We start from the raw sequence: 56,394 nt of genomic DNA, 5'->3' as shown, positions 1-56,394 counted from the left end.
CGGCCGCATATGTTGTACTTTGTAAACACCCTTGGGGATTCATTTACGCCTGAAGCCCCCCATAAGGCTTCTCGGCGAAAATTTTTCCTTCCGAAGCAAGGAGCGATAGGATGGATAAACGCGACTTGTCGACGACCTTTCGGGAACGCCTGAAGCTGCTCCTGACACGGTCGGACCTTAATCAGTCGGCGTTCGCGACAGCCGTCGGCATCGATAGATCGGCTCTGTCGCAGCTCATGTCGGGCGCCTCGACACGCCTGCCGAGGGCCGAAACGCTGCTCAACATAGCAGCCGAATTCAAGGTCTCCCTGGACTGGCTGCTTGGCCTCAGCCAAGACGAAGGCGTCACCGGTGAAATCCGCGAAAGCCTGGAGATCGAGGAAGCGCCGGACGGTTTCGACCGCACGCTGCTCGCCAAATGGTTCGCTGAAGCCGCGGGCACCAAGATCCGCTATGTGCCGGCCGGCATTCCCGATCTCCTGCGAACCCAAGCGCTCGTCGATTACGAGGCCAATATCACCAACAGGAGCCGTCTGGCACAGGCCAGCGAGACCCGATATCGCATAGAATACAACCGGCGCCCGGAAACCGACATGGAAGTCTGCATGCCGCGTCACACGCTGGAGATCTTCGCACGGGGTCTCGGCGTGTGGGACCGTTTTCCGGCGGCCGACCGTCAGCAGCAGCTTACCCATATGGCGACGCTGCTCGACGACCTCTACCCGACCTTTCGCCTGTTTCTTTATGACGGCCGCATGCGCTATTCGATCCCGCTCACCATCTTCGGCCCCTATCGCGCCGCCATCTATGTCGGCGACATGTATGTGGTGCTGAACGCCACTCAGCCGGTCCAGGCACTGACCCGGCATTTCGACAATCTGATCCGTGCCGCCGACGTCAACCCGCATGAGGCCGCTGCCTTCGCGCGCAATCTGGCTGGCATGCCGTTCGCATCAGGCTCTGTCTGAGCGGCGTGAGGAACGGCAACCGCCCGAGCGATGGTCCGGTTGCTATTTCATTGACTGGACATAAAGACTTCTTTATATCCTTATTCGAATTCGAAACATGAAAGCCAATCCGATGACGACCACCAATCCGATCGATGCGCTGCTGGCTGAAAAGGGCGTGCTGCTGGCCGATGGCGCCACGGGCACCAATTTGTTCGCCATGGGGCTGGAGGCTGGCGAGGCGCCGGAACTGCTGAACGAGACGGCGCCCGACACCATCACCAGCCTGCACCAGAATTTCGTCGATGCCGGCGCCGACATCATCCTCACCAATTCCTTCGGCGGCACCCGCCACCGGCTGAAGCTGCACCATGCGCAGGACCGCGTGCACGCGCTTAACAAGCGCGCCGCCGAGATCGCGCGCGCTGTCGCCGACAAGGCCGGCCGCAAGGTGATTGTCGCGGGCTCGGTCGGCCCGACCGGCGAATTGCTGGTGCCGCTTGGCGCCATGACCTATGACGAGGCGGTCGACGCCTTCGCGGAGCAGATCGAAGGTCTCAAGGAAGGTGGCGCCGAAGTCGCCTGGATCGAGACCATGTCGGCTCCCGACGAAATTCGCGCCGCGGCGCAAGCCGCCATCCGCGTCGGCCTGCCCTACACCTATACCGGCTCGTTCGACACTGCCGGGCGCACCATGATGGGCCTGCTGCCGAAAGACATCCATGGCGTCGTCGATGGCTTGGCGCAAGCGCCGCTCGGCGTTGGCGCCAATTGCGGTGTCGGCGCCTCCGATATCCTGGCGTCGCTGCTCGACATGACCGATGCGAAGCCGGAGGCGACGGTGATCGTCAAGGGCAATTGCGGCATTCCCGAATTCCGCGGCACCGAAATTCATTATTCCGGCACGCCGGACCTGATGGCCGACTATGTGCGCCTCGCCGTCGACGCCGGGGCAAAGATTGTCGGTGGCTGCTGCGGCACCTCGTTCCAGCATCTTGCCGCCATGCGCAAGGCGCTCGACGCCCACACCAAGGCGGATCGCCCGACGGTTGAGAAGATCGTCGAGCGTATCGGCCCAATGCGCAACAAGGTGGCGACGGAGAACACCGCCGAGACCAGCGAAGCCCGCCGCGAGCGCCGCCGCAGCCGGGCCTGATATCTGCTCGGGCCTGGTATCTCTTCGGGGCCTACTGTCTCTTGGGATTATTCGCTGTTGTCGGCGTAGCTCGACTGCGCCGACTTGAAGTCGACGAGGTTGTCGCCGCGCATCGTCATCAGCGCACCCGACGCTCCAGGGTCGGTGATCTGCTCCAGCATGGCGCGAAAACGATCATTGGTCAGCGCCGACATGGCGGTGTGGCGCGCCTGCGCGACATCATCGCTGATGCGCCTGGATTCGGGCGACGGGGCCGATGAAACCGCCGAAGCGTCCCGCGCCGGCGGTATTGAACTGACGAACGTGCTGATCTGCAATTCCGGCTCCCTCAAGCCCGTGGACATGACGGGCTTAGCAAGGAGGGGTTGCGATCCGGTACCGGAAATGCCGCGCAATTTAACAACCTGGAACATTCCGCGAAAAAAGGCCGGCAAGGGAAATGTCCCTTGCCGGCCTGCCTTCACCCGCCCCTGGGTCGGTTTCCGCTGTCAGAACGAACCCATCTGAAAGAAGCCGGCCGCATCGCCACTACCGTTTACCGCCCAGTGCCGAGGCAAGGCGCACAAGCGAGAGGAACTCGGACCTGTACCCAAACGGGTCGGCGCCCCGGGCGGCAGTGGCGATCTCCATGATCTTGTCGTAACCGAACTTCGCGGTCGCATCCTCGTCGCGCAACTTCTGGCCGAAGGCCGCGACCGCGACCGAGAAGCGCTGGTCGGTGCTCGCCTGGTCGAAGGACGACACCTCGTTCGCCGAGGTCACCGGCGTGGTGATCAGCTTCGAGACGTCCTCATTCGGCAGCTTGTAGCGAATCTTGACGAAGGCATATTCGTCCGCGTTCGCGACACCGCCATTGTTGACCGTGGCCTGGCCGTAACGCAGCGGATCGATCTGCTCGCCACCGCTACCCTTGGGCGTGATCTCGTAGATCGCGGTGACCGAATGGCCCGAGCCTATATCGCCGGCGTCGACGCGGTCATTGTTGAAATCCTCGCGGTTGAGCGCCCGGGTCTCGTAGCCGATCAGACGGTATTCCGAGACTTTGTTGGGGTTGAACTCGACCTGGATCTTTACGTCCTTGGCAATGGGGAACAGCGTCGAGGAGGCATCCTCGACCAACACCTTTTCGGCTTCGGCCAAAGTGTCGATATAGGCGGCGGTGCCGTTGCCGTTCTGCGCGATGGTCTGCATCATCTGGTCGTTCAGATTGTCGCGGCCAAAGCCGAACACCGACAGGAAGACACCGGTCTTACGTTCCTGTTCGATCAGGCGCTTGAGGTCGTCGTCGTCACTCTGGCCGACATTGAAGTCGCCATCCGTGGCCAGCATCACCCGGTTGACGCCATCCTTGACGAAGGATTTTTGCGCCAGCCTGTAGGCCTCCTTGATACCCGCCTCCCCGGCCGTGCTGCCACCGGGCGTCAGCTTGTCGATGGCGGTGAGTATCTTGTCCTTTTCGGATGCCTTGGTCGGCTCCAGGACGGTGCCCGCATCACCGGCATAAGTAACGATGGAAATCGTGTCGTCGGCCTGGAGCTTGCCGACCAGCAGGCGGAATGCCGACTTGAGCAGCGGCAGCTTGTCCGGTTCGTCCATCGAGCCCGAGACGTCGATCAGGAACACCAGATTGGCCTTTGGCTGCTCGGTCGGCTTGATGTCGAACCCCTTAATGGCGACATGCATCAGCTTGGTGTGCGCGTTCCACGGCGTCGGCATGACGCTGACGGTCGAATTGAACGGCGTCGACGCCGAGTCCGGGCCCTTCCAGTCATAGGGGAAGTAGTTGATCATCTCCTCGACACGGACCGTGTCGGCCTGCGGCAGGGATCCTTCCTTCAGCGAACGGCGCACGAAGGAATAGGAGGCGGTGTCGACGTCGATCGAAAAGGTCGAGACCGGATCCTGCACGGTTTCGTGCACCGGGTTGGTCTTGAAGTCCTCGACGCGGTTGCGGTTTTCCTCTTGCGGCGCGATCTGGTCGGCCGGGTTGGCCGCCGGTTGCTGCACCATCAGTTTGGACTCGCCAGCCTGCATGCGGGCAACCCGCGAGGCGCTGGGTGCGCCAGCGGTGTTGTTCAGCGGAAGCGGTGCCGGCGCGGGCTCTGCCAGAACGCCACGCTCCTGAGCGCTCTGCTGTGCCGATCCGGCAGCGGCGGATTCGGACTCCGGCGGTGCGGGCGGCGCCGCAAGCGCATCGGCGGCATCGCGGCTTTCCGTATTCGCGTCGGCCTTCTTGTCCTTCGTCGGCGCCGTGGCCGCGAGCGGCTCGTTGATGGCCTGATCTCCCAGTGCCTGCTTGGCCAAGGGTTTCAGCGTCGCCGGCTTGTCGGCCAGCGTCTCGGTGACCTTCTGGTCGCCGCCAAACGGCGACGGCTCCCTCAGCAGATGGAAAGCGGCGTATCCAGCGATCGGCAGGGCGACGAGGCCGGCAAGAGCCGGCGTGGCGATGAGTTTCTTTTGCATGATTTCGCTCCAGAGCTTTTGTGCTCGCTCTGTGAGACGAAACCCTGCAGCCGATCCTTGGGTGACGGCGGAAATATTTTCCTGGTCATAGGCGCGCATGGCGGCCTCGAATGCGCGCGCCTTCGAGGCCTCGCCCGGTGCCGGCGCCGTAATGTCGCGCAGTCTCTCGAGTTCGTTGTCGTCTACCATGGTCACACTTCCCCGGCCGAGCGCATCAGCGTCTTCAGCCGTTTCTTCGCTTCATGGATGTGCCAGGAAACCGTCGTCTCCGAGATCGCCATCACCTCGGCGGCGACCGCGTGGCTCAAGCCCTCGCCATAGACAAGCAGCACGGCGTCGCGCTGCTTGTCCGGAAGCTGCCTCACCGCCACCCACAGCGCCTCGGCCGTGCCTTCCGGTTCGGCCGAGGCCTCGCCAGAAATCAGCGCATGAACACCGTAGGCTTCGGTCTTCACCGTTTCGCGCGCGGTCTTGCGCATCATGTCACGCGCCGCGTTCATCGTCATGGTGTAGAGCCAGGTCGTGAAGGCACCACCGCCGCGATAATCGCGGATCGCCCGGCCCAGCCGGACACAGACTTCCTGGGCGATATCCTCGGCATCGGCCTTCCTGCCGCACCAGCGGTAGGCGGCGCGATAGACGAAGTCGTAGTGACGCTCCAGCAATTTGCCGAAGGCCCCCCTGTCTCCGTCCTTCGCCCGCCCGATCAGTTCGGCGTCGGAGGCTTCGCTCTCATCCAGCATCATCGCCATCATTTGCCTGTTGGACGAAGGCTAATGGCTAATCCTTGGGATGGTGGAAAGATTTTTTGGGAGGTCGTTCTTCCTTCTTCCGTTCACAAGGAGAAGGTGCCCGAAAGGCGGATGAGGGGCGGCGCCAACTCTCGAGGGTTATCTGCCTCGCCGGGCGCTCTCCTCGCCAGTAGAACTCTAACCCAGCGTCTCCAAAAACAGCGCCGTCAACCGCCTCCAATGCCGCTCGGCGCCAGCTTCGTCATAAACGCTATGGTCCGGCACGCACCAGCCATGCGCCATGCCGACATAGTTCTCGATCGTGTGGTCGACTTCAGCATTCCGCAATGCCTCCTCCAGCCGCGTCGACTGTTCGGGCGGAAAACTCCGGTCGACACCCGCCATGCCGACATAGACACGCGCCTTGAAGGCGGCCGCCTTGCGGTGCGGGCTGTCGGCGGCATCGCTGGCCAGATTGCCGCCGTGGAAGCTGGCGGCCGCCTTGATGCGGTCCGGATAGGTCGCGGCGGCGTTCAACGCCCGCGCACCGCCCATGCAATAGCCGACGGTGCCGATCGGGCCGGTGACACCTTCCGCCGACAGCGCCTCAAGAAAGGCGCCACTGTCGCTGATGGTCATCTCCTGCGTCGTGCCGGTAACCAGCGCCATCAGCGCTGCCTTGGTCTTCTCGTCGGCGAAGGCGGTCTTGGCATCGAACGGACCATAGGGCGCGGCGCGGTAAAAAAGATCGGGAACCAGCACCGCATAGCCCTCACCCGCCAGCCGCTCGGCCATGCCGTCGAGCGCCGGACGCGGACCGAAAGCGTCCTGGTAGAGAATGACCCCGGCCTTGGTCGATGAACCGGCGGACGAGCGGAAGAGTCCTGCTCTTGCGACACCATCGCTGGTCCTTATCTCGATACCGCGCTTCGCCATGGCCGGGTCACCTTCTGATCGTCGCACATACATATCGGCGCCGGTTGGAAGGGCAAGGCCGGGCTGACGGGTGGCGTTCACAAAAGCGTATCGACCCCGGCCACGACGCACATCCCGCAAGAGGACCCAACCGAGGTTATTATGCGGCAAGCGCTTCTCTGTGCATTTCCGCCGGCATTTCTGCCGCCAACGGCGTGCCGCTAGCGCATGAAGCTCGCCATATGAAAGGCCTGAACCTCCGGCGGATAGCGGTAGGACGTGCCTTGGGGACAGGCATTTCGGTCAAGGCAACCGCCGCTGCGGCAGGGCTCACCATCTGCTCCCCGCACATGCGCCAGGCAGGCCTGATAGGCGAATCCTTCCGCGGAATAGGCAACGACCGAACAGGATTTCAGGCAGGGTTTGTCCACACAGTTGTCGCAGAGGTGGATTGCGGGATCGGCCGCTTGAACCGGAAGCTCGTCCTCGAACAGCAGCGCACCGCGATAGGCATGCCAAAGCCCGTATTGCGGATGCATGAGGATACCGAGCGGTGACGGCCTCAACCCCTCCGCCCGCGTCGCCCATTGCTGGAAAAGCAGATAAGGCCTGTCGGAGGGCGAAACGGCACGCGCGCCGAATGCCTCCGCCACACCGCCGATCACCTGCCGTGACCACGTATCGAGCGGATTGGCGATTGCCTGTGGCTGTTTTTTGCGCCAGCGCAGGAAATGCGGCCAGGGTGCCGCACCCGCCTGCCCTACCAGCAGCACGGACCTTGCCTGCGCGCCCGAGGCGCCGCAAGGGGCATCCTCGCCATCGGGAAAAACAAAGCCGCCGCGCAGGATGAGGCCGTGAGCGCCAAGCGCGGCCGTGATCTCTTCGATCATGCCGCGCACAGACTCATCCCTTCTTGTCCGGATCGGAGAACGCGCTCCGCCAGACTTCCTTGTGGATGATGTTGGCGACTTTAGCCCCGCCTGACTCGGGCTCCTTTCAAGTGAAGGCGTCGGGCATCGACCCCTTCTTCCTGGCGATGAAGTCCTTCAGCGCTTCGTCGATGCTCGGGTCGAGATGCGGCGCCTCGTAGCTTTCCAGCCAGCGGCGTGCGAGATCGTTGGCACGCTGCGGTGCGGTCTTCTCGCCCTCGGCCAGCCACTGCTCGTAGGAATTGTTGTCGGCGATGTTGGAGCGGTAGAACGCAGTCTGGAAATTGGCCTGGGTGTGGTCGCAACCGAGATAATGGCTGCCCGGGCCGACCTGGCGGATGGCGTCCATGGCCTGGCCGTTTTCGGACAGATCGACGCCTTCGCAGAACTTCTGCTGCATGCCGAGCTGGTCGATGTCCATCATGAATTTTTCGTAGCAGGAGGCCAGCCCGCCTTCGAGCCAGCCGGCCGAATGAAGGACAAAGTTGGTACCGGCAAGGATGGTCGAGTTCAGCGTGTTGGCGCTTTCATAGGCCGCCTGCGCATCCGGGACTTTCGAGGCGCATAGCGAGCCGCCGGTGCGGAACGGCAGGCCGAGCCGGCGGGCGAGTTGCGCCGCGCCGTAAGACACCAATGACGGCTCCGGCGTGCCGAAGGTCGGCGCGCCCGATTGCATCGAGATCGACGAGGCGAAGGTGCCGAACAGCACCGGCGCGCCCGGCCGGATCAGTTGCGTGAACGAGGCACCGGCCAGCACTTCGGCCAGAACCTGCGTCAGCGTGCCGGCGACGGTCACCGGGCTCATCGCGCCGGCCAGGATGAACGGCGTGACGATGCAGGCCTGGTTGTGCCGCGAATAGACCTTCAACGCGCCAAGCATGGTCTCGTCGAACACCATCGGCGAGTTGGCGTTGATTAGGCTGGTCAGGACCGTGTTGTTCTCGACGAAGTCGTCGCCGAAGACGAGCTTGGCCATCGCCACCGTGTCCTCGGCGCGCTCCGGCGCCGTCACCGAGCCCATGAACGGCTTGTCGGAATATTTGATATGCGCGTAGACCATATCGAGGTGGCGCTTGTTGACCGGCACGTCGACCGGCTCGCACACCGTGCCGCCCGAATGGTGGATCGACGGCGCCATATAGGCGAGCTTCACGAAATTCTGGAAATCCTCGATCGTCGCGTAGCGCCTGACGCCATCGAGGTCGCGCACGAAGGGCGGGCCATAGACCGGTGCGAACACCGTGGCATTGCCGCCGATCTGCACCGAGCGCTCGGCATTGCGGGCATGCTGGGTATAGATGGATGGCGCGGTCTTCAGCAGCGAGCGGCAAAGACCTTTCGGGAAATGGACGCGCTCGCCCTTGACGTCGGCGCCGGCCTCTTTCCACAGCTGCAGCGCTTCGGCATCGTCGCGGAAGATGATGCCGATCTCTTCGAGCACCGTATCGGTGTTCTTCTCGATCAGGGCCAGCCCTTCCTCGTTGAGCACCTCATAGACGTTGATCTTGCGCTTGATATAGGTGAGTTGCGTGCCGGGCCCGCCGCCGGAGCGCGCCGCACGCCTGGCCGCCGCTCCACCGCTGGCGCCGCGCCCACGCCGTGAGTTTGACGCTTCCTGGTCTATTGCCGCGTGTTCGCTCATGATCGCTCTTCCCTGAATATGGCCTTGCCCGACTATGGCTGGCCCGTAACCGTTGCGGCCGCATGGCGCGGCTTTCGCCGGATCGTAGCCATGCACCCTATTCGAAACGGCCAGTCCGCGCCAACGCCTGTCGCAAAATCGACAAGAAAACCAATAGATTTTCCAGTCGCTTTCCTTTTGCGGGAAGTCGCAAATCAGCTATGGATACACAGCCGTTGCGGGTTAGGTATGAACGCCAATATTTTGTGCCTTGCGACACAGTCGCGATGCCGTAGGGAGCTGGGTAAAAAATGTCCGACGACGAGATCATCCTTTCCGAACTTTCCGACGACGAGTTGGTGCAGCAGATGCACGACGACCTCTATGACGGGTTGAAGGAAGAGATCGAGGAAGGCACGCGCATCCTGCTCGAGCGCGGCTGGGCGCCTTATAAGGTGCTGACCGAAGCGCTTGTCGAAGGCATGCGCATCGTCGGCGAGGATTTTCGCGACGGCATCCTGTTCGTTCCCGAGGTGCTTTTGTCCGCCAATGCGATGAAGGCCGGCATGTTCATCCTGCGCCCGCTGCTCGCCGCCACCGGCGCGCCCAAGCAGGGCAAGATGGTGATCGGCACCGTCAAGGGCGACATCCACGACATCGGCAAAAACCTTGTCGGCATGATGATGGAAGGCGCCGGCTTCGACGTCATCGACCTCGGCATCAACAACGCGGTCGAGAAGTATCTCGACGCGATCGAGCAGCATCAGCCGGACATCATCGGCATGTCGGCACTGCTCACCACCACCATGCCTTATATGAAGGTCGTCATCGACACTATGAAGGAAAAGGGCATCCGCGACGACTATGTCGTGCTGGTTGGCGGCGCGCCGCTCAACGAGGAGTTCGGCAAGGCTGTCGGCGCAGACGCTTATTGCCGCGATGCGGCGGTGGCGGTCGAGACCGCCAAGGACTACATGAAGCGCAAGCACAATGTGCGCGCTTCGGCTTGAACCTGACGGTTCCGCAATGACCCATGAAAAAGCCGCGCCTTGCAGCGCGGCTTTTTTGTTCCCAGATGATTGGGAAGGCTGCGGCTCAGGGTTTGGTGACGGTGTCGTTGACAGCCCTGGCCGTCGATTTGACGTCCTTGCCGACGCCGCGGACGGTGTTCGCGCAAGCCGTAAGGGCCAAGGCACAGGCAAGAATGGCAATAGGCGCTACGCGCAGCAGTTTCATGGATGGCGTCTCCCTCAAAAAGATAAATTAGCCCCACAGCAACGGGGCCCGCTCGACTGGTTCCATCATGGCCAAGACACAGAAAACGAAACCGAATCAAGCGGACAAGGTGCTCATTATCGCCTGCGGGATGATTGCCCGTGAGGTGTTGGCCGTCAAGGAACAGCTCGGGCTGGATCACCTCGAGTTGACATGTTTGCCGGCGGAGTTTCACTTCTATCCCGACCGCATCGCGCCGGCCATGGACAAGGCGATCGAGAAGGCCAAGGCGGAGGGTTATGAGCACATCTTCGTCGGCTATGCCGATTGCGGCACCGGCGGCCTGCTTGACCGCGTCTTGGAGAAGCACGGCGTCGAGCGCATGGCTGGACCGCATTGCTTCGCCTTCTATCAAGGCATGGAGTCCTACGCGAAGATCGCCGACGACGACATGATGTCCTTCTACATGACGGACTTCCTGTGCCGTCAGTTCGACGCCTTCTTCATGAAGCCGCTCGGCCTCGACAGGCATCCCGAACTGATCAAGGATTATTTCGGCAACTACGAGAAGCTGATCTACCTCGCCCAGACCGACGATCCGGAACTCGACAGGGTCGCCGAAAAGGCCGCCGCCCTGCTTGGGCTCGCCTATGAGCGGCGCGCCACCGGCTTCGGGGATCTGACGGCAGGACTAGCGAGTGCCGCGGCACACAGCTGACAACTAGGCCGCCCCTTCCCCGGCCCGCAGTGCAGCCACCAGATCGCAAAGCTCGCCCCTGCAGACGAATCCCAACCCGTCTCTCGCCGGCGACACATCGTAGACCGAGTTCAAGCGCTGACGATGCTTGGAGCGCCTGATCACCAAGGATTAACCCGGACGCCCTAGCATCCCACGCGCCAAGGCCGGAACCGGCCGCGTCTTGTCCAGCGGTGCGTCGCGACCATGGAACCCCAGAAGTCGAACATCGTCGTCGTCACCGAAGGCGGGCCGCATATCTGGGCGGTCATCAACGCCATTGTTGACGGTTTGGGTCCCGTCAACGTCATCCTCGAAACGCCTGAATCCAAAAAACAATTGCTGGTCAGGCGCGCCCGGCGCCAGGGTTGGGTCCCGGTCGTCGGCCAGTTGGGCACGATGGTGCTGACGCGATTGGGAAAGCGCTTTTTCGCCGGTCATGCCGACAAGATGATCGCCGAGCAGAACATGCAGACCGAACCGAAACCGGGGCAGTCGATCATACGCGTCCCCTCCGCCAACGCACCCGAATGCCTGGATGTCATCGCAAAGCTCCAGCCGGGCGTCGTGTTTCTCGCCGGCTGCCGGATGCTGTCACGCGCCACGCTGTCGAAAATTGCTTGTCCCGTTATCAACTACCACGCCGGCATCACCCCCAAATATCGTGGCATGAATGGCGGCTACTGGGCGCTGGCATCGGGCGACGCGCGGAATTTCGGCACCACCGTGCTCTTGGTCGATGCCGGCGTCGACACCGGCGGCGCGCTGCGGCAGGCGCGTGGCAAACCCGAACGCGGTGACAATATTTCGAGCTATGCCCTTCGGCAGGCCGCGTTCTCGCGCGACATCTGCGTGGCGGCGGTCCGCGATGTCCTGGCTGGCAGGCTCGTCACCATCGATCCGGGCCTGCCGTCACGGCAATGGTACCACCCGACGATCTGGTTTTATCTCTGGACGGGGCTCAGAACCGGAGTCTGGTAGGGTTTTCCTTGACGGAACCGTCTGCGGCAAGATGGCTTTTCCGGCACGTCGAACCTGTTGCCGGCACACGCCGGAAACGAATAAACGCGCCTTTCATTTTACGACATCCAAATGCGTCGCTTTTGAATGCGCGCGCGTCGTCCCATAACAAGCGGGCCAACGAGGCTTGCGGCAATGCTCCAAAGTTCGAGGAGCGAGAATTCATGGCCGATCTTATCGTCGTCTACTGGCGCGACATCCCTGCCCAGGTCATCGTCAAGAAGGGCCGGCAGAACGCCAAGCGCGAACTGCCGCTGCGCTTCACCGAGGCGATCGACATGTGCGCCATGCGCACTGGCGCCGGCGGAACCGACGACTATCTCGCTGAATGGCGCAAGGCCGATCCGGTCCCGGTCGGCGACGACCTCGAAGCCGAGGTCGAAAAGGCTTTTCACGAGCTCGATGCGAAATATGACCGCGAGCGGCTGGTCGCTCTGGTCAAGGCGGGTGGCAAAGAAAATGTCTGACACGACTCCTGTCAAAGATGGCCAAAGGGTTGTCCAGCCGGTTACCCAGGCCACGCTGGTCAAGAAGGCAGCGCCGAAATCCGATTACAAGCCGGCCGACGTGTCGCCGCAGCGGCGCGTGCAGCGCTCCTTTGCGGTGAGATTGTGGTCTATTCGGCACTCGCGATTGCTCGAATGGTTCTATGGCCGCTTCGCCGACACATTCCTGTTGCTGCATCCCTTGTGGAAAGGCATCGGCTATGGCCGCGTCGAAGCCCCGGTGAAGTTCGTCGAGAAGCGCGTCAAGGGCTTCATGTTCGACTGCCGCATGTGTGGCCAGTGCATTCTTTCGTCGACCGGCATGTCGTGCCCGATGAACTGCCCCAAGCAGCTGCGCAACGGCCCATGCGGCGGCGTGCGCGCCAACGGCAATTGCGAGGTCGAGCCCGATATGCCCTGCGTCTGGGTCAAGGCCTGGGAAGGTTCGCAGAACATGGTCAACAGCGACAGGATCCTGACCGTGCAGAAGCCGGTTGACCAGTCGTTGCGCGAAACCTCGGCCTGGCTACGTGTCACCGCGCAGGCGGCGGCAGCCCGTGAAACCGCCGCCGCGCCAAAAACCGGAGCCGCCGCATGAGCGCCCGTCAGCGCGACGAGAACCCGGACGGCATTCACCTGCCGCTCGATCCCCTGCCCGGCCACTCTTCACGCGGCCGGCTGGAGCGCGTGCTGCGGCGCGGCGAATTCGCGGTGACGACCGAGCTCAACCCGCCGGACAGCGCCGATCCCGAGGATGTCTACAACAGGGCCAGGATCTTCGATGGCTGGGTCGACGCCATCAACGCCGTCGATGCCTCGGGCGCCAACTGCCACATGTCCTCGGTCGGCATCTGTGCGCTTCTGACCCGCATGGGCTATGCCCCGATCATGCAGATCGCCTGCCGCGACAAGAACCGCATCGCCATCCAGGGCGACGTCCTGGGCGGCGCAGCCATGGGTGTCGCCAACATGCTGTGCCTGACCGGCGACGGCGTGCAGGCGGGCGACCAGCCCGGGGCCAAGCCGGTGTTCGACCTCGATTCCATGTCGCTGCTCGAAACCGTCCGCATCATGCGGGACAACGGCAAGTTCCTGTCCGGCCGCAAGCTTACGACGCCGCCGCAGGTCTTCCTCGGCGCTGCCGTCAACCCGTTCGCGCCGCCCTTCGACTTCCGCCCGATCCATCTCGGCAAGAAGATCGCCGCCGGCGCGCAGTTCGTGCAGACGCAGTATTGTTTCGACGTGCCGATGTTCAGGACGTTCATGCAGAAGGCGCGCGATCTCGGCCACACCGAGAAGGTGTTCATCCTGTGCGGCGTCGGCCCGCTCGCCTCGGCCAAGACGGCCAAATGGATCCGCTCCAACGTGCCGGGTATTCACATCCCGGAGGCCGTCATCAAGCGGCTCGAGGGCGCCCAGGACCAGAAGAAGGAAGGCAAGCAGCTCTGCATCGACATTATCAACGAGGTGAAGGAAATCGCCGGCGTCTCGGGTGTCCATGTGATGGCCTACCGCCAGGAGGAATATGTCGCCGAGATCGTCGATGAATCGGGCGTGCTCAAGGGCCGCCAGCCATGGAAGCGTGAGATTCGTCGCGACGATCAGATGGTCGCCGACCGGCTCGACCGCATCTTGCATGAGGACATTACCGAAACCCAGGTGGACATGGTGAAGACCGCGCATTGATCCGCGCGGAGAGCGACCATTCGCTTGATCAAAATCAGATAACGATATAAAGAACTCTTTATATCACGACGGAGAGATTTCATGACCCGGACCATCGTTGCCTCGGCGACACGAGAAATCATCATCGGCTTCGACCAGCCCTTCTGCGTGATTGGCGAGCGCATCAACCCGACCGGCCGCAAAAAGCTCGCCGCCGAGATGGTGGCCGGCAATTTCGAGACCGTCATCAAGGACGCACTGGAACAGGCAGCCTGCGGCGCCACCATGCTCGACGTCAATGCCGGCGTCACCGCCGTCGACCCTAACGCGACCGAGCCGGCCCTGTTGGTGAAGACACTGGAGATCGTCCAGGGTCTCGTCGACCTGCCGCTGTCGATCGACAGTTCGGTCACCGCCGCGATCGAAGCGGCGCTGAAGGTCGCCAAGGGCCGCCCGCTGGTCAACTCCGTCACCGGCGAGGAAGAAAAGCTCGAAGCCATCCTGCCGCTGATCAAGAAATACAACGTCCCGGTCGTCGCCATCTCCAATGACGAGACCGGCATTTCGATGGATCCGGACGTGCGCTTCGCCGTCGCCAAGAAGATCGTCCAGCGCTGCGCCGATTTCGGCATTCCGGCGCACGATGTCGTCGTCGATCCGCTGGTCATGCCGATCGGCGCGCTGGGCGATGCCGGCCGCCAGGTGTTTGCCCTGCTGCGCCGTCTGCGTGAAGAGCTCAAGGTCAACACCACCTGCGGCCTGTCCAACATCTCCTTCGGCCTGCCGCACCGTCACGGCATCAACGCCGCCTTCATCCCGATGGTGATCGGCGCCGGCATGACCTCGGCTATCATGAACCCGGTGCGTCCGCAGGAAATGGAAGCCGTGCGCGGCGCCAATGTGCTCAACGGCACCGACGAGAACTGCACCAACTGGATCAGGACCTACAAGGACTACAAGCCGTCCGAAGGCGGCCAGGCCGTTGCCGCTCCGACCGCTGTCAACGCGCCGGGCGAAGGCGGCGGCAATGGCGGTCGCCGCCGCGGTGGCCGTGAAGCCCGCATGGCAAGGGGATAAGCGCGCAATCGTGAATTCACCTGCAAACATTACCGATCCGCTCGTGCTGTTCATGCCGTCGGGCAAGCGCGGGCGGTTTCCTGTCGGCACGCCGGTGCTCGATGCCGCGCGCCAGCTTGGCGTCTATGTCGAGAGCGTGTGCGGCGGACGCGCCACCTGTGGGCGCTGCCAGGTCGAGGTGCAGGAAGGCAATTTCGCCAAGCACAAGATCGTCTCCTCCAACGACCACATTTCGGCCAAGGGCCCCAAGGAAGAGCGCTATGAGCGCGTGCGCGGCCTGCCTGAACGGCGCCGCCTCTCCTGCTCGGCACAAATCCTCGGCGACCTCGTCATCGACGTGCCGCAGGATACCGTCATCAACGCGCAGACCATCCGCAAGGATGCCGACACCAGGGTGATCGCCCGCGATACGGCGATCCGCATGTGCTATGTCGAGATCGAAGAGCCCGACATGCACAAGCCGCTCGGCGATCTCGATCGGCTCAAGATCGCGCTGATGAAGGACTGGGGCTTCAAGAATCTCGAATTCGACTTCTACCTGCTGCCGCAGGTGCAGGGCATATTGCGCAAGGGCAACTGGACCGCGACCGCCGCCATCCACAAGGATGCCGACAGCGACATCGCGCGTGTCATCGCGCTATGGCCCGGCCTCAAGAACGAGGCCTATGGGCTGGCCTGCGACATCGGCTCCACCACCATCGCCATGCATCTGGTGTCGCTGCTGTCAGGCCGCGTCGCCGCTTCGTCCGGCACGTCGAACCCGCAGATCCGCTTCGGCGAGGATCTGATGAGCCGCGTCTCCTATGTGATGATGAACCCGGACGGCCGCGAAGGCATGACGGTTGCGGTGCGCGAGGCGATCTCCAGTCTCGTCGACAAGGTCTGCGCGGAAGGCAACGTCCAGCGCAACGACATCCTGGATTCCGTCTTCGTCGGCAATCCGATCATGCATCACCTGTTCCTCGGCATCGATCCGACCGAACTCGGCGGCGCCCCGTTCGCGCTCGCCATCTCGGGCGCCGTGCGCATCAAGGCATCGGATATCGGCTTGAAGCTCAACCAGGGCGCGCGGCTCTACATGCTGCCTTGTATCGCTGGCCATGTCGGTGCCGACGCGGCTGCCGTCACGCTGTCGGAAGGTCCGCATCGCCAGGACGAGATGATGCTGATCGTCGACGTCGGCACCAATGCCGAGATCGTGCTTGGCAACCGTGTGCGGGTCGTGGCGGCCTCTTCTCCGACTGGCCCGGCTTTCGAGGGCGCCGAAATCTCCGGCGGCCAGCGTGCGGCGCCCGGCGCCATCGAGCGCGTGCGCATCGATCCCGACACGCTGGAGCCGAAATACCGCGTCATCGGCTCGGAACTGTGGTCGGACGAACCGGGCTTCCTCGACAGCGTGCAGGCGACCGGCGTCACCGGCATCTGCGGCTCCGGCATAATCGAGATCGTTGCAGAGATGTATCTCGCGGGCATCATTTCCGAGGATGGCGTCGTCGACGGATCGCTTAGCCTGCGCTCGCCGCGGGTCATCGCCAACGGCCGCACCTTCTCCTATGTGCTGAAGGAAGGCGAGCCGAAGATCACCATCACCCAGACCGATGTGCGCGCCATCCAGCTCGCTAAGGCGGCGCTTTATGCCGGCACCAAGCTGTTGATGGAAAAGCAGCACACCGAGCATGTCGACCGCATCCATTTCGCCGGCGCTTTCGGCTCCTTCATCGATCCGAAATACGCCATGGTGCTGGGCCTGATCCCCGATTGCGACCTGGACAAGGTCTCGGCCGTCGGCAATGCCGCCGGTGCCGGTGCGCGCATGGCGCTGCTCAATCGCGGCTATCGCCGCGAGATCGAGGACACGGTGAGCCAGATCGAAAAGATCGAGACCGCGCTGGAACCAAAATTCCAGGAGCATTTCGTCTATGCCATGGCGTTGCCGAACAAGGTCGATCCGTTCCCGAAACTGTCGGCGGCGGTGAAACTGCCGCCACGCAAGACGGTGAGCGAGGACGGTGTGGCAGGCGACGCCACCCCGCGCCGGCGCTCACGCGAAGGCCACGCCGCGCGTCGCGGCCGGGAGTAGTCACGCAAAGAAGAATGACGCGTGTCATCTGACGCCGCATTTTTCTGACAATCCTCGCGGCGCCGGCATCTCAGATCGAACTGATTGCCGCGTCCATGCCTGCCTTAATTACGTGGGCAAAATTCATTTGCATGCAAATGTTTCCGGATCGAGCCGATCCGGAAACCGAAACGCTGTTTTCGCGAAATCCATCCGATACATATCCAACGCATTTAGCGGACGTCGAAACGGCGGCCGGAGATCTCCACGACTGCGGCCGCCTCGGTTCTCAAGGGAGATAGAAATGTCGATGTTCGAAAATCTCGGCCGTTTTGGTGTGACCATCAGGCAGGCCCATGCCAGGAACAAGGCGATCCGCGCGCTGAACGCGCTGCCGGCCCATGTCCAAAAGGACATTGGTTGGCCAGCCTCGCCGCCCAATGATCCGCAGGCGGCACTCGCCTCGTTGCTCCTCGGCACCGCGCGCTGATGACCTTCGCAGACAAATGCAAATTGCTCGCCAGGCGCCGGGGGCCCCGCAGGTCCCCAGCGGCTGCCGGCAACCGGCCGCGCGCCGCACTTTTGCCGCGCCGCTGACAACAGCAGGGCGGATCACACCGCCGTGTGGACAAAGCGTAAATCTTGACATTTTTGGCCAACGCACGATCTTCGCAAGAGAGGGGGAATTCTCTTAGTCGGCTGTAGCCGAAGCTCGTGTATGCGCATGCCAAGTTTGAAAAGCCACTTCGTTTCCTTCGTGCTCAGGCATAGCCGCAAGAAGGCATTTTCCAGCCCGCAAAACCTGCGGCGCTGGATTGCTGCCGCGCGCAAGACGGAGGATCATCACCCGCCGGCCTCGTTGTACCAGCGTTTCAACATAGAAGCGCACATGGTCGACGGCTTTCCGGTCTACGAGATCGCCCCCAGGGCCGGCGAGCGCAAGCGGATACTCTACCTGCACGGCGGCGCCTATGTCTTTGAAATCACGCCCTATCATTGGCATCTGATTGCCGACATGGCCGACCGGCTGGGCTATGCCGTCACCGTGCCCATCTACCCCATCGCTCCCGAGCATGACTTCCACGCCATGTTCGGCATGGTTGGCGAGGTCTATCGCCGCATGCTCGACGAAACGGAGCCGGGCGACATCATCTTCATGGGCGATTCAGCCGGCGGCAACATGGCCGTGGTGCTGACCATGATGGCTGCGGAGAAGGGATTGGCACTGCCGTCGCGCCATGTGCTGATCTCACCTGGTCTCGACATGTCGCTCGCCAATCCCGAAGTGTTCGAGGCCGAGGGCAAAGATCCCTGGCTCGGCATCGCAGGCGGCCTGGAGGCGATCCGGATGTACAGTGCCGGCATCGACCGCACCGACTGGCATATTAGTCCGCTCTACGGCAATCTCTCCGTGCTGCCGAAGACACTGCTTCTGACCGGGTCGCGCGACATGCTCAGTCCCGACAATTTGATCTTCGCCAAGAAAGCGCGAGCCGCTGGTGTCGAGATCGATGTCATCTACGAGGAAGGCATGTTCCACGTCTGGCCATTGATCGATATGCCGGAATCGCGGCGGGCCCGCCAACGCATGGCCGCGTTTCTAAGCAGCGAAAAAGCCGCGGATCAGGGCAAAAGCGAGGCGATCAGTTGGTCGGTCAAGGCTTCGTCAAGCGATCCATTCAAGACCGGATTGGCGAGCATGTAGATCGCCTGCAATATTTGTTCGTAATGTTCTGGCTGATAGTCGATGTTTTCCCTGCATTCGATCAGATCAGCCCATGCTTCCACATCGGCAGCAGTAAGGGCTCCCGCTCGGGCCCGTTGTAGGACGCTCACGATCTGATCGGCAGCCAGCATAACCACTGGCGTTTCGGACCAGCCCAGCACTCCGATCATCTCAGCCAGACGATCAACCGGTTTGCGAACGAGACGAGATCGCCGAGCACCGAAGCTCGGTTCATCGCGACACCTGTCAGAATTTTCCGGTTTCCCGGAACACTTCGAACGTCGCGCGGATGTGGTCGGCGACGGCCCTTACCGGTGCGCTGGCGTCCGGTGCCACCACCATGGCCAGATTATACGTGCCGATGTCGGGCATGCCGTCCTTCGGGCAGAGCTCGACCATGTCGTTGCCAAGGAACGACTTCGGCAGCGGCGCCACGGCGAGATCGGACATGATCGCGGCACGCTGGCCGGCCGTATGGGCGCTCATATAGGCTATGCGGTAGTTGCGGCCCTCGCGTCCCAGCGCATCGAGCGCACCGGCGCGCCAGGCGCAGCCTTCTTCCCACAGCGACACCGGCAGCGGTTCGCGCAGATGCGCGCAGCCACCCTTGGCGCCGGCCCACACGATCGGCTCGGTCAAAAGCACCTCGGCCCCGAGCGCGCTGGTCTTGTAGGAGTTGGTCAGAAGCGTGATGTCGAGCGCGCGGTCATCCATGCGCCGGCGCAGATTGCTGCTCTGGTCGATGGTGACGTCGACGGCGATCGAGGGATGCGATTGCGCGAAACGCTTCAGCACATGCGGCAGCACGCGCTCGCCATAATCATCCGGCGAGCCGAGCCGGACAACGCCGACAATGTCGGGAATGATGAATTTCGAGACCACCTCGCGGTTGATCGACAGCAGCCGCCGGGCATAGCCGAGCAGCATTTCGCCATCCGTGGTCAGCGTCACCGAGCGGGCATCGCGCGCGAACACCGAGCGGCCAAGAATATCCTCCAGCTTCTTGATCTGCATCGACACCGCCGACGGCGTGCGAAAGACGGCATTGGCGGCAGTGGTGAAGCTGCCGGTCTCGGCAATCGCCACGAAAGTGCGCAAAACGTCAAGATCGAGCAGCGGCAGCGGATGATTGAGTGGGGCGTTCATGGCGATCAGCCTTCAATTTTTCTGATACAAAGTATCATTCCATTTCGTTTGATTGAACATCAAATCAGGAGCATAGTCAACTGCATCGATTGAGGATGCTGCCACAAGCAGCCATGAAACGACCCCGACACAGTCCTGCAATCGATATGAAATGAAGCTGAAACAGACCTGGCGTAACCAGCCGCTGCCTGGCATTGCCGCCTGGCGCATAAGGAGAAATGAAATGTCTATCCTGTCCTCCCTCGGCCGCATCGCGACCGAATTCAGCGCGGCCCGCGCCCGCTATCAGACCGAACGCGCCATCCGCTCCCTGCCAATCGAATTGCAGAAGGATATTGGCTGGCCTGAAGCTGCCGACACCAAGACCGGCATGCGCAACGGCATCGGATCCTGGGCTGGAGCAAAGTAGATCGTGTGTACCCTGTGCTGAAGGCCTGCCGCGCGGCCCGCCCGGCAGACCTTCTCGTTTTATTGGACGTTTCTTGTCGTTTTATTTGTATTCAAATGAATTCAGGAGCCATGCCGCCGCTGCATGGCGCATATGAACAAGCCGCATAGCATCTCATTTTCTGAACTAAGCCTCTGTAAACAATCGTGAATTCTGGACACCCCGCCCCGCCTTGTCGCGTTTGGTGTCGCTTTTCATATCAAGCGCTTCGCTTTTGCGATTTAGTTTCCGGTCACACAAGCCTATATCACCGCCAGCAAACGAGCTGCCCCACTCCATCAAGCGAAGGCGACCCGTCTGAGCAACCGATTGGAGATGATCATGAAGCTTTTTTCCCGCCTCTTTGCACGCCGCGAAATGAACCTGACCACCGCTCTCGAGCGCCAGCGCCTCGCCAACACCATGCCCGGCCAGACCGGCGCCATGGCTGCGGCGCGCCTCGGCTTCGTCGCCTAAATTTTTTTGAGACAGCGCTCCTTGCCGCTGGCTTCACGACTGTAACGCCGCCTGGCTCAAGCCAAGGCGGCGTTTCTGTTGCGCCGCGTTGCGCCCGGGCTTGTCCCTGGATCGCATCATGGGTTCCCGCCTGTGAATTGCCCATTTGCGACCCATGTCGCAAATTTAATCTTGTCCAAGCGGTGTAGCCAATTGACAAGCATGGGATTTCCTGATGTCGCTATGCTATTCGCGACATCCTGTTCGCGTCATGGCTGCGTGAGGTTCCCGTGAACGCCGTTAAGCATCCGATCAAGCGATCGTTTGTATTCTTCCTTATTCCCGATTTCACCATGATCGCTTTTGCGACCGCGCTCGATCCGTTGCGCTCCGCCAACCGCATGCTCGGCTACGAGGCCTATCGCTGGCGCCTCGCCAGCATCGACGGCAAGCCGGTGCGCGCCTCGAACGGTGTGGAATGCGCGGTCAACACCTCGCTGGAGGAGGAACGCAAGAAGATGGCGGGGCCGGATCGTCCCAACATGGCCATCGTCTGCAGCGGCATCAATGTCGAGCGCTACCAGAACAAATCAGCCTTCGCCTGGCTGCGCGAAGAGTATAATCGCGGCGTTGCCGTCGGCGGCCTGTGCACCGGCGCGCATATCCTGGCCTCCGCCGGCCTGCTGTCCAACAAGCGCTGCGCCATCCATTGGGAGAACCTGCCGGGATTTTCCGAGGCGTTTCCCAAGGCCAATGTCTTTGCCGACCTCTTCGAGATCGACCAGAACATCTATACCTGCGCCGGCGGCACCGCCGCGCTCGACATGATGCTGAAGCTGATCGGCGACGATTTCGACGAGAGCCTCGTCAACCGCGTCTGCGAGCAGGTGCTGACCGACCGCGTGCGCAGCCCGACCGACCGCCAGCGCCTGCCGCTGCGCGCGCGTCTTGGCGTACAGAACTCGAAAGTGCTGACCATCATCGAACTGATGGAGGCGAACCTCTCCGAGCCGCTGTCGCTGATCGAGATCGCCGATCATGTCGACCTGTCGCGTCGCCAGATCGAGCGCCTTTTCCGCACCGAGATGGGACGCTCGCCTGCCCGCTACTATCTGGAAATCCGGCTCGACCGCGCCAGGCATCTCTTGATCCAGTCCTCGTTGCCGGTGGTCGAGGTGGCGGTCGCCTGCGGCTTCGTCTCGGCCTCGCACTTCTCGAAGTGCTACCGGGAACTCTACGCCCGCTCGCCGCAGCAGGAGCGCGTCGACCGCAAGCAGTTGCTGGCGGCCTGATCCGAAATTATCGGATCAAGGCTCGGCTGGTTTCACCTGTGCTGTCCGCATCGCTTCGACGCGGATGTCCTCGGTCAGCCGCGCCTTCAACGCGGAAAACTCCGGGCTGGTCTTCAGCGTGTAATGGCGCGGATGCGGTAGGTCGATGGCGACGTCCGACTTGATGCGGCCCGGCCGCGCCGTCATCACGATGACGCGCGAGGCCATGAAGATCGCCTCCTCGATGTCGTGGGTGACGAACAGCACCGTCTTCTTGCGCCGTTCCCAGATGCCGAGCAGCAGCTCCTGCATAAGTCCGCGCGTCTGGTTGTCGAGGGCGCCGAACGGCTCGTCCAACAACAGGATCTCGGGATCGTTGGCCAGCGCGCGGGCGATCGCCGTGCGCTGCTGCATGCCGCCCGAAAGCTGCTTTGGCCAATGGTTTTCGAACCCCTTGAGCCCGACGAGATCGACATAGGAAGCGACGATCCCGTCCCGCTCCTTTTCAGCCATGCCGCGTTCGCGCAGGCCGAAGGCGATGTTTTCAGCGACCGTCAGCCATGGGAACAGCGTGTAGGACTGGAAGACCATGCCGCGGTCCGGTCCCGGCCGCGTCACGGCCTTGCCGTCGAGCAGCACGCGGCCTTCGCTCGGCGCCTCCAGGCCGGCGACGATCCTCAGCAGCGTCGACTTTCCGCAACCTGACGGCCCCAGAATGGTGATGAAGTCATTGGCGGCGACCGCCAGGTCGATCGGCATCAGCGCCTTGACCGGCTGTCCGCCGCGCACGCCGGCGAAGGTGCGCGAGACGCCCTCGATGAGAAGCTTGCTCACGCCAGGCTCCACGGAAACAGCCAGCGGTTGAACGCCTTGAAGGCGAAATCGGACAACAGCCCAATCAGCCCGATGACGATGATGCCGAAGATGATCTGGCCGGTTGCCAGCCGCGACTGGCTGTTGATGATCATGTAGCCGATGCCCGAGGACGAGCCGATCAGTTCGGCGACGATGACATAGGTCCACGCCCAGCCGAGCACGAGCCGCAGCGTTTCGGCGATTTCAGGTGCATTGGCCGGCATGATCACCCGCTTGACGATGCTGTTGTTGGTCGAGCCCAGCGTATAGGCGGCCTCGACCAGGTCGCGCCGTGTCGACCCGACCTTGACGGCGATGATCAGGATGATCTGGAACACCGAGCCGACGAAGATGACGAGCAGTTTCTCCAGTTCGCCAATGCCGGCCCACAGGATGAGCAGCGGAATGAAGGCCGACGCCGGCAGGTAGCGGGCGAAGGAGACGAACGGCTCGAGAAACGCTTCCACCGGCTTCCAGGCGCCCATGGCGATGCCGAGCGGCACGGCGACGACCGACGCCAGCACGAAGCCGCCGAAGACCCGCCAGATGGTGATCAGTATGTCGAGCCAGAAACGATCCTCGACCAGCAGGCGCCATCCGTCCCTGAGCATCGACAGCGGGTCGGCGAGGAAGATGCGGTTGACGTGGCCGCCAAGTGTGATCCAGGCCCAGAAGACCACGAACAGCACGAAGAAGGAAATGCCGAGCACGGTTCGAATGCTCGGCGAGACCGGATGCAAGGGGCGCATCTTCATCCTTTGTCGGTGGGAACGCGGCGGCGCCCAGCGCCACCCCATGATGCCCAGGGTTGATCCGTCAGTTCGCCACCGCGCTGGTGTCTGCAAGCGTGGTGACGTCGGGCGCTTCCTTGATCAGCCCCATCTGCAGCAAAAGCGCGCCTGCGGTCTTGGAAAAGTCCTGGAATTCCTTGGTGAAGAACTGCTTGTTCTCGGCCTTGTCGGCCCATTTCAGGTACTTCGCCGAATCCTCGAATTCCTTGGCCGACTGCTTCACGTCGGCGCCCATGATCTCGTAGGATTTCTGCGGGTCCTTCTTGATCAGGTCGAGCGCATCGAAATAGCTATCGGCCAGCGCCTTGGCGGCATCGGGATTGGCCTTGAGGAATTCGGGCGTGCAGCCGACCGTATCGAGAACCATCGGATAGTCGAGCGTGGTCGCCAGGATATGGCCCTGGTCGGCCTTGTCGCGCACCGCCGAGATGAAAGGCTCATAGGTCACCGCCGCGTCGTTCTGTCCGGCAAGGAAGGCTTGCGCCGCCGCGTCCGGCTCCAGATTGACGACCGTCACATCCTTGGTCGACATGCCGTTCTTGTTCAGCACCCAGGCGAGCAGGAAATAGGGTGACGTGCCCGGCGCCGAGGAAGCGACGGTCTTGCCCTTGAGATCGGCGACGGTCTTGATGTCGTTGCGCACGACGATGCCGTCGGCGCCATAGGATTTGTCGAGCTGGAAGATCTGCTTGGTGGTCACCCCGCTGGCGTTCCACACCAGCCAGGTCTCGACCGTGGTGGCGGCACATTGCAGGTCGCCGCTGGCGATGGCGAGCGGACGGCTGGCCTGCGGCACCTTCTTCAAGGTCACGTCGAGACCGTGCTTTTCGAAGAGGCCTGCCTGTTTGGCAAGCGTCAGCGGCGCGAAGCCGGTCCAGCCGCTGATCCCTATAGTCAGCGACGTGGCAGCCATGGCCGGCGCGGACAAGCCGGCGGCAAATGTCAGAGTTGCGGCAAGAACGGCGATCCTGGTCATGTCAGTTCCCCTTTTGTTTTATCTCAGGGGAATTGTCTCACAGACGCCAATCGGCTTGTCAATCAACAGGATGGTGAGGCGCACGGAGACCCAGGCAGTGTCCTGCACCGGATCGGCGGCCGGCCACCAGCCGGCCGCCCGAAACCCGGCATCAGTAGCCATCACAGTAGCACTCTGCGGACGAGATTCGGTCGTTCCAATCGCCTCCGAGCTCGCGGACCCGGCGCCTGATCTCGATCGATTCGCCGCTCATATTCGTATCCTCGTAGGCAACCAGCGTGCAGCCCCGGCGAACGAACACCGACGATACACGGTCGTTCCAGAACTGGCCGCCGCGAAAATTCACGGAATCGTCGGGGCCCATCTCGATCGACCGCCCGCGAAAATTCGAGTGCTCGAACATAACGCAGGCGGGCTGGTCGTCATATTGGGCGCTGGCGCCGTCGGCAAAAAGAACCGACGCGACGGCAGTCAGGATGACAAGGCGTTTCATCTCATGTTTCCTCGGTTGACCGCGACGCCCCCGGCCTGAATCGCATGACCTGGGCACTCTGCCACCGCTTCGGCCGGCGAGGCAAGCCTAGAGCAAGATGCCGAAAAGTGTGACGCGGTTTTCTGACGACATCATGCTCTATCTCCTTGATTTAGAAGTAGATTCAGATTTCAGGTCGATTCGTTCGGGCTCTAGCGGCTGTCGAGCCCCCAGTTGCGGTTGCGCCACATTTTCTCGCCGATCTGACAGTCGACGGCGGGCCTGTCCTGCGCCAGCACCACTGGCGGATCGGCTGCTTCCGCCGCCCATTGCGGTGACGCCGAACCGGCAAGCTCGAGCACCAGCTTGCGGCGGATGGCTTCGGGAAATTGCGTCCAGTCGTTGACCGGGATCATGAAGGCTCCGGGGCCGCCGATGACGCAGTCGCTGTAGTAGCGGTCGAGATCGCTGACGTCATAGGCGCCGGAAAATCCGCCTCGGGTCATCAGCGGCAGGCCATTGATGACGATACCTTGCCTGACCAGACCGTCACGGATGAGATTGACCGGCGCGCCCTGGTTGTTGGGTCCGTCACCGGAAACGTCGATGACGCGCTTGGTCCCCTGGTAGCCGCTTTCGGCGAAAAGGTCGCTGCCGAATTCCAACGCGCCGGAGATCGAGGTGCGCCGCGCGCTGTCGGGCGGCTGGGCCGACAATTGGGCGACCACGCGCTCCGCGTCAGCGCGGTTGGCGATCACTGTCCAAGGCACGATGACGCGCTGCCAGCTGGTGCCGGCCCACTCGACATAGGTGACCGCGATCTTGCCGTAGGCGCCATCGGCGATGGCCTGCAGCACATTGTCATGCGTCAGCGCCGCCGCGTAGCCATGGCGCTGGATCTCGAGTTCGTCGGCCGACATTGACAGCGAAACGTCGACCGCCAGCACCAGTTCGACATCGACCGGCTCGTCCGCGCGGGATCCGGGCGCCAGCCAGAGCATCAGCGCCAGCGTGGCGCAGCTCGAAAGGAAATGTCTTGCGCTCGGGAAAGCAGACATTCCTTGAGGGTAAGCGAAAACGGCCTGGTTAAAAAGACAAAAGCCCGGCTCCAAGCCAGGCTTTTGCGATCAGTCCGTTGCTCCGCCCGCGATCAGCTTCGCGGCTTGAGGTTCTCCGGGTCGTAGAGCGGCTTGTAGCCGACACTGGCCACTTCGACCGGATAGGTCTCGCCGAAATACTCCACCTCGAGCTTGCGGCCCTCCTGGGCATAGGCCCAGGGCAGGTAGGCGAGCGCGATGTTCTTGCCAATGGTCGGGCCATAGGCGACCGACGTCGTAAAGGAGCGGCGGCCGAGTTCGTCGACGAGCGTCTCGCCGGTTGCCGGATCCATCACAGGCATGATGCCGACGGGGTAGCGGGCAACACCCTTGCCGTCCTTGTTGTCGGTCATGACAAGCGTGCACAGCATGGCCGGCTGGTGCTCGCGGGCGCGATATTCCACATGCTTGGCCTTGCCGCAGAAATCGTTCTCCTTGACCTTCGGACGCGCGAGATCGGCTTCCAGCAAATTGTATTCGGTCAGCAGGTCGGCGTTCTGCAGGCGCAGGCTCTTTTCCATGCGGCGCGTGTTGGCGTAAGTCTCGACGCCGAATGGCATGACGCCGGTCGAGCGCAGCGCGTCCCAGACGGCCAGCCCATCCTCGTAGCGCATATGCAATTCCCAGCCCTGCTCGCCGACATAGGAGATGCGGAAAGCCGTGACGTCCTTGCCGCCGATCCGGATCGGCTTGATCGCGGCGAACGGGAAATTCTCCAGCGACAGCCCTTCGGGATTTTCGACCACCTTCTGCAAGGTCGTGCGGGCATTCGGCCCCCAGATGCCGATGGTGACGTATTTTTCCGTCACATCGGTGATGGTGACGTCAAAACCTTTGTCCTGCGCCGTGCGGCGCATGTACTGGAAGTCGCGCGGGCCAGCGTCGGCGCCGTCGATGACGCGGCAGCGGTCGGCCATGCGGATGACGGTGAAGTCGGCGCGCACCATGCCTTCCTCATCGAGGAAGTGGGTGTAGATGCCCTTGCCGACATTGTTGTCGCCGCCGATCTTGGCCGCGCAGAGCCACTCCAGCAACGCGACGTGGTCAGGTCCTTCGACGTCATACATGGAGAAGTGCGACAGGTTGACGATGCCGCAATCCTCGCTCATCGCCAGATGCTCGGCGTTGGAGACACGCCAGAAATGGCGGTTGTCCCATTCGTTCTCGCGCACGGGCACCCGGTTGCCGTATTTTTCCAGGAGATGCTCGTTGGCGGCATAGCCATGCGCGCGCTCCCAGCCGCCCAGTTCCATGAAGTAGCCGCCGAGTTCCTTCTCGCGCTCCCAGAAGGGCGACCGGCGGATGTTGCGGCCCTTGGAGAATGGTTCGCGCGGATGCACCGCCGGATTGTAGACCTTCATCGCCGTTTCGGTGCAGCGATCCCAGATGAACTGCTCCTTGGTCTGGTGCGGGTAGAAGCGCGCATAGTCGATGGCGTGGTGGTCGATCGCGGTACGGCCGTCCGTCATCCAGTCGGCGATCAGCTTGCCCATGCCGGGACCGTCCTTGACCCAGATCGCGACGGCGTACCAGAGACCCCTCACCTTCTGGCTCTCGCCCATGGACGGGCCGCCATCGGCCGTCACCTGCAGCAGGCCGTTAAAGGAATGGCTCTCATTGTAGCCGAGTTCGCCCAGGATCGGCGTCAGTTCCATGGCGCGTTCGAGCGGCGCCAGAATCTGTTCCATGTCGAGGTCGCGCTGCGAAGGCGACAAACGCGCCTGGTCCTTCTCAAGCAGGTCGCGCGGGTGGCAGAGACGCGGATTGGTCTCTTCGTAATAGCCCCATTCGATCTGCCCGCCCTCGGCGGTCTTGGGATCGCCCGTGTCGCGCATATAGGCCGAGTTGCCCTGGTCGCGCAGCAGCGGCCAGCCGATTTCCTTGCCGGTGCCGGCGAACTCATTATAGGGTCCGAAGAAAGTCAGCGGATGGTCGATCGGCATGACCGGCAGATCCTCGCCGACCATCTCCGCGATCAGCCGCCCCCAGATGCCGGCGCAGACGATGACATAGTCAGCCTCGATCGTGCCGCGATCGGTGACGACGGCGCTGATGCGGCCGTCCTTGACCACCAGCGACTTGGCCGGCGTGTTGGCGAAGGATTTCAGCTTGCCCGACGCTTCCGCCTGGTCGACAAGCTTGCCGGCGACAGTCTGCGAGCGCGGAATGACGAGACCGGCATCCGGATCCCATAGGCCTCCCTGCACCATGCCTTCTTCGATGAGCGGGAATTTCTCCTTGATCTCGGCGGGCTCGATCAGGCGCGCGCGTGTTCCAAACGCTTTCGCCGAGGCGATCTTGCGCCTGATCTCGTCCAGGCGGCTGTCGTCGCCGACGCGGGCAACCTCAAGACCGCCGATGCGGGCGTAGTGACCCATCTTCTCGTAGAAATCGATGGAATAGAGCGTCGTCCAGCAGGACAGGAAGTCGTGGCTGGTCGTGTAGCAGAAGTCGGAGGCGTGCGCCGTCGAGCCGATATCGGTCGGGATGCCCGACTTGTCGATGCCGACAATATCGTCCCAGCCGCGCTCGATCAAATGATGGGCGATCGATGCACCAACAATACCGCCGAGGCCAATGATGACGACCTTCGCCTTTTTCGGAAACTCTGCCATTGCCCGCGACTCCAGTGTGATAAAGCGCGCGGACTATAGGGCCGAGAGATGGGGCTGATGAAGCCTGTTTGCGACATTCGGAAAAAGCCAAGCGACCAAGTCCATACGACGTCGTTCACTCAGTGCTTGGAAGCCGACTCAGGAAGGCTCCAAATCCTCGGCTGCCGCGGCGGTATTTCCGCCATCATTGTTAACGACCGCCAGCGGAAACAACAAAAGGCCGAGCAATGCCCGGCCTTTCCAACCATGCCGCTGAGATCACTTGATGCGGGCGACGCCGCCTGAGATTTCGACGGTTTCCGAACCGGTCAGGGCTTCAAGATCGCCATTGGGCAAGGTGACGAAGCAGCCATTCTGGCAGAACTCGACGGTTTCCCCTCCAGCCAGCGCAAGTTCGGTCTTGCTGCCGCCCTCCGTCACGATCAGCGTACGGGTCTCGGCGTCCTTGTTGACCGCGCTGGCGGCATGGGCCGAGCCGCTCACGGCGAGCAAGGCGACGGCAGCGACGAGAGACTTCCACATGGTGCAATATCGGTGTTCCCACCGCCCCTGTTGCATTTCGCAAGGCATTTTCGCCCTTTGCATGGAAGCTTATATGAGATGGAAGCTGAACCGCAACTGAATGCCGCATTCATGCCGCAATTGGCTTTGGCTCCTCCAGCGCAGGCTGCAGGCGCACGCCGGCCCTGTTGATTTCAACACCGATCTGCACACGGCACTCCCCGCGCCGATCGCGAACAACTGACCGGCTCCGAGATCTAGTCGGGATCGGGTTTGCGCGCCTTGCGTCCTGATTTGGCGGCTCGTTTCGCTTCGGCCGCGGCCTCCGCCTTCGCCTGTTCCTGCTCCACGAAATCGGCTTCGATCTTGTCGTCGTCAGTCGGCCAGGCCTTCGCATCCTTGGTCTCGACGACGGCACGCGGCGTCGAAGGGATTTCGATATGCTGGTCGTTGAATTTCTCGAGCACGGCGAAGCGGACGTCGTTCTGCACAATGTTGCCATTCATCACATCGGCCAGGAAAACCCTGATTTCGAATTCGAGCGCGGCCGCGCCGAAATTGGAAAACAGCACGAAAGGTTCGGGGTTCTTCAGCACCAGCGGATGGCTGCGCGCGATCTCGAGCAGGACGGCATGGACCTGCTTGACGTCGCTGCCATAGGCGACGCCGATCTTGATGTCGATGCGGCCGAGCTTGTTGCGGTGCGTCCAGTTGCCGACGGCGTTGTTGATCAGGTTTGAATTGGGCAGGATCACCGACTGCCGTTGAAATGTTTCGATCTCGGTGGCGCGCACGCTGATCTTCTTGACCGTGCCGCTGATCTCACCGGCGACGATCCAGTCGCCGACCTTGAACGGCCGCTCGGCCAGCAGGATCAGGCCGGAAACGAAGTTGGACACCACATTCTGGAGGCCGAAGCCGATGCCAAGGGAGAGAGCGCCGGCGACCAGCGCCAGGCTGGAGAGGTCGATACCGGCGGCCGAGATACCGACCAGCGCCGCCAGCGCCACGCCGGCATAGCCGACCGCCAGCCGGATCGAGTTGCGCACCCCGGTATCGACCTTGCCGCGCGCCATCACCGAACCGTCGAGCCAGCCCTGGAACCAGCGCGTCAGGAAATAACCGATGATGAAGACGACAATACCGGAGAGGATGCCGGTAACCGAAATCGTCACCGAACCGATGGTGACCCCGGTCGCCAGCTTGTAGGCCCAGGCCTGGATGTCGCCCGGCTGGAAGCCCCACATCAACAGGATCAGCGGCAGGAACACCAGCACGATCATCAGATTGATGGCGACGCTGACCACCAGGCCGAGTTGGTCGAGTGCGGTATCCTCATAGCTGGAATTGGCCGACAGCCAGCGCCCGACTGATGTGTTGGCGAAAGCGCCCTCCTCGCCGATCGCCTGCGCCGACAGGAAGCCGATATAGGCGGTGATGAGCGCGGTGCCGGTGACAACCACCTGCAGCGAGACGAACAGCGCGAGGCCGATATAGCCGAGCAAGGCGGCGACGATGGTGAAAAGGCCGAGTGACAGCGACAGGTAGCGCAGCCATGCCGGCCACGGCCGCCAGCTTCCGTCGCGCGCCTTGAACGGCCGCAGCATCGCCATCAGGATCAGGATGACGCCGACGATAATGGTTGCGAGGAAACTGCGGGCGATGGTCAGCGACAGTGGCGAGCCCATCTTGTCGTTCACGATCGACAGGAAGGTGTTGAAGCTGATGACCACGGCCATGGCCGTGGCCAGGCGCACCAGCCAGCGTGCCGGCCCGGTTTCGACCGGAATGAGGCGCCAGTTCGGCAGGCGCGGCGACAGGGCCGCATTGGTCAGCCGGTTGACGCAGAACACCACGCCGATGACGCTCGCCAGCGCATTCAGGAAGAGTCCGATGTCGCCGCGCAACACGTTGTAATAGTTGAAGAAGAAGATCGTCGACCCAAGAAAGGCGCCGACCGCCAGCGTGGGCAGCAGGGTCGACCAGAAAGCAACCGAAAGGCGGCTGAGATAGGACGGATCCTCGTTGGTGGGGTCAGCTTCGAACACCCGCCCGAACAGACGCCTGCCGCCGACCAGCAGCACCAGGGCCAGGCCGAGCGCGACGAAGGTCGCCGCAAGAATGGCCTGGAATTTGAACTTGAAGGCGAAGCTCAGCCAGGAAGACACTGCCTTGTAGAAATTGCCGAACTCGTCGCGCGCGTCCGAAAACACTTGCGGGCTCAGCGCGTCCGACAGCACATAGCGCTTCGTCAAAAGATTGCGGAACAGCGCGCTGCGCATATTGCCGATCTTGTCGATCAGCCCGCTGATGCGGATCGACAGGGCCTGGGCTTGCGAAATGACAGCGTTGATCTCGGCCTTTTCCGACGTCAGCGCCTGGCGTTCGGTGCTCACGATATCGGGCTCGGGCGGCTGGCCCGCGGCGGGCACCGGGCCGAGCTGCTGAACTCTGGCGTTGATCTCGGCAAGGCGCGTGCGGAAGGCAAGCGCGGTGTTCAGCGACTCGCGGGACAGTTCCTCAAGCTGCAGGCGGATATCGACGAGACTTGAATCTTCCTCGCCGTCCTGCTGGATCTTCTTCTCGAAGCCATCGGTCTTCGCCGTCAGGTCCTTGATCATCTTCTGCTGATCAGCGATCAGTCCCGGGGGCGCCGGGCTGACCGCGGGCGCCACCGGAGCCTGGCTGCCAACTGGGGCCGCGGGAGCCTGGCTGGCCCCTGGCGTTGCGGGAACCTGATCAGCCACCTGGGCGATGGCGCCGAGCGGCGCTGATGCGACAAGCGCGCAGACCAGAATCAGGCGGAACAATCGGAAAAGCATGATTTCTTGGCGACTCACGGGCGGCAAAGGCATTTGAAGAGCCCGTCCTTGATAAAGACGGCCATATCATGGAGCAAGCTGCCGCATCCGCCGCCTGTTTCCGCCCGATCGCCGATTCTTGAGTCGGCCAGTCGAAAGGCAATGGCGCAATATTGGCTTTGCGCATGCGGCCTGCTCTATAGTCTGCCGCATCGCCCGAAACGGACAACATGACACATGGCAGAGTACTCGGCCCTTTCGCTGCTCGCGAACGCGCTCAAGGGAAACAAGGACTGGAAGCCGGCTTGGCGCAAGCCGGACCCGAAGGCGTCCTATGACGTCATCATCATCGGTGGCGGCGGACACGGCCTGTCGACCGCCTACTATCTTGCCAAGGAGCACGGCATCTCCAATGTAGCGGTGCTCGAAAAGGGTTGGCTCGGCTCCGGCAATGTCGGCCGCAACACCACCGCCGTGCGCTCGAACTATCTGCTGCCGGCCAACACCCGCTTCTACGAACATTCGATGAAACTGTGGGAGAACCTCTCGCACGAGCTCAACTACAATGTCATGTTCTCGCAGCGCGGCTGCCTGAACCTGGCGCACACGCCGGCCCAGTTCGATGACTATGCAAGGCGTGGCAACGCCATGCGCCATCTCGGCGTCGATGCGGAATTGATGACGCCGGCGGAGATCAAACGCCTGATCCCGGCGCTCGATATCTCCGACAGGGCACGCTTTCCCGTGGTTGGCGGCCTGATGCAGCGGCGCGCCGGCACCGCCCGTCACGACGCCGTCGCCTGGGGCTATGCGCGCGGCGCCGACCGGCGCGGCGTCGACATCATCGAGAATTGCGAAGTCACCGGCTTCCTGCGCGACGGCGACCGCATCACCGGCGTCACCACCTCGCGCGGCGATATCAGGGCCAAGAAGGTGGCGGTCGCGGTGGCCGGCAGCACCGGACGTGTCATGCAGTTGGCCGGCGTCGAGACGATGCCGATCGAAAGCCATGTGCTGCAGGCCTTCGTCACGGAATCGCTGAAGCCCTTCATCGACACCGTCGTGACCTTCGGCATGGGCCATTTCTACATGTCGCAGTCCGACAAGGGCGGCCTTGTCTATGGCGGCGACATCGACGGCTACAACAGCTACGCCCAGCGCGGCAACCTGCCCATCGTCGACGAGGTGATGAGCGAGATGCTGGCGCTGTTTCCGGGTCTTGCCCGCGTGCGCATGCTGCGCTCCTGGGGTGGCGTCTGCGACATGTCGATGGACGGTTCGCCGATCATCACCACAGGTCCCCTGCCCGGCATGTATCTCAATTGCGGCTGGTGCTATGGCGGCTTCAAGGCAACGCCGGCCTCAGGCTGGTGCTTTGCCTGGACCATCGCCAAGGATGAGCCGCACGACTTCAATGCCGCCTTCACGCTCGACCGCTTCCATCGCGGCCTGGTGATCGACGACAAGGGCCAGGGCGCCAACCCCAGGCTTCACTAGCAAGGCTTCATTAAGCAAGGCTTCATCAGGAATATACCGTGCTGATCACCTGTCCCTATTGCGGCCCGCGCGACGTCATCGAGTTCACCTATCAGGGTGACGGCAACCGCGAGCGTCCCGACCCCGCCTCGCAGAATTTCGAGGCGTGGAATGCCTATGTCTACGACCGGCTGAACCCGGCCGGCGACCACAACGAGATCTGGCAGCATTCCGGCGGTTGCCGTGCGCATCTGCGGGTCGTGCGCAACACGCTGACGCATGAGATTTCCAGCGTCGCCTTCGTGCGCGGTGACCATGCATCGGCCGCGCGCCGCAAGGCGGAGGGCCAGTCATGAGCCCGCGCCGCACCGACACCGGCGGCCGCATCGATCGACTGAAGACGATCCGCTTCACCTTCGACGGCGTTGCCTACACCGGCCATGCCGGCGACACGCTGGCCTCCGCGCTGCTGGCCAAGGGCGTCACCCTTTTCGGGCGCTCGTTCAAATACCACCGCCCGCGCGGCCTGCTCACCGCTGGGGTCGAGGAGCCGAACGCGCTGGTGACGGTGCTGAAGGGTGAGGTTCGCGAGCCAAACATTCCGGCGACCATGGTCGAGATCCATGATGGGCTGGTCGCCATCAGCCAGAACCGCTTCCCGTCGCTCGCCTGGGACATCCATGCCGCTAATCAGCTTGGCGGCAAGATCCTGTCGGCTGGCTTCTACTACAAGACCTTCATGGGACCGGTGATCGGCCCGCTCAAAGGCACCCGTTTCTGGATGTTCTGCGAGCACTTCATCCGCCGCGCCGCCGGCCTCGGCAGCGCCGGATCGGCGAAGGATCCGGCCCGCTACGAGCGCATGAACGCCTTCTGCGACGTGCTGGTGGTCGGCTCCGGCCCCGCCGGCCTGATGGCCGCCAAAGCGGCCGCCGATCAAGGCGCCCGCGTCATCCTGGCCGATCTCGAGCCGCGTTTCGGCGGTTCGGCCAACTGGTCCGATGAGACCATCGACGGCACGCCGGCAACCGATTGGGTGCGGCGCACCGTCGCCCAGCTTGAGGGCCGCGACAATGTCCGGCTTCTGCCGCGCACCACGGTCTGGGGTTATTACGACAACAACACGCTTGCCGCGCTCGAGCGGGTCAGCGACCACAAGGAACAGCCGGCCAAGGGCGAGCCACGCCATCGCTACTGGGCGATCCGCGCCAGATCGGTGGTGCTGGCCACCGGCGCCTTCGAGCGCCCCTTGGTTTTCCCGGGCAATGACAGGCCGGGCGTGATGCTGGCGCATGCGGCGGAACGCTACGCCAACGAATTTGGCGTGCTGCCGGGCGATCGGATCGCGCTGTTCACCAACAATGACAGCGCCTACCGGGCGGCCGTCGCGTTGAAGAAAGCGGGGGCCGCGGTCGTCGCCATCGCCGACGTCAGACCAGAACTTTCAGCCGAGATGCGCAGCCTCGCCACGGAAGCGGAAGCCGAAATCTTTGCCGGCCATGCCGTCGTCGCGACCGAGGGCGGCAAGACGCTGTCGGGCATCAAGGTTCAGCGCTTCGACATGGTCACGGGCGCGCTCACCGGCGATGCGCGCAGCATCCATGCCGACTGCCTGCTGATGTCGGGCGGCTGGTCACCGACCATCCATCTGGCCAGCCAGGCCGGTGCGAAAGCGGAATGGGATGCCGCGCGGCAAGCCTTCCTGCCGCCGAAGCCAACGCAGCAGTGGCCAACACAGCAGTGGATTGGAGCCGGCGCCTTCACCGGCAGTTTTTCCACCGTCGAGGCGATCGCCGAAGGCCGTGCCGCCGGCCTTGCGGCAGCCGGTGGAACCGGCACCCCGGCGGCATTGCCCATTGTCGAAGCCGTACCCGGCGAACCCGACCCGGCGCCGGTGTTCGAGATCAGGGCCAAGGGCAAGAGCTTTGTCGACTTCCAGCACGACGTGACGGCGGAGGATGTCCGGCTGGCGCATCGCGAAGGCTTTGTCTCGGTCGAGCATCTGAAGCGCTACACGACGCTTGGCATGGCGACCGACCAGGGCAAGAGCTCCAATGTTCCCGGCCTCGCCATCATGGCCGAAGCACTGGGCAAGCCGATCCCGGAAGTCGGCACGACGCGCTTCCGGCCGCCCTTCGCGCCGGTCTCGATCGGTTCTCTGGCGGCGGAGCGTTTCGGCGACCTGAAGCCCGAACGGCTGACGCCGATGCACGACTGGCATGTCGACCATGGCGCGACGCTGTATTCCGCCGGCCTCTGGTACCGGCCGATGATCTACGGCCACGCCGGCGAAACGGTCGAGCAGGCCTATGTGCGCGAGGCCAGGGCGACGCGCGAAAGCGCCGGCATTGTGGACGTCTCGACGCTGGGCAAGATCGCGGTCCAGGGCCCCGATGCCGCGGCATTCCTCGACCGCGTCTATACCAACATGTTTTCGACACTCGCCGTAGGCAAGGCGCGCTACGGGCTGATGCTGCGCGAGGACGGTTTTGCCTTCGACGACGGCACCACCTGGCGGCTCGGCGAACAGGATTTCCTCATGACCACCACCACGGCCAATGCCGGCAAGGTGATGCAGCATCTGGAGTATTTCCTCGATGTGATCTGGCCGGAACTGAAGGTCCACGTCACCTCGGTGACCGACGAATGGGCGGGGGCCGCGATCGGCGGGCCAAAGGCCAGGCAGATCCTCGCCGCCTGCGTGACCGGCACATCGGTCGACAACGCCGCCTTGCCTTTCATGGGCATTGTCCACGGCGAAATAGCAGGCGTACCGGTAATGATTTGCCGGCTATCTTTCTCGGGTGAAATGGCCTTCGAGGTCTATTGCGGCGCCGGCCACGGCACCCATGTCTGGGAGGCGCTGATCGAGGCCGGCAAGCCGTTCGGGCTGGTCACCTATGGGCTCGAGGCACTGGGCACCATGCGCATCGAGAAGGGCCATGTCACCGGCGCCGAGATCGACGGCCGCACCACGGCGCGCGACCTGCATCTCGACTGGATGCTGTCGAAGAAGAAGCCGTTCATCGGCTCGGCGATGATGGACCGCGAAGGCCTGGTCGCGTCCGACCGTCTGGAACTGGTTGGCCTGATCGCGCTGGACAACCGGCCGCTCAATGGCGGTTCGCACATTGTCGAGGAGATCGACGAAGCCAATCCGCACGGCTCGATCGGCCACATCACCGCCTGCTGCTACTCGCCGGCGCTCGGCAAGCATATCGCGCTGGCGCTGGTCAAGGGCGGCAAGGCCAGGCACGGCACGCGTGCCCACGTCTCCGATCCCCTGCGCAGTCGCTTCGGGCCGGTGGAGATCGTCTCCAACCATTTCTACGATCCGGAAGGGACTCGCATGCATGGTTGAGCGCCAATCCCCCCTCGAGCCGGAGTTTCATGTCGGCTCGCATGGCAATTTCGAACATGGCGTCGAGATCCTGCTGACCGAAACGCGGCCGGGCTCGATCGTGCAGCTCGCGGCATGGCCGGGCGAAGAGAAGAAACTGATGGCGGCCATCCGCACCGTCACCGGGCTCGCGCTGCCTGATGGCGCCGGCGGCGGCTTGAGCGACGGCGTGAAATCGGTGTTCGGCTTCGCGCCGGGAAAGTTCACCGTGGCCGATGACGCCGAAGGGCTGGCCGCGGCTTTTGCCAAGGTGGTGACGCCGGACATCGGCACGGTGACGGACCTGTCGCATGGCCGCACCGCCATTCGCATTGCCGGGCCGAAGGCCGAATGGGTGCTGGCGAAATTCTTTGCCATCGACTTCGCGCTGCCGGCCTTCCCCATAGGCGCTGGCCGCTCGACTGCGCATCACGATGTCTTTGCCCAGATCCAGCGCACCGGCTCCGACCAGTTCGACATCCATGTCTTCCGCTCTTTCGCGCGTTCGTTCTGGAACGCGCTTTGCCATGCCAGCGAGGAAGTCGGCTACGAAGTGCAATAGGGAATGTGACCGGATGGCCGCTCCGCCGCGGCTTCTGGCCTCAAGGCCAGCCGGTTCTGCCGCTAGAGAATCCCGCCGCGGGCGCTCATGATGCAAAAACGGGGCCGCCCAACCGGTCCAAGGGACATGAAAATCCCGTCTCAGAGTCGGCGCATTCGTTTGGTTCGAACATCCCCATGACTGCTGAAATATCCGCCGGCGCCACGGATCGCGCCGATGTGTCGGCCAGAGCCCTGCTCCTGCTGCCGCTGACGGTCGCGTGTGGCGTGTTCATGACCAGCCTCGACCAGAATGTCGTGGTGACGGCACTGCCCGGCATCGGCGAGAGCCTCGCCCGTCCGCCCAGCCAGCTCGGCCTGCTGATCACCGTCTATGTCGCGAGCCTGATCATCTCGATGCCGCTCGGCGGCTGGGCCGCCGACCGCTTCGGCCTGCGCAATGTCTACTGCTTCGCCTTGCTGGTGTTCGCCGCCTCATCGGCCCTGTGCGGGCTCTCGAACGACATCTGGATGCTGGTCGGCGCCCGCGCGCTGCAAGGCTTCGGTGGCGCGCTGATGGGCACGCTCGGCCAGGTCGTCATCCTGTCGACCTTTCCGCGCAGTCGGACGCTGAAGATCAACATGTATATCTCGCTGGCCGGCCAGTCCGGACCGCTGGTCGGTCCGCTCGTCGGCGGCGCGCTGACCACTTACATTTCCTGGCGCTGGATCTTCTTCATCAACGTGCCCTTCGCGCTGACGGCGGCCGTACTTGCCGCCTCGCTGTTTCCCACAGTGACCAAGCCCGTGCGCACGCCTTTCGATTTTCCGGGCTTTCTACTGGTCGGCAGCGGCATGGTCCTGCTGGTCTTCGGCATGGACTCGCTGGCGGCGAAGGACGTCGCTGGGAGCTTGATCGCCGTTGAGCTTGTGCTGGCCGTCGTCATCCTGACGGTCGCTTCCTTCCACTGCCTGCGCGTACGCAATCCCCTCCTCGATCTCAAGCTGTTGCGCATCCGCACCTTCCGCATCTCCTTCCTCACCGGCGGCGGCCTCGACACGATCGGACTCAGCTCCGTCGTCTTCCTGCTGCCGCTGATGTTCCAGCTCGGCTTCGGCATGAGCGCGGTGCAGGCGGGATCGCTGACCTTCGTCGCGGCGGTCGGCTCGGTGATCATGCGGTTCTTCATGCCGCGCCTTCTCAATCGCTTCGGCTTCCGCCGCGTGCTGGTCTTCAACACGCCCGTGGTCGCCGCGATGGTCGCGGGCTTTGCCTTGCTGCAGGCGACGACGCCGGTCTGGATCACGCTCAGCTATATCTTCATCTTCGGCATATTCCGTTCGGTGCAATGGGCTTCGACCGGCAACCTCGCCTATTCCGACATCGCGCCCGAACAGCTCGCCCGCTTCAGCGCGCTCTATTACATCCTGTGGCAGCTGGCGGTCGCCATCAGCGTCGGCCTTGCTGCTGCCATGCTGTCATTCCTCGCCGGCGGCGGCGCGGCCGTCGCCAGTGATTTCCGGATCCTCTTTATGATCGAGGGCGTCATCACGCTCTGCGCGCTGCTCGCCTATCTCAAGCTGACACCGCAGGACGGCGCCCATGTCAGCGGCCACGGCATGCGGATGAACACGGAATAGAAACGGCCACGAGCTTGGCCGCCCAGCGGCTCTATTCGCTGAACGTTACCCAATCTTCCAGCGGCACACGATCGGTGCGGAAGGCGTTTTCCGGCTTGGACGTGTCTTCATACCCAAGCGCCATGCCGCAGACGACGATCTCCTCGTCGGGAATGTTGAGCACCGGCCGGATCTGCCGGTGATAGGGCGCGAAGGCGGCCTGCGGGCAAGTGTGCAGGCCCCTGCCCCGCGCCGCGACCATGATGTTCTGCAGGAACATGCCGTAGTCGATCCACGAACCCTGGTTGAGGCGGCGGTCGATGGTGAAGATCATGCCGACCGGCGCATCGAAGAAGACGAAGTTGCGGTCATGCTGGGCGCGCATCCTGTCGACCTCGCGTCGGCCGATGCCAAGCACGCCATAGAGACCGAAGCCATTGGCACGGCGGCGGGTCAGGTACGGCTCGAAGAACTGCGTGGGATAGTAGCGATACTCGTCCCAGTCGGCCTTTTCGGCACGGATGCCGGAATTCAGGATGGCATCCGATATCTGCTGCTTGGTCTCGCCCTTGGTGACGTAGACCCGCCATGGCTGCATGTTGGTGCCCGACGGCGCGCGCGCCGCAACCGCCAGAATGGCGCGGATCGTCTCGTCGTCGACCATGTCGGGCAGAAATGCGCGCACCGAACGGCGCGATATGATCGCGTCATCGACGATCTCGGCATCCCCCGCGATTCGAGCCTTCTTTTCCAGCATGGGCCGTCCCTTAGCCTTTGTGTCGATCGGACGTCCCCGCTCGCCGCTCGAAGAAGCGGAGCCTTTGCATGAACCGTCAAAATCCTGCAAGCAAATCTTGAGCGTCGGTGAAAATCTACTTGATTTTTTCATAAGCTTGCTTTCTCATGAAATTCGGATGGAAAATTTCATGACGAGAGCGTTTTGCCTTCCACTACCGCACGAACATTGCAGGGACCTGACGAACGCGTGCTGGCGAGCGACATCAGGGCGCTGCGCAGGGCGCGCGGGCTGACGCTGGCAGAGATCGCCCTGAAACTTGACCGTTCGGTCGGCTGGGTCAGCCAGGTCGAGCGTGGTCTGTCAACGCCATCGCTCAGCGACCTCAGGGCCTTCGCGGAGCTGTTCGGCGTGCCGATCAGCCTGTTCTTCAGCCACGACGTGCCCCAGGAAAGCGAACGTGGCGTCATTGTGCGCGCCGGCAAGCGCCGCACGCTCGGCACCAGCGAGACCGGCCTGGTGGAAGAGCTTCTGTCACCCGATCTCGGGGGCAGCTTCGAGATGGTGCGCTCTGTCTTCGCGCCGGGCGCGGAGCTGAAGACCGAGGCCCGCCGGCCGACCGAGGAGGCTGGATACCTCGCCTCCGGGCAGTTCGATATCGAGATCGCGGGCGTCTGGCACCGGCTCGGCGAAGGCGATTCCTTCCGCTTCGAAGGCAAGCCCTATCGCTGGCGCAATCCGGGGACCGAGCCGGCGGTTGTCATCTGGGTGGTTTCGCCACCCGTCTACTGAATGCATGTCGCCCAAAACCGTGCGCGGGTTGGGACGACGACATGCATCAAAACAAAAGCAGAAGCGCAGCGCGCTTGAAGTTTGGGAGAAGAACATGGCGGGTTTGCCGAGCACGGCGCGCGTGGTGATCATCGGAGGTGGCGTTGTCGGCACCTCCGCGCTCTATCATCTGGCCAAGGCAGGCTGGACCGATTGCGTGCTTCTGGAAAAGAACGAGCTGACGTCAGGCTCGACCTGGCATGCCGCCGGCAACGTGCCGACCTTCTCCTCGTCCTGGTCGCTGATGAACATGCAGCGCTATTCGACCGAGCTTTACCGGGGCCTTGCCGAGGCGGTCGACTATCCCATGAACTATCACGTCACCGGCTCGCTGCGCCTCGCTCACTCGAAGGAGCGCATGCAGGAATTCCAGCGCGCCAAGGGCATGGGCCGCTATCAGGGCATGGACATCGACGTTGTCGGCGTCGACGAGATCAAGCGCCGCTACCCCTTTATCGAAACCCATGACCTCGAAGGCGCGCTCTACGACCCGAGCGACGGCGATATCGACCCGGCGCAGTTGACCCAGGCGCTGGCCAAGGGCGCGCGTGACATGGGCGCCAGGATCATCCGCTTCTGCCCGGTGACCGGCGTGCGCCGCGAAAAGGACGAATGGGTGGTCACCACACCGCAAGGAGAGATCCGCTGCGAGATCGTCGTCAATGCCGCCGGTTACCGCGCCGCCGAAATCGGCAGGATGTTCGGCCGCGAAGTGCCGATGATGGTGATGAGCCATCAATATATCCTGTTCGAGGAAATCCCCGAACTGGCGGCATGGTCGAGGGAACAAGGCAAAAAACTGCCGCTGCTGCGCGACGTCGATACCTCATACTACCTGCGCCAGGAAAAGAGTGGCATGAATCTCGGCCCCTATGAGCGCAATTGCCGCGCGCATTGGGCCACCCACAACGATCCGATGCCGGAGGATTTTTCCTTCCAGCTCTTCCCCGACGATCTCGACCGGCTGGAGCACTACCTGGCCGATGCGGTCGCCCGCGTGCCGATCCTGGGCACCGCCGGCCTGTCCAAGGTCATCAACGGTCCGATCCCCTATGCGCCGGACGGCAATCCGCTGATCGGCCCGATGCCTGGCGTTCCCAACGCATTCGAGGCCTGCGTCTTCACCTTCGGCATCGCCCAGGGCGGCGGCGCCGGCAAGGTGCTGGCCGAATGGGTGACGCAGGGCCAGACGGAGTGGGACATGTGGTCGTGCGACCCGCGCCGCTTCACCTCTTTTGCTTCGGCGCCGGACTATTGCGTCGCCAAGGGCATGGAAATCTACGGCAACGAATACGCCATCCAGTTCCCGCGCCATGCCTGGCCGGAAGGGCGCGACCGCAAGCTTTCGCCGATCCATGATCGCATCAAGGCGCTCGGCGGCCGCTTCGACGCCTATAATGGCTGGGAACGCGCCACCTGGTACGCGCAGGACGGCGACGATATCTCCGAGGAGGCGACACTGACCTTCCGCCGCGACGGGCCCTGGCAGCACCGCGTGCGCGAAGAGTGCCTGGCCGTGCGCGACGCCGCCGGCATCCTGGACCTGCCTGGCTTCTCGCGCTTCAACCTCGAAGGCCCCGGCGCCGCCGAATGGCTGAGCCTGCAGGTCACCGGCCTGGTGCCGAAGCCTGGTCGCATCGGGCTCGTCTACTTCGCCGACGACAAAGGCCGCATCGTCACCGAAATGTCCGTCGTGCGCCATGGCGAGGATCAGATGACGCTGATCACGGCGGCGGTCGCGCAGTGGCATGATTTCGAATGGCTGAAGTCGCGCATGCCAGGGGATGCGGCCTTCACGCTGACCGACCGCACCGAGGACTATTCGACCCAGATTCTCGCCGGCCCCAATTCGCGAAAAATCCTCGCCGATGTCTGCGATGCGGATCTCGCCTTGCCCTGGCTGACGCATCAGGAGACCAAGATCGCCGGCCGCTGGGCGAGGCTCGTGCGCGTCTCCTTTGCCGGAGAGCTCGGTTGGGAAATCCACACCAGGGTGGACGACACGGTTGCCGTCTTCGACGCCATCTGGGCCGCAGGCCAGAAACACGGCTTGAAGCCTTTCGGCATGTACGCGCTGGATTCGCTGAGGCTCGAAAAAGGCTACCGCACCTGGAAGGGGGATTTGTCGACCGACTATTCGATCCTGCAGGGTGGGCTGGAACGTTTCGTCAAATGGGAAAAGCCCGACTTCCGTGGCAAGACGGCGCTGCAGAACGAGAAACAGCAAGGCGTGAAGAAACGCTTCGTCACGCTGGTGGTGGAAAACCCCGGCGATTGCGACGCACCCTACATGTCGACGCTCTGGCATGGCGGCCAGATCGTTGGTGAAACGACATCAGGCGGCTGGGGCCATCGCACCGACAAGTCCATCGCGCTCGGCATGCTGCGCGCCGACCTGACCGAGCCGGGCACCTCTGTCGAGGTCGAAATCTTCGGCGACCGGTTCAAGGCTGTCGTGCAGAAGGACGAGCCCTTGTGGGATCCGAAGAACGAGAGGCTGCGCGCATGAAGCGTGTCATTCTCACCGATGGCGGGATGGGCCAGGAACTGGTGCGGCGCAGCAAGTCGGAGCCGACGCCGCTGTGGTCGGCCAGGGTGCTGATCGACGAACCCGATCTGGTGCGCGGCCTGCATGCCGAGTTCATCCGCGCCGGTGCCCGCGTCATCACCATAAACACCTATTCGGCGACGCCCGAACGCCTGGCGCGCGAGGGCGCGGAGGAGCTGTTCAAACCATTGCAGAAGCGCGGCATCGACCTGGCCAGGCAAGCGCGCGACGAGGCCGGCGACGTGGCGATCGCCGGCTGCCTGTCGCCGCTTTTCGGCAGCTACGCGCCGGCACTGACCATTTCCTACCAGGACACGCTCGATATCTACCGCCGTATCGTTGCCGAGCAGGCGGATGGCGTCGACCTGTTCCTTTGCGAAACCATGGCATCCGCCGAGGAAGCGCGCGCGGCCGTCACCGCCGCGTCGGAAAGCGGCAAGCCGGTATGGGTATCGTGGACGCTTTGCGACCACGGTGAGCCCCGGCTGCGCAGCGGCGAGACGATTGCCGCAGCGGCTAGCGCCCTGAGCGGTTTGCCGGTGGCCGCACGGTTGCTGAACTGCTGTCGCCCGGAGGCAATCGCGGCGGCGCTGCCTGAGTTGATCGAACTTGGCGGCCCGGTTGGCGCCTATGCCAATGGTTTCACGTCGATCGATGCGTTGAAGCACGGCGGCACGGTCGAGGTGCTGCACGCACGTCACGATCTCGATCCGGAGGCCTATGCCGATCAGGCGATGGGCTGGGTCGAAGCCGGCGCCCAGATCGTCGGCGGCTGCTGCGAGGTCGGGCCGGGCCACATCGCCGCGCTGCGCGACCGGCTGGAAGAAACAGGGTACGAGATTTCGGGAGTAGCAAATGCCTAGACCATCATCGCGCATTTCCGGCATCGTGCCTTCGGGCAAGGATGGCTGGGAAGTTCACTTCGCCGCCTGGGCCCGCAAGGAAGCCGGCGAAGACATCATCATGCTGTCGGTCGGCGACCATGATTTCGACACGCCTTCGCAGACGATCGAAGCCTGCGTGGCGGCGGTTCGCGGCAGCAACCATCACTACACGCCGCTGCCAGGCCTGCCGCGCCTGCGCAAGGCAATGGCCACGGCCTCCACCGCCTGCACCGGCATTGAGACGACGCCGGATCAGGTCATCGCCACACCGGGTGGCCAGGCAGCACTTTACGCGGCCGTGCAGGCCGTCCTCGATCAGGGCGACCACGCCATCGTGGTAGCGCCCTACTACGCCACCTATCCCAACACGTTCAGCGCCGCCGGTGCCAGTTTCACCGTCGTTGAAACACCGGCCGAGGACGGTTTCCAGCCGCGTGCCGAGATGATCCGCGCGGCAGTGCGGCCCAATACCCGCGCCATCCTGATCAACACGCCGAACAACCCGACAGGTGCGGTCTATTCGCGCGAGCGGCTGGAACAATTGGCCGAAATCTGCCGGGAGCATGACCTCTGGCTGCTGTCGGACGAGGTCTACTGGACGCTGGGCGGCGGCGAGCATGTCTCGCCGCGCTCGCTGCCGGGCATGGCCGAGCGCACGCTGGTTATCAATTCCATGTCCAAGAGCCATGGCATGACCGGCTGGCGCATGGGCTGGCTGACCGGTCCTGAAGCGATGATCGCGCTGCTCGTCAATCTCAATCTGGTGACCACCTACGGACTGCCGGCCTTCATCTCGATTGCCTGCGCCGAGGCCCTGGAAAACCGGTACGGGGTGAAGGACATCGCGGAACGATACGCGGCGCGCCGCACCATCTTCCTCAACGCCTTGCGTGGCATGAACGATGTGACGGTGCGCGGTTCCGAAGGCGGCATGTATGTCATGCTCGACATCTCCGATGTCGAACCCGACGATGAGAAATTCGCCTTCGCCTTGCTCGACAAGGAGAATGTCGGCGTGATGCCAGGCTCCAGCTTCGGCGAGGCCGCCGCCGGCCATATCCGCATCAGCCTCTGCCAGCCCGAGCCCGTTCTGCAGGAAGCAGCGGCCAGGCTGCGCCGTTTTGCTTCCAACTATCGCCGCGAGGCCGCATGAACACCCCCGCTCCCAAGGTTATCCCCACCAAGGCACGCGCGGTCATCATCGGCGGTGGCGTCTCCGGCTGTTCGGTCGCCTATCATCTGGCCAAGCTCGGCTGGACCGATATCGTGTTGCTCGAGCGCAAGCAGTTGACATCGGGCACGACATGGCACGCCGCCGGCCTGATCGGCCAGCTGCGCGGTTCGCAGAACATGACACGGCTGGCGAAATATTCCGCCGACCTCTACGTCAGGCTGGAAGCCGAGACCGAGGTCGGCACCGGCATGCGCCAGGTCGGCTCGATCACCGTGGCGCTGACCGAGGAGCGCAAGCACGAAATCTACCGGCAGGCCTCGCTCGCCCGCGCCTTCGATGTCGACGTGCGCGAGATTTCGCCCAGCGAAGTCAAGGAAATGTATCCGCATCTCAATGTCTCCGACGTCGTCGGCGCCGTGCATCTGCCGCTCGACGGCCAGTGCGACCCCGCCAACATCGCCATGGCTTTGGCCAAGGGCGCGCGCCAGCGCGGCGCCACCATCGTGGAGAACGTGAAGGTCACCACGGTCCACACGAAGGCGGGCCGCGTTGCCGGCGTGTCCTGGGCACGTGGCGAAGACCAGGGCACGATCGAGGCCGACATCGTCATCAACTGCGCCGGCATGTGGGCGCGCGATCTCGGCGCGCGGAACGGCGTGAACATCCCGCTGCATGCCTGCGAGCACTTTTATCTTGTCACCGAGCCGATCCCCGGCTTGAGCCGCTTGCCGGTCCTGCGCGTGCCGGACGAATGCGCTTACTATAAGGAAGATGCCGGCAAGATGATGCTCGGCGCCTTCGAGCCGGTGGCCAAGCCGTGGGGCATGGACGGCATCCGTGAGGATTTCTGCTTCGACCAGCTGCCCGAGGACATGGATCATTTCGAGCCAATCCTCGAAATGGGCGTCAACCGCATGCCGATGCTGGCCACCGCCGGCATCCATACCTTCTTCAACGGTCCCGAAAGTTTCACGCCCGACGACCGCTACTATCTCGGTGAAGCGCCGGAACTTCGGGGCTACTGGATGGCGACAGGCTACAATTCGATCGGCATCGTCTCTTCCGGCGGCGCCGGCATGGCTCTGGCGCAGTGGATCAACGATGGCGAAGCGCCGTTCGACCTGTGGGAAGTCGATATCCGCCGCACCCAGCCGTTCCAGAGGAACCGCCGCTATCTCAAGGAGCGCGTTTCCGAAACGCTCGGCCTGCTCTACGCCGACCATTTCCCCTACCGCCAGATGGCGACGTCGCGCGGTGTGCGCCGCTCGCCCTTGCATGAGCATCTGAAGGCACGGGGCGCCGTGTTCGGCGAGGTCGCCGGCTGGGAGCGTGCCAACTGGTTCGCCCGGGAGGGACAGGAGCGCGAATACCGCTATTCCTGGAAGCGGCAGAACTGGTTCGACAACCAGCGCGAAGAACATCTGGCGGTTCGTAACAAGGTCGGCCTGTTCGACATGACCTCGTTCGGCAAGATCCGCGTCGAGGGCCGCGACGCCTGCTCCTTCCTGCAGAAACTGTGCGCCAACGACATGGACGTTGCGCCGGGCAAGATCGTCTACACGCAGATGCTCAACCAGCGTGGCGGGATCGAAAGCGACCTCACCGTCTCGCGCCTGTCGGATACGGCCTACTTCCTCGTCGTCCCCGGCGCCACGCTGCAGCGCGATCTGGCCTGGCTGCGCCGGCATATCGGTGAGGCCTTCGTGGTCATCACCGATGTAACCGCCGCTGAAAGCGTGCTCTGCGTGATGGGCCCGGATGCGCGAAAGCTGATCCAGAAGGTCAGCCCGAACAATTTCTCCAACGAAGCCCATCCTTTCGGCACCTTCCAGGAGATCGAGATCGGCATGGGTCTCGCCCGCGCCCACCGCGTCACCTATGTCGGCGAGCTCGGCTGGGAACTCTATGTCTCGACCGACCAGGCGGCCCATGTCTTCGAGGCGATCGAGGAGGCGGGCGCCGATGTCGGGCTGAAACTCTGCGGGCTGCACACGCTGGATTCCTGCCGCATCGAAAAGGCCTTCCGCCATTTCGGCCACGACATCACCGACGAGGACAATGTGCTGGAAGCAGGCCTCGGCTTCGCGGTGAAGACGGCTAAGGGCGACTTCATCGGCCGCGATGCTGTGCTGAAGAAGAAGGAAGCCGGATTGGCCCGCCGGCTGGTGCAGTTCCGCCTGAAAGACCCGCAGCCGCTGCTCTTCCACAATGAAGCGATACTGCGCGACGGCAAGATCGTCGGCCCGGTCACATCGGGCAATTACGGCCACCATCTCGGCGGTGCGATCGGGTTGGGTTATGTGCCTTGCCAGGGCGAAAGCGAGGCGGATGTGCTGGCCTCGACCTACGAGATCGAGATCGCCGGCGAACGTTTCGCGGCGGAAGCGTCGCTGAAGCCGATGTATGATCCGAAGGCGGAAAGGGTGAAGATGTAGCGGGCCACTTCTCCCTTCTCCCCTTGTGGGAGAAGGTGGATCGGCGCATGGCGCCGAGACGGTTGAGGGGTGTTGGAAGGAATGAGACGCTGGTGTTCCCTGGAGCACCCCTCATCCGACTGAGCTTCGCTCGGCCACCTTCTCCACAAGGGGAGAAGGGAAGTCCTGCGCTCAAAACCTTTCCAGCTTCGCCCGCACCTTCGCCAGGAACGCCGCCCGTGTCCGTGGCGTCGAGGCATCCATCAGATAGTGTGCCAGGAAGAATGTCCGGCAGCGCGTCGCACAGAGCGCCCGCATGCCGCGCAGCAGGGTTTTGCGCCCCGGTTGGCCGACGACGACGCTCCACCAGGTCGGCGCGCCGCAGGTGGTGATAACGCCGACCTTGGTGACATGCGTCATCAGCGACTTGATCCCTCCCTTGCCTGCCAGCTTGAAGGCGATGTCGGTGGCCCACACCCGGTCGAGCCAACCCTTCAGCATAGCCGGCAGCCCGTACCACCAGGTCGGATAGACGAACAGGATCGCCTCCGCCCAGTTGAGCAGTTCGAAATGCGGCTTCAGCGCCGGATCTTGCGGCGCCCGCTCATTGTAGGTGCGCCGCTCCTCGCAGCCCATCACCGGGTCGAACTTCTCCGCGTAGAGATCGAGCAGCCGCACGTCCCAGCCTCTTCGCCTCAGAACGTCCATGGCGGTGTCGCGGATTGCGGCACAAAAACTTTCCGGCACCGGATGGCAGTAGACGACGAGGACCCGCATCAGAACGCATCCATGCGCGCCGCGACCTTTGTCATGAAGGCCTTCCGCGTCTGGTCGGTCGACAGGTTCATTGCGTAGTGCGCGAGGTAAGTCACGGGCGCGCCGGGCTTTACCGTGGCGCGCAGCATGCGCTTGATCAGCTTGCGCGGCGGATCGCCCATCAAGATGGCGCGAACCCGGCTGCCGCCATAGGTGGTGACAGCGGCGACCTTCTTGATGTTGTGCAGCGAAGGCTGCACCTTGCCATCGACCAACTTGAACGACACGCCTGGCAGAAACACGCGATCGAAAAAGCCCTTCAGCATCGCCGGGAAGCCATAATTCCAGACCGGATAGGAAAGCACCAGCGCATCGGCCCGCAACAGGCGCTCGACATAGGGCGCAACAGCCTCCCCGGGAGCGCGCTGGTTGTGATAGTCCAGCCTCTCCTTGCGGGTCAGCCTCGGGTCGAAATCCTCGGCGTAGAGGTCACAGTCATCGACCGAATGGCCCGCCGCCCTCAGCCGCTCGACGATCATACGGTGCAGGCCGGCATTGAAGCTGGTCTCGACCGGATGGGCAAAGAGGACGAGGATGTTCATCAATCGGCCTTTTGCAGCCCCTTGAACAAAAAAGTCCGGCCCGAACGATAGTCGTAGTCCGGATTTTCCCAGGCGATCATCTTGCCGGGGTTGAGCAGGCCTTGCGGATCGGTCTCGCGCTTGAAGGCCAGCTGCACCGCATCCGTCTGCTTCATCCCGCCCTCCTCCAGCGTATAGCGATGCGGGTTGAAGATCGGGCAGCCATTCTCCTCATGCAGCCGGACGACCTCGTCGAGCCGCGCCTCGGTGGTGAACTTGACCAGCGGCAAGCCGAAACAGGTGATGTTGCCGTCCAGCCGCACGAATTCGAGATGCGAAAAGACTTCGCCTGGAAACATCGCGTCCATCTTCTCGACCAGCGCCAGCTGGTTGGGAAAGGGATAGAGCGACTGCAGATAGGTGATGTCGGGATCGACCCGCAGCGCCCTCAGCGTCGTATGGTTCCAGGCCAGCTCATAGGCCGGCGGCAGGCCCTTCTTCTCGTCCGGCGTTGCGACGGCGGCGTTGAAGATCACGTCACCGCCGGCCCGCCGGGTGAAGGCAAGGAAGGCATCGAGCCCATGCCGCGCCACCATCGCGACGCAGATGCTTTGCCCTTCCCTGAAAAACTTCTGGTGCCGTTTGAAATAGAGCTGCGGCACGGGCGCTGATATCGGCGTGATCAGCTTGGTCAGGATGCCATCCTGGCGGGCGAGCGCGTTGCCGTAGCGCGCCGCACCCATGAAGGTGTCGAAGCCGACGATGACATCGACCCACTCATAGGCCGCGGTCAGCGGCATCTCGACTTCGGTGATGATACCGTTCGTGCCATAGGCGTGGGTCACCTTGTGCAGGTCCTCGCCGGTGAGTTCGAGCACTTTGGGCTCCGCCTCCATCGTCACCACGCGCAGGCGCAGCACATTGCCGAAATCGCGCAAGCCGCCGAAATTGATCGAGCCGACGCCGCCCGAACCGCCGGCGATGAAACCGCCGATCGAGGCGGTGTTGTAGGTGGACGGCGACAGCCGCAGCTCCTGCCCGGAATGCGCGCGCGTTGCCTTGTCGATGTCGGCCAGCACCGCACCTGGCCCGGTCACCACGCGGCCCGGGCCGATCGACTTGATCTCGTTCATTTCGGCGAGGTTGAGCACCACGCCTCCCGAAAGCGGCATCGCCTGCCCATAATTGCCGGTGCCGCTGCCGCGCGGCGTCACCGGCACGCCATGCCGGTGACAGGCGGCAAGCACACGGATCAGTTCGGTCTCGTTCTTCGGCGTCACGATCAGGTCGCCGGTGACATGGTCGAGCTGCTGTTTCAGGACTGGACTGTACCAGTAGAAGTCGCGGCTCTTCTGCTGGACGATGGCCGGATTATCGTCGAGTTTTATCCCGTCGAGATCACGTTTGAGCGCCGAAACGTCCATCATTCCACCATCAGTTCGTCGAGTTCGGCATAGTCGGGCAATTGCCGGTCGATCGCGCGCCCGGCGCGCACGACGATGCGATCCGATTCGGGCCGCGACAGCAATTCCGTCCAGCTCCGGCCTTTGAACAGGATGAAATCGGCATCGCCGCCGACGGCAAGCGTGCCGAAACCATCGAGCCGCATCACGCTCGCCGGCGTCGCGGTGACCGCTTGCGGCCAATCGGCGACCGGATGGTCGAAATGCAGGATGCGTGTCGCCATGCGGTAGACCTCCAGCATATCGAGATCGCCATAGGCATAGAAGGGATCGCGCGTGTTGTCGGAAGCCACCGCGACCGGAATGCCCCTCGCCCTCATCTCGTGCAGCAGCGTCACGCCACGCCAGCGTGGGGTCGTGTGGTCGGTCCGCCGGTCCTGCAGATAGAGATTGCACATCGGCAGCGACACCACCGCCAACCCGGCCTTCGCCACCTTGTCCAGCGTGTCCATCACTTCGAGGTCGGGCTGACGCGCCAGTGAGCAGCAATGGCCGACGAGGATCTTGCCCTCGAAACCGTTCCAGAGTGCGGCCTCGGCGATCTTCTTCAGCGAGATGGCCGCGATGTCGTCGGTCTCGTCGGCATGGAAATCGAGATCGAGCCCGTGCTTGATCGCCTGCGCGAAGACATGGTCGAGCAGCTCTTCCAGATCCGGCACCATATAGGTGACGACGCCGAGCACGCCCTTGGCGGCGGCAACCCGTTTCGCCAGCCTGTCGAACCATTTCCTATCGCGCACGCCCTCGATGCCGAGCAGGCAGGCGCCCTGCAATTCGATGCGGCCGCGCCATGTCTCACGCATCGTCTCAAACACCGGCCAGGAGATCTCCTCCTGCGGCGCGACGCTGTCGAGATGGGTGCGCAGCGCCCTGGTGCCATGCGCGTAGGCCGAGCGCAGCGAGAAATCCATGCGCCGCGCAACATCCTGCGCACTCCAGCGGGCAGCGCGATCGGCGCCGGTGGCATTCAGCGCGCCCATGAAGGTGCCGTCGGGATTGGGTTTTCGCGGCCAGATATGGCCCTTGTCGATATGGGTATGGCAGTCGACGAAACAGGGCAGCACGATACGGCCGGCAAGATCGATGGCACCAGCCGGCGTCGTTGCGCGGCCACGCGCGGCGATGCTGGAAATCCTGCCGTCGGCGACGGTGATGTCGGCAAGCGTAAAGCCATCGCTGTCGAAGGCAGCGGCAAGGCCTGGTGTCAGGGACGCATGAAGTCGGGCGTTGGCGAGTACGAACTGGCTCGATTCTGGGATAGTCGCCGAGGTCATCGCTGCCCCTCATCCGCCTGCCGGCACCTTCTCCCCGTATAGGGACGGGGAGAAGGGAGAAGCTCCCGCGCTGACGCCCCCCTCTCCCCGTCCCTATACAGGGAGAGGGTAAGGGTGAGGGGCAGCGCCGACATTGGAATAAGCGAGCAGCCGCCACAGCAAGCAAAATACAACAACGTTACCGCTCCTGCTTGAGCGCGCTTTCATGCCAGCGCCGCAAAATGAGATGCGAGATCAGCGACAGCACCAGGAAGATCAGGATTCCCGTCAACGAAATCAGAAACAGCGCCGCGAACAGTCGCGGCGCGTTGAGCCGGTAGCCGGCCTCGATGATGCGCGAGGCAAGCCCCGACGACTGGCCGGTGGCGCCAGCGACGAACTCGGCCACCACGGCGCCGATCAGCGACAGGCCGCCGGCGATCTTCAGCCCACCGAGGAAATACGGCATCGCCGCCGGCAGCCTGAGATAGCGCAGCTGCTGCCAACGCGTCGCGCCGTTGAGCTTGAACAAGTCGCGCAGATTACGGTCGACCGAGTTGAGGCCGAGCGTGGTGTTGGACAGGATCGGGAAGAAGGCGACGATCCAGGCGCACAGCAGAAGCTTGGTCGTCTGGTTGTCGACATAGATGTTGATCAGCGGGAAGATCGCCACGATCGGCGTCACCTGCAGCACGATGGCGAACGGAAAGAACGACATCTCCACCCATTTCGATTGCGCGAACAGGACCGCCAGCCCGACGCCGCCAACAACGGCCAAAAGCAGGCTGAGGAAGGTGATGCGCAAGGTGACCAGCAGTGCCGAGAACAGCAGGCCGGCATCGTTGTAGAGCGTCCACAGCACCATGCCGGGACGCGGCAGGATATATTGCGGGATCGTGTTCCACACGCAGACGCGATCCCACAGCCAGATGGCCAGGATCATGATCGCCAGCGGCAGCACCCAGCGGCCGATCCGCTCGAGCCGCTCCTGGCGCACCCGGCGCGTTTCCTCCGGGTCGAGCTTGAGCACCCGCTCCTCAATGGCCGTCATGGTGCGAGCCCGCTGTTGAATTGATGGCATTGACCAGCACGTCGGAGGCTTGCCGGCAAAGGGATGCATAGTCCGGCGAGGTGCGAAATACCTCATCGCGCGGATAGGATGCCTCGATCGCAAGTTCTTCGAAGACCCTGCCCGGTCGCGCCGCCATGACGACCACCCGATTGGAGAGAAACACGCTCTCGAAGACGCTGTGGGTGACGAAGACGACGGTGAAGCGCTCGTCCTGCCACAGTTCCAGCAGGTCGTTGTTGAGCTTGAAGCGGGTGATCTCGTCGAGCGCGGCGAAAGGCTCGTCCATCAACAGCACGCGCGGCCTGGTCACCATGGCGCGCGCGATCGACACGCGCATCTTCATGCCGCCGGAGAGCTCGCGCGGCACCGCATCCTCGAAGCCAGTCAGGTGAACCCGTGCCAGCATCTCCGTTATCGCCGGAGCGGCCTTGGCGCGGGACATGCCTTTCAGCCTGAGCGGCAGCCAGACATTGTCGAAGACGCTGGCCCAGGGGAGCAGGGTCGGCTCCTGGAAGACGAAGCCGATGTTGGCGCGATCGAGCGAACCGCCGCCACGCCAATCGAGCGTGCCCGAGGTCGGCGTCGACAGGCCGGCGATCAGCCGCAGCGCCGTCGATTTGCCGCAGCCTGACGGGCCGAGCAGGCTGAGGAAATCGCCTTCCCGGATCGTCAGATCGACATCGCTCAGCGCCGTCACGCCATTGGAAAAGACCTTGCCGACGCCACGCAGCGCCAACAATGCCGGAGCGACGTCCCACGCATTCGCTGGCGCTTGCGCCACCTTTTCCCTTATCATGCCGGGACCCGGCCTATTTCTTCAGCTCGAGCCCCACGCCCTTGTTGACGAAGGCCAACGTATAGGCCTTCTTGATGTCGATGCCGCCGGGTGCGACCTTGGCCTTGACCATCTTGTCGTAGAAACTCTTGATCCGCGCATCCGTCATGGCCCCGATGCCAAGCTTTTCGGTGTCGCCCGAATCGGCAAGACCGAACTTCTTCATCTGCTCGATCGAGAAAGCGATCTGCGCGTCCGTCATGTCGGGATTGTCTTTCTTGATCATGTCGTTGGCGGCCTTGTTGTCGCCGTAGAGATATTTGTACCAGCCCTTGGCCGAGCCATCGACGAAGCACTGGACCACCTCCGGCTTCTTGTCGATCGTATCCTGCATCACCTCGATCGTCGTCGAATAGGTGTCCCAGCCATAGTCGGCCAGCAGGAACTGGTTCGGCACGAAGCCGCCTTCCTTCTGGACCGCGAACGGCTCTGAAGTGACGTAACCCTGCTGGATCGACTTCTTGTTGGCGATGAAGGGAGCGGTGTTATAGGTGTAAGGCACGCGCTTGGCGGCATCGAAGCCGAGCTCGATGACCATCCATTGGAAGAACGTCTGCACGCCCTCGTCGCCCAGAATATACTGGTCGGCGTTCTTCAGATCCTCCCATTTGTCGAGCCCTTCGCCGGGGTGTGACATGATGACCTGCGGATCCTTCTGGAAGTCGGCGGCCACGACTCGCATCGGAATGCCCTGCTGCACGGCATCGAAGGCCGACAGCAGATTGCCGCCCATGTAAAAATCGATCTTGCCGGCCAGCAGCATCGGCCGCCCGCTGACCTGCGGGCCGCCCTGCATGATGGTGACATCGAGGCCGCAGGCGGCATAGGTGCCATCGGCCACGGCCTGGTAATATCCGCCATGTTCCGGCTCGGCCAGCCAGTTGGTGCCGAAGGTGGCTTTTTCATTCGCCGCGGCCCCCAGCGTGCTGGCGGCCAGCAAGGCTACCACGCCCACCGAGATCTTCTGTTTTCCGTACATCGACACCACCCTTTGTTTGCTCCGGCGCTCCACGCGCCAGGCTCGACACCAAAGATTCAAGAAGCAAGACACATGCCACTGGCGTCTCACGCCGGGACCCGCCCGCCTGCACCACAGCCATCTGCGAAAGCCGGAAAGGTCGTGCTGCACCGGAGGCATCGTGCCCATTTTTTGAACGCCTGTCCACAATCGCACCGGCGACATGCACCGCCATCTTGAAGCTGTGCACCGCCATCTTGAAGCTGTAATGAAACCCGTCCCAGGCTGACGGCAAACCGGAGATTGCCATGTTCAAGTTTCTCACCCCCAAGTCGATCAAGCCGCCCTTTGCCCGCTATAGCCACGGTGTCGAGGTGCCGGCCGGCAAGCGGCTGGTCCTGTGCTCGGGCCAGGTCGCCATCACGGCGGACGACCAAATCCCCGAGGACGCTGGCGCCCAGGCCGAGCTCTGCTTCCGCAACATCGCGGCGGTGCTCGGCGAGGCGGGGCTGGGACTGCAGGACATCGTGAGAATCAATGCCTATGTCACCGACCGCGCATATTTGCGGCCCTATATGGATGTCCGCGACCGGCTGTTTTCGAACCCGGCGCCGGCCTCGACGCTGATGATCGTTTCCGGCTTTGCCAGGCCCGAATTCAAGGTCGAGGTCGAGGCAATCGCGGCAGGATGAGAAGCGCCGCGCTACGAATCGACTGGCCGATGGTCTAAAGTCAAACTATCAAAGGCTGGCGCCGCCCCTCATCCGCCTGCCGGCACCTTCTCCCCGTATAGTGACGGGGAGAAGGGAGAAGCTGCGACGTTCGCGTCTTCCTCTCCCCGTTCTTCACGGGGAGAGGATAAGGGTGAGGGGCGGCGCCGACGCGCTTCAGTTTCTTCGAGGTCAAAATGGACAAGACAAAAAGACGCGTCTGGTGGGGTGACTACCGGACCACCGAATATGCCTCGGTCGATCCCGAGACGACGATCGCCGTGCTGCCGGTTGCGGCGATCGAACAGCACGGGCCGCATCTGCCTGTCTCGACCGACACCTCGATCATGAACGGCATGCTCGACACGGTCATTTCGCGTCTGCCCGACGATCTCGACATCCGCATCCTGCCGGTTCAGGCGGTGGGCAAGTCGAACGAGCATCTGCACGCGCCGGGCACGCTTACCTTGCCGGCAACGACACTGGTCGAGGCCTGGACCGAGCTTGGCCTGTCGGTCGCGCGCGCCGGTGTGCGCAAGCTCGTCGTCGTCAATTCGCATGGCGGCAATGAGGAGATCATGGGCATCATCACGCGTGAATTGCGCGTCCGCGAAAAGATGCTGGCGGTGAAGACGAGCTGGCAGCGCTTCGGCCGCCCGGCCGGCATGTACACCGAACTCGAGGATCGGCACGGCATCCATGGCGGCGACGTGGAGACGTCGCTGATGCTGCATTTCCGGCCGGATCTGGTCGACATGGGCAAGGCCGACAATTTCGTTTCCAACGTCGCCAAAGCCGAGAAGGAATTCTCGCTGCTGCGCCACACCGGCACCCACGCCTTTGCCTGGCTCGCCAGCGACCTGAACCCGAACGGCGTGGTCGGCGACGCCAGCATCGCGACAGCCGAAAAAGGGCGCTTGACTGCGGAACATCAGGCCGGCGGGTTCATCAGCCTGCTCAACGATGTGCGCGAGGCAAAGCTCGCGGAGTGGCTTAGATAGTCTCCTGAGC

The 56,394-nt window shown here is 63.1% G+C and carries 55 protein-coding genes (1 of these 55 only partly in view); 29 read left to right on the top strand and 26 right to left on the bottom strand.

The annotated features are described in order from the left end of the window. Nucleotides 1–110: 110 nt before the first annotated feature. Nucleotides 111–968: a helix-turn-helix transcriptional regulator gene (locus FJ930_RS18305; RefSeq protein ID WP_141839575.1), complete on the top strand. Its 858-nt coding sequence runs from the start codon at nt 111–113 to the stop codon at nt 966–968. A gap of 112 nt (nt 969–1,080) precedes the next feature. Beyond that, nucleotides 1,081–2,103, top strand: coding sequence for a betaine--homocysteine S-methyltransferase (gene bmt, locus FJ930_RS18300; RefSeq protein WP_181763416.1), 1,023 nt, complete (start codon nt 1,081–1,083; stop codon nt 2,101–2,103). Nucleotides 2,104–2,150: 47 nt separating this feature from the next. Here the strand turns inward: bmt and FJ930_RS30525 are convergent, their stop codons facing one another. Continuing rightward, nucleotides 2,151–2,297: a hypothetical protein gene (locus FJ930_RS30525; RefSeq protein ID WP_141839573.1), complete on the bottom strand. Its 147-nt coding sequence runs from the start codon at nt 2,295–2,297 to the stop codon at nt 2,151–2,153. Between FJ930_RS30525 and FJ930_RS30520 the strand changes: the two genes are divergently transcribed. After that, nucleotides 2,281–2,610 carry a hypothetical protein gene (locus FJ930_RS30520; protein WP_141839572.1) on the top strand — a complete coding sequence of 110 codons (330 nt, stop codon included), beginning with the start codon at nt 2,281–2,283 and terminating at the stop codon, nt 2,608–2,610. The two genes, FJ930_RS30525 and FJ930_RS30520, sit on opposite strands and share 17 nt — an antisense overlap. Before the next feature lie 21 nt (nt 2,611–2,631). Here the strand turns inward: FJ930_RS30520 and FJ930_RS18285 are convergent, their stop codons facing one another. From FJ930_RS18285 to FJ930_RS18265, 5 genes are all read right to left on the bottom strand, one after another. Further along, the gene (locus FJ930_RS18285; protein ID WP_141839571.1) at nt 2,632–4,755 is read right to left on the bottom strand and encodes a VWA domain-containing protein; all 2,124 of its coding nucleotides are present in this window, start codon (nt 4,753–4,755) and stop codon (nt 2,632–2,634) included. 2 nt (nt 4,756–4,757) lie between these two features. Then, nucleotides 4,758–5,318 carry an RNA polymerase sigma factor gene (locus FJ930_RS18280; protein WP_141839587.1) on the bottom strand — a complete coding sequence of 187 codons (561 nt, stop codon included), beginning with the start codon at nt 5,316–5,318 and terminating at the stop codon, nt 4,758–4,760. 177 nt (nt 5,319–5,495) lie between these two features. Beyond that, nucleotides 5,496–6,233, bottom strand: coding sequence for a dienelactone hydrolase family protein (locus FJ930_RS18275; protein WP_141839570.1), 738 nt, complete (start codon nt 6,231–6,233; stop codon nt 5,496–5,498). A gap of 200 nt (nt 6,234–6,433) precedes the next feature. Then, the gene (locus FJ930_RS18270) at nt 6,434–7,111 is read right to left on the bottom strand and encodes a hypothetical protein (protein WP_181763411.1); all 678 of its coding nucleotides are present in this window, start codon (nt 7,109–7,111) and stop codon (nt 6,434–6,436) included. Nucleotides 7,112–7,208: 97 nt separating this feature from the next. Beyond that, nucleotides 7,209–8,783 (bottom strand): trimethylamine methyltransferase family protein, encoded by a 1,575-nt coding sequence (locus FJ930_RS18265; RefSeq protein WP_140740889.1) that lies wholly within the window; start codon nt 8,781–8,783, stop codon nt 7,209–7,211. A gap of 290 nt (nt 8,784–9,073) precedes the next feature. Between FJ930_RS18265 and FJ930_RS18260 the strand changes: the two genes are divergently transcribed. Continuing rightward, a complete protein-coding gene (locus FJ930_RS18260; RefSeq protein WP_140495658.1) occupies nt 9,074–9,772 on the top strand; it encodes a B12-binding domain-containing protein in 699 nt (232 codons plus the stop codon). Between the two features lie 85 nt (nt 9,773–9,857). Here FJ930_RS18260 and FJ930_RS18255 read toward each other — a convergent pair whose 3' ends face one another. Then, the gene (locus FJ930_RS18255) at nt 9,858–9,998 is read right to left on the bottom strand and encodes an entericidin A/B family lipoprotein (protein ID WP_140740887.1); all 141 of its coding nucleotides are present in this window, start codon (nt 9,996–9,998) and stop codon (nt 9,858–9,860) included. 67 nt (nt 9,999–10,065) lie between these two features. Between FJ930_RS18255 and FJ930_RS18250 the strand changes: the two genes are divergently transcribed. The 9 genes from FJ930_RS18250 (at nt 10,066) to FJ930_RS18210 (ending at nt 18,724) form a co-directional block, all read left to right on the top strand. After that, nucleotides 10,066–10,695: a DUF1638 domain-containing protein gene (locus FJ930_RS18250; protein WP_140740886.1), complete on the top strand. Its 630-nt coding sequence runs from the start codon at nt 10,066–10,068 to the stop codon at nt 10,693–10,695. Between the two features lie 225 nt (nt 10,696–10,920). Further along, the gene (locus FJ930_RS18245) at nt 10,921–11,694 is read left to right on the top strand and encodes a formyl transferase (protein WP_140740884.1); all 774 of its coding nucleotides are present in this window, start codon (nt 10,921–10,923) and stop codon (nt 11,692–11,694) included. Nucleotides 11,695–11,897: 203 nt separating this feature from the next. Then, nucleotides 11,898–12,200, top strand: coding sequence for a virulence factor (locus tag FJ930_RS18240; protein WP_137933169.1), 303 nt, complete (start codon nt 11,898–11,900; stop codon nt 12,198–12,200). After that, nucleotides 12,193–12,816 (top strand): methylenetetrahydrofolate reductase C-terminal domain-containing protein, encoded by a 624-nt coding sequence (locus FJ930_RS18235; protein ID WP_140740882.1) that lies wholly within the window; start codon nt 12,193–12,195, stop codon nt 12,814–12,816. Before FJ930_RS18240 ends, FJ930_RS18235 begins: the two co-directional genes overlap by 8 nt. After that, nucleotides 12,813–13,904: a methylenetetrahydrofolate reductase gene (locus tag FJ930_RS18230; protein ID WP_141839568.1), complete on the top strand. Its 1,092-nt coding sequence runs from the start codon at nt 12,813–12,815 to the stop codon at nt 13,902–13,904. Before FJ930_RS18235 ends, FJ930_RS18230 begins: the two co-directional genes overlap by 4 nt. An 81-nt stretch (nt 13,905–13,985) precedes the next feature. Then, nucleotides 13,986–14,960 (top strand): methyltetrahydrofolate cobalamin methyltransferase, encoded by a 975-nt coding sequence (locus FJ930_RS18225; protein WP_140765814.1) that lies wholly within the window; start codon nt 13,986–13,988, stop codon nt 14,958–14,960. Continuing rightward, nucleotides 14,911–17,040 (top strand): ASKHA domain-containing protein, encoded by a 2,130-nt coding sequence (locus FJ930_RS18220; protein WP_141839567.1) that lies wholly within the window; start codon nt 14,911–14,913, stop codon nt 17,038–17,040. The genes FJ930_RS18225 and FJ930_RS18220 overlap by 50 nt, the downstream gene beginning before the upstream one ends. A 283-nt stretch (nt 17,041–17,323) precedes the next feature. Next, nucleotides 17,324–17,509: a hypothetical protein gene (locus FJ930_RS30125; RefSeq protein ID WP_140740876.1), complete on the top strand. Its 186-nt coding sequence runs from the start codon at nt 17,324–17,326 to the stop codon at nt 17,507–17,509. 234 nt (nt 17,510–17,743) lie between these two features. After that, nucleotides 17,744–18,724, top strand: a complete 981-nt coding sequence (locus tag FJ930_RS18210) for an alpha/beta hydrolase (protein WP_141839566.1) — start codon at nt 17,744–17,746, stop codon at nt 18,722–18,724. Nucleotides 18,725–18,991: 267 nt separating this feature from the next. On the opposite strand, the gene FJ930_RS18205 is transcribed toward FJ930_RS18210, so the two are convergent. After that, a complete protein-coding gene (locus FJ930_RS18205; protein ID WP_140740870.1) occupies nt 18,992–19,891 on the bottom strand; it encodes a LysR substrate-binding domain-containing protein in 900 nt (299 codons plus the stop codon). A gap of 223 nt (nt 19,892–20,114) precedes the next feature. Between FJ930_RS18205 and FJ930_RS18200 the strand changes: the two genes are divergently transcribed. The 3 genes from FJ930_RS18200 (at nt 20,115) to FJ930_RS18190 (ending at nt 22,066) form a co-directional block, all read left to right on the top strand. Continuing rightward, the gene (locus FJ930_RS18200; RefSeq protein WP_140740869.1) at nt 20,115–20,300 is read left to right on the top strand and encodes a hypothetical protein; all 186 of its coding nucleotides are present in this window, start codon (nt 20,115–20,117) and stop codon (nt 20,298–20,300) included. 360 nt (nt 20,301–20,660) lie between these two features. Beyond that, a complete protein-coding gene (locus FJ930_RS30745; protein ID WP_081295128.1) occupies nt 20,661–20,795 on the top strand; it encodes a hypothetical protein in 135 nt (44 codons plus the stop codon). Between the two features lie 269 nt (nt 20,796–21,064). Beyond that, nucleotides 21,065–22,066, top strand: a complete 1,002-nt coding sequence (locus tag FJ930_RS18190) for a GlxA family transcriptional regulator (RefSeq protein ID WP_140740867.1) — start codon at nt 21,065–21,067, stop codon at nt 22,064–22,066. A gap of 15 nt (nt 22,067–22,081) precedes the next feature. Here the strand turns inward: FJ930_RS18190 and FJ930_RS18185 are convergent, their stop codons facing one another. The 6 genes from FJ930_RS18185 to FJ930_RS18160 all read right to left on the bottom strand — a co-directional run bounded on the left by FJ930_RS18185 (nt 22,082) and on the right by FJ930_RS18160 (nt 28,851). Next, nucleotides 22,082–22,879, bottom strand: coding sequence for an ABC transporter ATP-binding protein (locus tag FJ930_RS18185; RefSeq protein WP_141839565.1), 798 nt, complete (start codon nt 22,877–22,879; stop codon nt 22,082–22,084). Continuing rightward, entirely contained in the window at nt 22,876–23,649 is a 774-nt protein-coding gene (locus tag FJ930_RS18180; RefSeq protein ID WP_141839586.1) for an ABC transporter permease, read from the bottom strand. The genes FJ930_RS18185 and FJ930_RS18180 overlap by 4 nt, the downstream gene beginning before the upstream one ends. A gap of 67 nt (nt 23,650–23,716) precedes the next feature. Then, nucleotides 23,717–24,667, bottom strand: a complete 951-nt coding sequence (locus tag FJ930_RS18175; protein ID WP_140740863.1) for an ABC transporter substrate-binding protein — start codon at nt 24,665–24,667, stop codon at nt 23,717–23,719. Between the two features lie 151 nt (nt 24,668–24,818). Continuing rightward, a complete protein-coding gene (locus FJ930_RS18170) occupies nt 24,819–25,160 on the bottom strand; it encodes a peptidase inhibitor family I36 protein (RefSeq protein WP_140740861.1) in 342 nt (113 codons plus the stop codon). A 191-nt stretch (nt 25,161–25,351) separates the two neighbouring features. Continuing rightward, nucleotides 25,352–26,197: a DUF1194 domain-containing protein gene (locus FJ930_RS18165; RefSeq protein ID WP_140740859.1), complete on the bottom strand. Its 846-nt coding sequence runs from the start codon at nt 26,195–26,197 to the stop codon at nt 25,352–25,354. 92 nt (nt 26,198–26,289) lie between these two features. Continuing rightward, nucleotides 26,290–28,851, bottom strand: a complete 2,562-nt coding sequence (locus tag FJ930_RS18160; protein WP_141839564.1) for an FAD-dependent oxidoreductase — start codon at nt 28,849–28,851, stop codon at nt 26,290–26,292. Nucleotides 28,852–28,899: 48 nt separating this feature from the next. Between FJ930_RS18160 and FJ930_RS18155 the strand changes: the two genes are divergently transcribed. Beyond that, nucleotides 28,900–29,136, top strand: coding sequence for a hypothetical protein (locus tag FJ930_RS18155; protein WP_141839563.1), 237 nt, complete (start codon nt 28,900–28,902; stop codon nt 29,134–29,136). Here FJ930_RS18155 and FJ930_RS18150 read toward each other — a convergent pair. Together FJ930_RS18150 and FJ930_RS18145 are read right to left on the bottom strand one after the other, a co-directional pair. After that, nucleotides 29,110–29,373, bottom strand: coding sequence for a hypothetical protein (locus tag FJ930_RS18150; protein ID WP_181763410.1), 264 nt, complete (start codon nt 29,371–29,373; stop codon nt 29,110–29,112). The genes FJ930_RS18155 and FJ930_RS18150 overlap by 27 nt on opposite strands. A gap of 236 nt (nt 29,374–29,609) precedes the next feature. Continuing rightward, nucleotides 29,610–32,174: a mechanosensitive ion channel family protein gene (locus FJ930_RS18145; protein WP_141839562.1), complete on the bottom strand. Its 2,565-nt coding sequence runs from the start codon at nt 32,172–32,174 to the stop codon at nt 29,610–29,612. 216 nt (nt 32,175–32,390) lie between these two features. On the opposite strand from FJ930_RS18145, the gene FJ930_RS18140 reads away from it, so the two are divergent. From FJ930_RS18140 to FJ930_RS18120, 5 genes are all read left to right on the top strand, one after another. Beyond that, nucleotides 32,391–33,650: a sarcosine oxidase subunit beta gene (locus FJ930_RS18140; RefSeq protein WP_141839561.1), complete on the top strand. Its 1,260-nt coding sequence runs from the start codon at nt 32,391–32,393 to the stop codon at nt 33,648–33,650. Nucleotides 33,651–33,688: 38 nt separating this feature from the next. Next, nucleotides 33,689–33,985 carry a sarcosine oxidase subunit delta gene (locus tag FJ930_RS18135; RefSeq protein ID WP_140740852.1) on the top strand — a complete coding sequence of 99 codons (297 nt, stop codon included), beginning with the start codon at nt 33,689–33,691 and terminating at the stop codon, nt 33,983–33,985. Next, a complete protein-coding gene (locus tag FJ930_RS18130; protein WP_141839560.1) occupies nt 33,982–36,990 on the top strand; it encodes a sarcosine oxidase subunit alpha in 3,009 nt (1,002 codons plus the stop codon). Before FJ930_RS18135 ends, FJ930_RS18130 begins: the two co-directional genes overlap by 4 nt. Next, the gene (locus FJ930_RS18125; protein WP_141839559.1) at nt 36,983–37,570 is read left to right on the top strand and encodes a sarcosine oxidase subunit gamma; all 588 of its coding nucleotides are present in this window, start codon (nt 36,983–36,985) and stop codon (nt 37,568–37,570) included. The genes FJ930_RS18130 and FJ930_RS18125 overlap by 8 nt, the downstream gene beginning before the upstream one ends. A 176-nt stretch (nt 37,571–37,746) precedes the next feature. After that, nucleotides 37,747–39,189 carry an MFS transporter gene (locus FJ930_RS18120; RefSeq protein ID WP_141839558.1) on the top strand — a complete coding sequence of 481 codons (1,443 nt, stop codon included), beginning with the start codon at nt 37,747–37,749 and terminating at the stop codon, nt 39,187–39,189. 31 nt (nt 39,190–39,220) lie between these two features. Here the strand turns inward: FJ930_RS18120 and FJ930_RS18115 are convergent, their stop codons facing one another. Then, nucleotides 39,221–39,925: a nitroreductase gene (locus FJ930_RS18115; protein WP_181763408.1), complete on the bottom strand. Its 705-nt coding sequence runs from the start codon at nt 39,923–39,925 to the stop codon at nt 39,221–39,223. A gap of 228 nt (nt 39,926–40,153) precedes the next feature. On the opposite strand from FJ930_RS18115, the gene FJ930_RS18110 reads away from it, so the two are divergent. The 5 genes from FJ930_RS18110 to FJ930_RS18090 all read left to right on the top strand — a co-directional run bounded on the left by FJ930_RS18110 (nt 40,154) and on the right by FJ930_RS18090 (nt 47,776). Next, a complete protein-coding gene (locus FJ930_RS18110; RefSeq protein ID WP_181763415.1) occupies nt 40,154–40,696 on the top strand; it encodes an XRE family transcriptional regulator in 543 nt (180 codons plus the stop codon). 94 nt (nt 40,697–40,790) lie between these two features. Further along, on the top strand, nt 40,791–43,244 hold the full coding sequence (locus FJ930_RS18105) for an FAD-dependent oxidoreductase (protein WP_141839556.1): 2,454 nt from the start codon (nt 40,791–40,793) through the stop codon (nt 43,242–43,244). Continuing rightward, entirely contained in the window at nt 43,241–44,146 is a 906-nt protein-coding gene (locus FJ930_RS18100) for a homocysteine S-methyltransferase family protein (RefSeq protein WP_141839555.1), read from the top strand. The genes FJ930_RS18105 and FJ930_RS18100 overlap by 4 nt, the downstream gene beginning before the upstream one ends. Then, nucleotides 44,139–45,320 carry a pyridoxal phosphate-dependent aminotransferase gene (locus FJ930_RS18095; protein ID WP_141839554.1) on the top strand — a complete coding sequence of 394 codons (1,182 nt, stop codon included), beginning with the start codon at nt 44,139–44,141 and terminating at the stop codon, nt 45,318–45,320. The genes FJ930_RS18100 and FJ930_RS18095 overlap by 8 nt, the downstream gene beginning before the upstream one ends. Next, nucleotides 45,317–47,776, top strand: a complete 2,460-nt coding sequence (locus FJ930_RS18090; protein WP_141839553.1) for an FAD-dependent oxidoreductase — start codon at nt 45,317–45,319, stop codon at nt 47,774–47,776. Before FJ930_RS18095 ends, FJ930_RS18090 begins: the two co-directional genes overlap by 4 nt. Nucleotides 47,777–47,947: 171 nt before the next feature. On the opposite strand, the gene FJ930_RS18085 is transcribed toward FJ930_RS18090, so the two are convergent. From FJ930_RS18085 to FJ930_RS18050, 8 genes are all read right to left on the bottom strand, one after another. Next, complete coding sequence (locus FJ930_RS18085; RefSeq protein WP_141839551.1) at nt 47,948–48,532, bottom strand: NAD(P)H-dependent oxidoreductase; 585 nt, start codon at nt 48,530–48,532, stop codon at nt 47,948–47,950. Continuing rightward, nucleotides 48,532–49,113 carry an NAD(P)H-dependent oxidoreductase gene (locus tag FJ930_RS18080; RefSeq protein ID WP_181763407.1) on the bottom strand — a complete coding sequence of 194 codons (582 nt, stop codon included), beginning with the start codon at nt 49,111–49,113 and terminating at the stop codon, nt 48,532–48,534. The genes FJ930_RS18085 and FJ930_RS18080 overlap by 1 nt, the downstream gene beginning before the upstream one ends. After that, complete coding sequence (locus FJ930_RS18075) at nt 49,113–50,516, bottom strand: FAD-binding oxidoreductase (RefSeq protein WP_141839583.1); 1,404 nt, start codon at nt 50,514–50,516, stop codon at nt 49,113–49,115. Before FJ930_RS18075 ends, FJ930_RS18080 begins: the two co-directional genes overlap by 1 nt. Beyond that, nucleotides 50,516–51,829, bottom strand: a complete 1,314-nt coding sequence (locus tag FJ930_RS18070) for a cytosine deaminase (RefSeq protein WP_141839548.1) — start codon at nt 51,827–51,829, stop codon at nt 50,516–50,518. Before FJ930_RS18070 ends, FJ930_RS18075 begins: the two co-directional genes overlap by 1 nt. Before the next feature lie 178 nt (nt 51,830–52,007). Beyond that, nucleotides 52,008–52,859: an ABC transporter permease gene (locus tag FJ930_RS18065; protein ID WP_141839546.1), complete on the bottom strand. Its 852-nt coding sequence runs from the start codon at nt 52,857–52,859 to the stop codon at nt 52,008–52,010. Next, nucleotides 52,846–53,676 carry an ABC transporter ATP-binding protein gene (locus FJ930_RS18060; protein ID WP_141839544.1) on the bottom strand — a complete coding sequence of 277 codons (831 nt, stop codon included), beginning with the start codon at nt 53,674–53,676 and terminating at the stop codon, nt 52,846–52,848. Before FJ930_RS18060 ends, FJ930_RS18065 begins: the two co-directional genes overlap by 14 nt. A 13-nt stretch (nt 53,677–53,689) precedes the next feature. Further along, the gene (locus FJ930_RS18055; RefSeq protein ID WP_141839542.1) at nt 53,690–54,694 is read right to left on the bottom strand and encodes an ABC transporter substrate-binding protein; all 1,005 of its coding nucleotides are present in this window, start codon (nt 54,692–54,694) and stop codon (nt 53,690–53,692) included. Then, nucleotides 54,618–54,989, bottom strand: coding sequence for a hypothetical protein (locus FJ930_RS18050; RefSeq protein ID WP_141839540.1), 372 nt, complete (start codon nt 54,987–54,989; stop codon nt 54,618–54,620). The genes FJ930_RS18055 and FJ930_RS18050 overlap by 77 nt, the downstream gene beginning before the upstream one ends. On the opposite strand from FJ930_RS18050, the gene FJ930_RS18045 reads away from it, so the two are divergent. Then, nucleotides 54,982–55,365, top strand: a complete 384-nt coding sequence (locus FJ930_RS18045) for a RidA family protein (RefSeq protein WP_141839538.1) — start codon at nt 54,982–54,984, stop codon at nt 55,363–55,365. The genes FJ930_RS18050 and FJ930_RS18045 overlap by 8 nt on opposite strands. 215 nt (nt 55,366–55,580) lie before the next feature. Next, nucleotides 55,581–56,384: a creatininase family protein gene (locus FJ930_RS18040; RefSeq protein WP_141839536.1), complete on the top strand. Its 804-nt coding sequence runs from the start codon at nt 55,581–55,583 to the stop codon at nt 56,382–56,384. On the opposite strand, the gene FJ930_RS18035 is transcribed toward FJ930_RS18040, so the two are convergent. Then, nucleotides 56,377–56,394, bottom strand: the 3' end of a protein-coding gene (locus tag FJ930_RS18035; RefSeq protein ID WP_140741262.1) for a tyrosine phosphatase family protein. Its footprint extends 504 nt past the window's final position; only the last 18 of its 522 coding nucleotides appear in the window; its start codon lies beyond the right edge, outside the window; the stop codon is at nt 56,377–56,379. The genes FJ930_RS18040 and FJ930_RS18035 overlap by 8 nt on opposite strands.

It is taken from the genome of Mesorhizobium sp. B2-4-15 (genome assembly GCF_006658505.1).
Lineage (GTDB): Bacteria > Pseudomonadota > Alphaproteobacteria > Rhizobiales > Rhizobiaceae > Mesorhizobium.
The sequence above is the reverse complement of the archived record's forward strand: the minus strand, read 5'-3'. Positions and strand labels throughout refer to the sequence as shown.

Bases quoted from the DNA above. Each gene is read 5' to 3' on its own strand.
- FJ930_RS18100 (WP_141839555.1), top strand. From the start codon at position 43,241: ATGAAGCGTGTCATTCTCACCGATGGCGGGATGGGCCAGGAACTGGTG.
- FJ930_RS18255 (WP_140740887.1), bottom strand. From the start codon at position 9,998: ATGAAACTGCTGCGCGTAGCGCCTATTGCCATTCTTGCCTGTGCCTTG.
- FJ930_RS18130 (WP_141839560.1), top strand. From the start codon at position 33,982: ATGAGCCCGCGCCGCACCGACACCGGCGGCCGCATCGATCGACTGAAG.
- FJ930_RS18160 (WP_141839564.1), bottom strand. From the start codon at position 28,851: ATGGCAGAGTTTCCGAAAAAGGCGAAGGTCGTCATCATTGGCCTCGGC.
- FJ930_RS18085 (WP_141839551.1), bottom strand. From the start codon at position 48,532: ATGCGGGTCCTCGTCGTCTACTGCCATCCGGTGCCGGAAAGTTTTTGT.
- FJ930_RS18155 (WP_141839563.1), top strand. From the start codon at position 28,900: ATGGGGCTGATGAAGCCTGTTTGCGACATTCGGAAAAAGCCAAGCGAC.
- FJ930_RS18045 (WP_141839538.1), top strand. From the start codon at position 54,982: ATGTTCAAGTTTCTCACCCCCAAGTCGATCAAGCCGCCCTTTGCCCGC.
- FJ930_RS30525 (WP_141839573.1), bottom strand. From the start codon at position 2,297: ATGTCGGCGCTGACCAATGATCGTTTTCGCGCCATGCTGGAGCAGATC.
- FJ930_RS18170 (WP_140740861.1), bottom strand. From the start codon at position 25,160: ATGAAACGCCTTGTCATCCTGACTGCCGTCGCGTCGGTTCTTTTTGCC.
- FJ930_RS18265 (WP_140740889.1), bottom strand. From the start codon at position 8,783: ATGAGCGAACACGCGGCAATAGACCAGGAAGCGTCAAACTCACGGCGT.
- FJ930_RS18125 (WP_141839559.1), top strand. From the start codon at position 36,983: ATGGTTGAGCGCCAATCCCCCCTCGAGCCGGAGTTTCATGTCGGCTCG.
- FJ930_RS18305 (WP_141839575.1), top strand. From the start codon at position 111: ATGGATAAACGCGACTTGTCGACGACCTTTCGGGAACGCCTGAAGCTG.
- FJ930_RS18165 (WP_140740859.1), bottom strand. From the start codon at position 26,197: ATGTCTGCTTTCCCGAGCGCAAGACATTTCCTTTCGAGCTGCGCCACG.
- FJ930_RS18260 (WP_140495658.1), top strand. From the start codon at position 9,074: ATGTCCGACGACGAGATCATCCTTTCCGAACTTTCCGACGACGAGTTG.
- FJ930_RS18205 (WP_140740870.1), bottom strand. From the start codon at position 19,891: ATGAACGCCCCACTCAATCATCCGCTGCCGCTGCTCGATCTTGACGTT.
- FJ930_RS18075 (WP_141839583.1), bottom strand. From the start codon at position 50,516: ATGGACGTTTCGGCGCTCAAACGTGATCTCGACGGGATAAAACTCGAC.
- FJ930_RS18115 (WP_181763408.1), bottom strand. From the start codon at position 39,925: ATGCTGGAAAAGAAGGCTCGAATCGCGGGGGATGCCGAGATCGTCGAT.
- FJ930_RS18060 (WP_141839544.1), bottom strand. From the start codon at position 53,676: ATGATAAGGGAAAAGGTGGCGCAAGCGCCAGCGAATGCGTGGGACGTC.
- FJ930_RS18145 (WP_141839562.1), bottom strand. From the start codon at position 32,174: ATGCTTTTCCGATTGTTCCGCCTGATTCTGGTCTGCGCGCTTGTCGCA.
- FJ930_RS18175 (WP_140740863.1), bottom strand. From the start codon at position 24,667: ATGACCAGGATCGCCGTTCTTGCCGCAACTCTGACATTTGCCGCCGGC.
- FJ930_RS18070 (WP_141839548.1), bottom strand. From the start codon at position 51,829: ATGACCTCGGCGACTATCCCAGAATCGAGCCAGTTCGTACTCGCCAAC.
- FJ930_RS18240 (WP_137933169.1), top strand. From the start codon at position 11,898: ATGGCCGATCTTATCGTCGTCTACTGGCGCGACATCCCTGCCCAGGTC.
- FJ930_RS30125 (WP_140740876.1), top strand. From the start codon at position 17,324: ATGTCGATGTTCGAAAATCTCGGCCGTTTTGGTGTGACCATCAGGCAG.
- FJ930_RS18040 (WP_141839536.1), top strand. From the start codon at position 55,581: ATGGACAAGACAAAAAGACGCGTCTGGTGGGGTGACTACCGGACCACC.
- FJ930_RS18225 (WP_140765814.1), top strand. From the start codon at position 13,986: ATGACCCGGACCATCGTTGCCTCGGCGACACGAGAAATCATCATCGGC.
- FJ930_RS18180 (WP_141839586.1), bottom strand. From the start codon at position 23,649: ATGCGCCCCTTGCATCCGGTCTCGCCGAGCATTCGAACCGTGCTCGGC.
- FJ930_RS18065 (WP_141839546.1), bottom strand. From the start codon at position 52,859: ATGACGGCCATTGAGGAGCGGGTGCTCAAGCTCGACCCGGAGGAAACG.
- FJ930_RS18210 (WP_141839566.1), top strand. From the start codon at position 17,744: ATGCCAAGTTTGAAAAGCCACTTCGTTTCCTTCGTGCTCAGGCATAGC.
- FJ930_RS18275 (WP_141839570.1), bottom strand. From the start codon at position 6,233: ATGGCGAAGCGCGGTATCGAGATAAGGACCAGCGATGGTGTCGCAAGA.
- bmt (WP_181763416.1), top strand. From the start codon at position 1,081: ATGACGACCACCAATCCGATCGATGCGCTGCTGGCTGAAAAGGGCGTG.
- FJ930_RS18150 (WP_181763410.1), bottom strand. From the start codon at position 29,373: ATGTGGAAGTCTCTCGTCGCTGCCGTCGCCTTGCTCGCCGTGAGCGGC.
- FJ930_RS18090 (WP_141839553.1), top strand. From the start codon at position 45,317: ATGAACACCCCCGCTCCCAAGGTTATCCCCACCAAGGCACGCGCGGTC.
- FJ930_RS18245 (WP_140740884.1), top strand. From the start codon at position 10,921: ATGGAACCCCAGAAGTCGAACATCGTCGTCGTCACCGAAGGCGGGCCG.
- FJ930_RS18080 (WP_181763407.1), bottom strand. From the start codon at position 49,113: ATGAACATCCTCGTCCTCTTTGCCCATCCGGTCGAGACCAGCTTCAAT.
- FJ930_RS18230 (WP_141839568.1), top strand. From the start codon at position 12,813: ATGAGCGCCCGTCAGCGCGACGAGAACCCGGACGGCATTCACCTGCCG.
- FJ930_RS18235 (WP_140740882.1), top strand. From the start codon at position 12,193: ATGTCTGACACGACTCCTGTCAAAGATGGCCAAAGGGTTGTCCAGCCG.
- FJ930_RS18120 (WP_141839558.1), top strand. From the start codon at position 37,747: ATGACTGCTGAAATATCCGCCGGCGCCACGGATCGCGCCGATGTGTCG.
- FJ930_RS18280 (WP_141839587.1), bottom strand. From the start codon at position 5,318: ATGGCGATGATGCTGGATGAGAGCGAAGCCTCCGACGCCGAACTGATC.
- FJ930_RS18105 (WP_141839556.1), top strand. From the start codon at position 40,791: ATGGCGGGTTTGCCGAGCACGGCGCGCGTGGTGATCATCGGAGGTGGC.
- FJ930_RS18200 (WP_140740869.1), top strand. From the start codon at position 20,115: ATGTCTATCCTGTCCTCCCTCGGCCGCATCGCGACCGAATTCAGCGCG.
- FJ930_RS18055 (WP_141839542.1), bottom strand. From the start codon at position 54,694: ATGTACGGAAAACAGAAGATCTCGGTGGGCGTGGTAGCCTTGCTGGCC.
- FJ930_RS18250 (WP_140740886.1), top strand. From the start codon at position 10,066: ATGGCCAAGACACAGAAAACGAAACCGAATCAAGCGGACAAGGTGCTC.
- FJ930_RS30745 (WP_081295128.1), top strand. From the start codon at position 20,661: ATGAAGCTTTTTTCCCGCCTCTTTGCACGCCGCGAAATGAACCTGACC.
- FJ930_RS18095 (WP_141839554.1), top strand. From the start codon at position 44,139: ATGCCTAGACCATCATCGCGCATTTCCGGCATCGTGCCTTCGGGCAAG.
- FJ930_RS18140 (WP_141839561.1), top strand. From the start codon at position 32,391: ATGGCAGAGTACTCGGCCCTTTCGCTGCTCGCGAACGCGCTCAAGGGA.
- FJ930_RS18285 (WP_141839571.1), bottom strand. From the start codon at position 4,755: ATGGTAGACGACAACGAACTCGAGAGACTGCGCGACATTACGGCGCCG.
- FJ930_RS18220 (WP_141839567.1), top strand. From the start codon at position 14,911: ATGGCGGTCGCCGCCGCGGTGGCCGTGAAGCCCGCATGGCAAGGGGAT.